Origin of the sequence: Pseudomonas sp. PS01270, from assembly GCF_029959775.1 — a bacterium.
Taxonomy (GTDB): domain Bacteria; phylum Pseudomonadota; class Gammaproteobacteria; order Pseudomonadales; family Pseudomonadaceae; genus Aquipseudomonas; species Aquipseudomonas atacamensis.
Genome location: NZ_JASCPT010000003.1, coordinates 113,506 through 171,176 on the forward strand (window position 1 = coordinate 113,506; position 57,671 = coordinate 171,176).

General features: G+C 60.0%; 50 protein-coding genes and 1 pseudogene (2 of these 51 only partly in view). 13 read left to right on the plus strand and 38 right to left on the minus strand.

The features are described from left to right. The 23 genes from QMX86_RS02145 to tssA form a co-directional block, all read right to left on the minus strand. Window positions 1–1,559, minus strand: partial view of a calcium-binding protein gene (locus QMX86_RS02145; RefSeq protein ID WP_282383028.1) — the 5' portion only. 1,492 nt of this gene lie to the left of the window's left edge; only the first 1,559 of its 3,051 coding nucleotides appear in the window; its start codon is at window positions 1,557–1,559; the stop codon falls past the left edge of the window. Between the two features lie 16 nt (window positions 1,560–1,575). Next, complete coding sequence (locus QMX86_RS02150) at window positions 1,576–2,595, minus strand: tetratricopeptide repeat protein (RefSeq protein ID WP_282383030.1); 1,020 nt, start codon at window positions 2,593–2,595, stop codon at window positions 1,576–1,578. A 5-nt stretch (window positions 2,596–2,600) separates the two neighbouring features. Continuing rightward, window positions 2,601–4,649: a type VI secretion system tip protein VgrG gene (locus tag QMX86_RS02155; protein ID WP_282383033.1), complete on the minus strand. Its 2,049-nt coding sequence runs from the start codon at window positions 4,647–4,649 to the stop codon at window positions 2,601–2,603. A gap of 28 nt (window positions 4,650–4,677) precedes the next feature. Beyond that, window positions 4,678–5,679, minus strand: a complete 1,002-nt coding sequence (locus QMX86_RS02160; protein ID WP_282383036.1) for a serine/threonine-protein kinase — start codon at window positions 5,677–5,679, stop codon at window positions 4,678–4,680. Further along, the gene (locus QMX86_RS02165) at window positions 5,676–6,404 is read right to left on the minus strand and encodes a PP2C family serine/threonine-protein phosphatase (protein WP_282383039.1); all 729 of its coding nucleotides are present in this window, start codon (window positions 6,402–6,404) and stop codon (window positions 5,676–5,678) included. The genes QMX86_RS02160 and QMX86_RS02165 overlap by 4 nt, the downstream gene beginning before the upstream one ends. Continuing rightward, window positions 6,404–9,943, minus strand: a complete 3,540-nt coding sequence (tssM, locus tag QMX86_RS02170) for a type VI secretion system membrane subunit TssM (protein WP_282383042.1) — start codon at window positions 9,941–9,943, stop codon at window positions 6,404–6,406. The genes QMX86_RS02165 and tssM overlap by 1 nt, the downstream gene beginning before the upstream one ends. Window positions 9,944–9,957: 14 nt before the next feature. After that, window positions 9,958–10,833: a type IVB secretion system protein IcmH/DotU gene (gene icmH / locus QMX86_RS02175; protein ID WP_016772511.1), complete on the minus strand. Its 876-nt coding sequence runs from the start codon at window positions 10,831–10,833 to the stop codon at window positions 9,958–9,960. A 5-nt stretch (window positions 10,834–10,838) separates the two neighbouring features. Then, window positions 10,839–12,170, minus strand: a complete 1,332-nt coding sequence (tssK, locus tag QMX86_RS02180; RefSeq protein ID WP_016772510.1) for a type VI secretion system baseplate subunit TssK — start codon at window positions 12,168–12,170, stop codon at window positions 10,839–10,841. Window positions 12,171–12,172: 2 nt separating this feature from the next. After that, window positions 12,173–12,673, minus strand: coding sequence for a type VI secretion system lipoprotein TssJ (gene tssJ, locus QMX86_RS02185; protein WP_016772509.1), 501 nt, complete (start codon window positions 12,671–12,673; stop codon window positions 12,173–12,175). 5 nt (window positions 12,674–12,678) lie between these two features. Further along, window positions 12,679–13,875: a type VI secretion system-associated FHA domain protein TagH gene (gene tagH, locus QMX86_RS02190; protein WP_282383047.1), complete on the minus strand. Its 1,197-nt coding sequence runs from the start codon at window positions 13,873–13,875 to the stop codon at window positions 12,679–12,681. Between the two features lie 18 nt (window positions 13,876–13,893). Beyond that, window positions 13,894–14,034: a hypothetical protein gene (locus tag QMX86_RS02195; RefSeq protein ID WP_003229566.1), complete on the minus strand. Its 141-nt coding sequence runs from the start codon at window positions 14,032–14,034 to the stop codon at window positions 13,894–13,896. Window positions 14,035–14,331: 297 nt separating this feature from the next. After that, on the minus strand, window positions 14,332–15,852 hold the full coding sequence (locus QMX86_RS02200; RefSeq protein ID WP_282383050.1) for a sigma 54-interacting transcriptional regulator: 1,521 nt from the start codon (window positions 15,850–15,852) through the stop codon (window positions 14,332–14,334). Between the two features lie 10 nt (window positions 15,853–15,862). Next, window positions 15,863–18,520, minus strand: coding sequence for a type VI secretion system ATPase TssH (gene tssH / locus QMX86_RS02205; protein ID WP_130928407.1), 2,658 nt, complete (start codon window positions 18,518–18,520; stop codon window positions 15,863–15,865). An 11-nt stretch (window positions 18,521–18,531) separates the two neighbouring features. Continuing rightward, window positions 18,532–19,539, minus strand: a complete 1,008-nt coding sequence (tssG, locus tag QMX86_RS02210) for a type VI secretion system baseplate subunit TssG (RefSeq protein WP_056790879.1) — start codon at window positions 19,537–19,539, stop codon at window positions 18,532–18,534. Further along, window positions 19,503–21,290 (minus strand): type VI secretion system baseplate subunit TssF, encoded by a 1,788-nt coding sequence (gene tssF / locus QMX86_RS02215; RefSeq protein ID WP_282383056.1) that lies wholly within the window; start codon window positions 21,288–21,290, stop codon window positions 19,503–19,505. The genes tssG and tssF overlap by 37 nt, the downstream gene beginning before the upstream one ends. 146 nt (window positions 21,291–21,436) lie before the next feature. Further along, the gene (locus tag QMX86_RS02220) at window positions 21,437–21,874 is read right to left on the minus strand and encodes a hypothetical protein (RefSeq protein ID WP_071172089.1); all 438 of its coding nucleotides are present in this window, start codon (window positions 21,872–21,874) and stop codon (window positions 21,437–21,439) included. Continuing rightward, on the minus strand, window positions 21,874–22,299 hold the full coding sequence (locus QMX86_RS02225; protein WP_282383059.1) for a hypothetical protein: 426 nt from the start codon (window positions 22,297–22,299) through the stop codon (window positions 21,874–21,876). The genes QMX86_RS02220 and QMX86_RS02225 overlap by 1 nt, the downstream gene beginning before the upstream one ends. Further along, complete coding sequence (locus QMX86_RS02230; protein WP_282383062.1) at window positions 22,300–23,232, minus strand: DUF6402 family protein; 933 nt, start codon at window positions 23,230–23,232, stop codon at window positions 22,300–22,302. Between the two features lie 67 nt (window positions 23,233–23,299). After that, window positions 23,300–23,824, minus strand: coding sequence for a PAAR domain-containing protein (locus tag QMX86_RS02235; RefSeq protein ID WP_071172086.1), 525 nt, complete (start codon window positions 23,822–23,824; stop codon window positions 23,300–23,302). Between the two features lie 11 nt (window positions 23,825–23,835). Continuing rightward, window positions 23,836–24,243, minus strand: coding sequence for a type VI secretion system baseplate subunit TssE (tssE, locus tag QMX86_RS02240; protein WP_007920274.1), 408 nt, complete (start codon window positions 24,241–24,243; stop codon window positions 23,836–23,838). A 9-nt stretch (window positions 24,244–24,252) separates the two neighbouring features. Beyond that, complete coding sequence (gene tssC, locus QMX86_RS02245) at window positions 24,253–25,728, minus strand: type VI secretion system contractile sheath large subunit (protein WP_016772499.1); 1,476 nt, start codon at window positions 25,726–25,728, stop codon at window positions 24,253–24,255. Window positions 25,729–25,756: 28 nt separating this feature from the next. Then, the gene (tssB, locus tag QMX86_RS02250; protein ID WP_016772498.1) at window positions 25,757–26,260 is read right to left on the minus strand and encodes a type VI secretion system contractile sheath small subunit; all 504 of its coding nucleotides are present in this window, start codon (window positions 26,258–26,260) and stop codon (window positions 25,757–25,759) included. Window positions 26,261–26,292: 32 nt separating this feature from the next. Next, window positions 26,293–27,855 (minus strand): type VI secretion system protein TssA, encoded by a 1,563-nt coding sequence (tssA, locus tag QMX86_RS02255; RefSeq protein WP_024014827.1) that lies wholly within the window; start codon window positions 27,853–27,855, stop codon window positions 26,293–26,295. Between the two features lie 697 nt (window positions 27,856–28,552). Here tssA and tssI point away from each other — a divergent pair. The 6 genes and pseudogenes from tssI to QMX86_RS02285 all read left to right on the plus strand — a co-directional run. Beyond that, window positions 28,553–30,577, plus strand: a complete 2,025-nt coding sequence (tssI, locus tag QMX86_RS02260; protein WP_282383067.1) for a type VI secretion system tip protein TssI/VgrG — start codon at window positions 28,553–28,555, stop codon at window positions 30,575–30,577. Beyond that, the gene (locus QMX86_RS02265) at window positions 30,574–31,422 is read left to right on the plus strand and encodes a DUF4123 domain-containing protein (RefSeq protein WP_273526332.1); all 849 of its coding nucleotides are present in this window, start codon (window positions 30,574–30,576) and stop codon (window positions 31,420–31,422) included. The genes tssI and QMX86_RS02265 overlap by 4 nt, the downstream gene beginning before the upstream one ends. After that, window positions 31,419–32,204, plus strand: a complete 786-nt coding sequence (locus QMX86_RS02270) for a hypothetical protein (RefSeq protein ID WP_282383071.1) — start codon at window positions 31,419–31,421, stop codon at window positions 32,202–32,204. Before QMX86_RS02265 ends, QMX86_RS02270 begins: the two co-directional genes overlap by 4 nt. After that, complete coding sequence (locus QMX86_RS02275; RefSeq protein WP_282383074.1) at window positions 32,201–34,531, plus strand: lipase family protein; 2,331 nt, start codon at window positions 32,201–32,203, stop codon at window positions 34,529–34,531. The genes QMX86_RS02270 and QMX86_RS02275 overlap by 4 nt, the downstream gene beginning before the upstream one ends. 26 nt (window positions 34,532–34,557) lie before the next feature. After that, window positions 34,558–35,178, plus strand: a complete 621-nt coding sequence (locus QMX86_RS02280) for a hypothetical protein (RefSeq protein WP_164558345.1) — start codon at window positions 34,558–34,560, stop codon at window positions 35,176–35,178. Window positions 35,179–35,222: 44 nt separating this feature from the next. Then, a pseudogene (locus QMX86_RS02285) lies at window positions 35,223–35,384 on the plus strand (phosphatidate cytidylyltransferase); the annotation flags it as partial. Window positions 35,385–35,487: 103 nt separating this feature from the next. Here QMX86_RS02285 and QMX86_RS02290 read toward each other — a convergent pair. From QMX86_RS02290 to QMX86_RS02300, 3 genes are all read right to left on the minus strand, one after another. Then, on the minus strand, window positions 35,488–35,763 hold the full coding sequence (locus QMX86_RS02290; RefSeq protein WP_003213368.1) for an HU family DNA-binding protein: 276 nt from the start codon (window positions 35,761–35,763) through the stop codon (window positions 35,488–35,490). A gap of 190 nt (window positions 35,764–35,953) precedes the next feature. Continuing rightward, window positions 35,954–37,102: an FAD-dependent oxidoreductase gene (locus tag QMX86_RS02295; protein WP_282383083.1), complete on the minus strand. Its 1,149-nt coding sequence runs from the start codon at window positions 37,100–37,102 to the stop codon at window positions 35,954–35,956. 20 nt (window positions 37,103–37,122) lie between these two features. After that, entirely contained in the window at window positions 37,123–37,290 is a 168-nt protein-coding gene (locus QMX86_RS02300; protein ID WP_003177199.1) for a rubredoxin, read from the minus strand. Window positions 37,291–37,491: 201 nt separating this feature from the next. Here QMX86_RS02300 and QMX86_RS02305 point away from each other — a divergent pair, with 201 nt between their 5' ends. Together QMX86_RS02305 and ubiA are read left to right on the plus strand one after the other, a co-directional pair. Beyond that, complete coding sequence (locus tag QMX86_RS02305; protein WP_071172082.1) at window positions 37,492–38,052, plus strand: chorismate lyase; 561 nt, start codon at window positions 37,492–37,494, stop codon at window positions 38,050–38,052. Beyond that, window positions 38,052–38,942: a 4-hydroxybenzoate octaprenyltransferase gene (gene ubiA / locus QMX86_RS02310; RefSeq protein ID WP_041476601.1), complete on the plus strand. Its 891-nt coding sequence runs from the start codon at window positions 38,052–38,054 to the stop codon at window positions 38,940–38,942. Before QMX86_RS02305 ends, ubiA begins: the two co-directional genes overlap by 1 nt. Window positions 38,943–39,025: 83 nt before the next feature. Here ubiA and QMX86_RS02315 read toward each other — a convergent pair whose 3' ends face one another. Further along, entirely contained in the window at window positions 39,026–39,409 is a 384-nt protein-coding gene (locus QMX86_RS02315; RefSeq protein ID WP_071172081.1) for a hypothetical protein, read from the minus strand. 151 nt (window positions 39,410–39,560) lie between these two features. Between QMX86_RS02315 and phoB the strand changes: the two genes are divergently transcribed. The 3 genes from phoB (at window position 39,561) to QMX86_RS02330 (ending at window position 43,075) form a co-directional block, all read left to right on the plus strand. Beyond that, on the plus strand, window positions 39,561–40,250 hold the full coding sequence (phoB, locus tag QMX86_RS02320) for a phosphate regulon transcriptional regulator PhoB (protein WP_007896474.1): 690 nt from the start codon (window positions 39,561–39,563) through the stop codon (window positions 40,248–40,250). Window positions 40,251–40,324: 74 nt separating this feature from the next. Next, the gene (gene phoR, locus QMX86_RS02325) at window positions 40,325–41,611 is read left to right on the plus strand and encodes a phosphate regulon sensor histidine kinase PhoR (RefSeq protein WP_243241373.1); all 1,287 of its coding nucleotides are present in this window, start codon (window positions 40,325–40,327) and stop codon (window positions 41,609–41,611) included. 123 nt (window positions 41,612–41,734) lie between these two features. Then, window positions 41,735–43,075, plus strand: a complete 1,341-nt coding sequence (locus QMX86_RS02330) for a hemolysin family protein (protein WP_110644534.1) — start codon at window positions 41,735–41,737, stop codon at window positions 43,073–43,075. A gap of 172 nt (window positions 43,076–43,247) precedes the next feature. Here the strand turns inward: QMX86_RS02330 and QMX86_RS02335 are convergent, their stop codons facing one another. The 8 genes from QMX86_RS02335 to QMX86_RS02370 form a co-directional block, all read right to left on the minus strand. After that, on the minus strand, window positions 43,248–44,144 hold the full coding sequence (locus QMX86_RS02335; protein ID WP_076564602.1) for a M23 family metallopeptidase: 897 nt from the start codon (window positions 44,142–44,144) through the stop codon (window positions 43,248–43,250). Between the two features lie 316 nt (window positions 44,145–44,460). Further along, entirely contained in the window at window positions 44,461–45,393 is a 933-nt protein-coding gene (locus QMX86_RS02340; RefSeq protein WP_041476598.1) for a response regulator, read from the minus strand. Window positions 45,394–45,582: 189 nt separating this feature from the next. Beyond that, window positions 45,583–46,344 carry a phosphate signaling complex protein PhoU gene (gene phoU / locus QMX86_RS02345; protein WP_016772483.1) on the minus strand — a complete coding sequence of 254 codons (762 nt, stop codon included), beginning with the start codon at window positions 46,342–46,344 and terminating at the stop codon, window positions 45,583–45,585. A 119-nt stretch (window positions 46,345–46,463) separates the two neighbouring features. Then, a complete protein-coding gene (pstB, locus tag QMX86_RS02350; protein ID WP_016772482.1) occupies window positions 46,464–47,297 on the minus strand; it encodes a phosphate ABC transporter ATP-binding protein PstB in 834 nt (277 codons plus the stop codon). A 168-nt stretch (window positions 47,298–47,465) separates the two neighbouring features. Further along, the gene (gene pstA / locus QMX86_RS02355) at window positions 47,466–49,136 is read right to left on the minus strand and encodes a phosphate ABC transporter permease PstA (protein ID WP_016772481.1); all 1,671 of its coding nucleotides are present in this window, start codon (window positions 49,134–49,136) and stop codon (window positions 47,466–47,468) included. A gap of 16 nt (window positions 49,137–49,152) precedes the next feature. Further along, entirely contained in the window at window positions 49,153–51,438 is a 2,286-nt protein-coding gene (locus QMX86_RS02360; protein WP_282387077.1) for an ABC transporter permease subunit, read from the minus strand. A gap of 220 nt (window positions 51,439–51,658) precedes the next feature. Beyond that, complete coding sequence (locus QMX86_RS02365) at window positions 51,659–52,657, minus strand: phosphate ABC transporter substrate-binding protein PstS (protein ID WP_016772480.1); 999 nt, start codon at window positions 52,655–52,657, stop codon at window positions 51,659–51,661. 240 nt (window positions 52,658–52,897) lie between these two features. Then, window positions 52,898–54,196, minus strand: coding sequence for an MFS transporter (locus QMX86_RS02370; RefSeq protein ID WP_073470879.1), 1,299 nt, complete (start codon window positions 54,194–54,196; stop codon window positions 52,898–52,900). Between the two features lie 377 nt (window positions 54,197–54,573). Between QMX86_RS02370 and QMX86_RS02375 the strand changes: the two genes are divergently transcribed. Beyond that, window positions 54,574–54,978, plus strand: coding sequence for an acyl-CoA thioesterase (locus QMX86_RS02375; RefSeq protein WP_003229628.1), 405 nt, complete (start codon window positions 54,574–54,576; stop codon window positions 54,976–54,978). Between the two features lie 57 nt (window positions 54,979–55,035). Continuing rightward, window positions 55,036–55,935 (plus strand): D-hexose-6-phosphate mutarotase, encoded by a 900-nt coding sequence (locus QMX86_RS02380; protein WP_282387076.1) that lies wholly within the window; start codon window positions 55,036–55,038, stop codon window positions 55,933–55,935. Between the two features lie 123 nt (window positions 55,936–56,058). Here QMX86_RS02380 and QMX86_RS02385 read toward each other — a convergent pair whose 3' ends face one another. The 3 genes from QMX86_RS02385 to QMX86_RS02395 form a co-directional block, all read right to left on the minus strand. Further along, on the minus strand, window positions 56,059–56,595 hold the full coding sequence (locus tag QMX86_RS02385) for a DUF3299 domain-containing protein (RefSeq protein ID WP_282387784.1): 537 nt from the start codon (window positions 56,593–56,595) through the stop codon (window positions 56,059–56,061). A gap of 93 nt (window positions 56,596–56,688) precedes the next feature. Beyond that, window positions 56,689–56,934, minus strand: a complete 246-nt coding sequence (locus QMX86_RS02390) for a GlsB/YeaQ/YmgE family stress response membrane protein (protein WP_016772475.1) — start codon at window positions 56,932–56,934, stop codon at window positions 56,689–56,691. Window positions 56,935–57,045: 111 nt separating this feature from the next. Then, window positions 57,046–57,671, minus strand: partial view of a 5-(carboxyamino)imidazole ribonucleotide synthase gene (locus QMX86_RS02395; RefSeq protein WP_073470876.1) — the 3' portion only. It continues 457 nt past the right edge of the window; only the last 626 of its 1,083 coding nucleotides appear in the window; the start codon falls outside the window, past its right edge; the stop codon is at window positions 57,046–57,048.

The following is a 57,671-nucleotide window of genomic DNA, read 5'->3' on the forward strand; positions in this document are numbered from 1 at the left end:
TGACTATCTTTCTCACTTTCGATAATCGCCCAAAAATTACTTGGGGCAGCTCCATTATCGTTCCAGATGCTGGCAACTACTGGAACGCAGGGCGCCATACGCCGCAGCTTGTTACCAACCACCAAATTCAGTACATCTTTGCTATCGAACTCAATGACACTACCTACTGTAATCTCTCGATTATTTTCGATGCGTGCACCTGCAGGTTGTCCGTTAGCAAGGTTCGTTGGCGCGCCGTACATAGCTAAACGCTGGGTAGTTTTAGCCTTTACCTTGCCTTGCCAGTATTTTGGCCTAGCACGCTCGGGTATCGCATCTGCAACCCAAATAGCCTTGTGGCTGGAGTTTTGATATGGCTCATCATTCTTTAAATATGCAAACCAAACTTCTTGCCCTACGTCGCGGACTTTAGTTGACCCATGTTTTACGCTACCGAAAAGGATTTTCCCCTTAGCATAAGTAACATCCTCAACTGATCTTTTTTCCAGAATTTCAAGCTTGGTGTGCTTCGCCAATTTTCCTGGATATGGAAAGTTATTCGACGCAGGAAAATCATCATACGCCTTGAAATCTTTTACAGTCATCGTCACTATCGGGTTCGGCTTTTCATTCTCCGCTAACGGATAGCGCTTATAAGGCAAAAGATGCATATATAGGCTATAAAAAATCAGACCGTTCTGCTTTCCTTTATTAGGTCCATCTTCTGGGTTTGGCGCCGATTTGTATTCATGTCGCACCAAACAGAAGGAACTAGAATAATCCAGGTTTTTCGCCGTTTCTCCTGTGCCAAACGTCGACTTTAGATAATCCTCGTTGAGGCGGTAGGCCACCACCTCGCCATCGGCCATGCAGCGAATCGGTTCATTCAAAATGCATTGGGGAGCACTAGCATTGCTGATGTGTATACCACCGTGCCAGAACTTGTTTCTGCCGAGCAGGTAATGGCCAGCAGTTTCGGCCTCAAGCGCATTGTAAACCTCCTCCGCATCAGCGAACTGTTTGCCGTCAGCTTTTCGGAAAGGATATTGAAAGTTCATCAATGGGGCGGGGCCTGCCGGTACAGGAGCAGGTGCCGGAGCCGGAGCCGGAGCTGGATTAGCGCCTGTCCGATACTCCTCCTTAGCCCTTAGAAACTTTGTTGGAACAGGCCAGTAGTATGCAGGCGGGTTCCGGCCAAAGAACGCTTCCGAAGGTCCGTTAGTGGTCTGAGCACCAAAAATTTTTCCCTGGCCCGTCGCTGCGTTGAATTCCATGACAATGCCGGTATGAAACAGGCGACGATTGCCTCCCGTTAGAGGGAGGATGTCAATCCAAAGAGCAATGTCCCCTTTCTTGACCTCTGTTGGTGGCACCACGGTGTAAAAGCGAGAGGAGGCATTCATCGCTCTCGTCTCCTCATACTCAATCTGGTAGCCCGCGCCAGTGAGCAGAAGATTCACCATATGGGAGCAATCGATCAGCTTTTTCCCCGCAGCATTTGTTTGGGTGCCATTGCCTCCCATCAGGTAGACGTAATCACCGCCGGTGTACTGATTTCTTAAATCGAGTGGTTCGGTCATTTGTGCATCCTGCAAATTAATAGCAATAGCTGGTCTTGATAGAAGCAGCGTTTTGCGCGTTTAAACGTTTCAAATTTCCGGCAGCGGTGTGGTTACCCTTGTCAGCGGCGAGGCGATAGCAGGCAAGCGCTCTGGACATGTCTTTAGTAACGAGCTGCCCTTCTTCAAACGAGTAACCCAAGTAATTCATCGCATCGACCGAACCCATTGAGGCGGCGCGAATAAGCTCCTTTTCGGCTTGTTCTGGATGTTGGCAACGTCCGTCAGGTACAGGGTTGTTCCCATAGCAATAGAAAGTCGAAAGCGAGGCTGCACCGTCGGCAAGCGTTGTTGCTGCAGCCTTGAAAAGCGCCTCGACTTTTTCCGTTTCCAACTGTGGTGCCATGCCGGAAAGACTCAGGCCCGCAGCACTCAAACTTGCTTGTGGGTCGCCAGAAGCAGCAGCACACACATAGTTTTCCAGCGCAGCCACAAACAGCTCGCCGGTCAGCCGATACTGCTCCAGCCCACCTAGCCCAGCGAAGGCTTGCGCCCGCTGATAACAAAAATTCTCGGCCGTATTCATGGTCGGGGTACTTACCACAACGAGGTTTTTCTCGCTAATCGACCAATCCTCAACACCTTCCAGAACCCAACACGCCTGGCGAGAAAAGCTAAAGATCTTGATGTTGCTGTTACCTGCACGCTTATCAACAACGTTGAAATGACTGTCGTCAACCGCTTCGACTTCGACACCTTCGGTCTTTTCTGTGGCTACGGGTGCCATCAGTGGAAATGCCAACGTCGAGCTCTTAACCCCCGTCGTTTGCGGATCAAAATTTCCGCTCTCCCCGGTAGGTTTCAAAACCAGCGACTTCACCGTCATCGCAGTCCACCGCTGCTGAGTTTCGGCATTCGCAGAAAACGCCGGCAGAAACTGGGAAAAGTCCTCGGACGGACATTCATCCGCATAAGCGCTGCCATGAAACAGGCTCAACAGCGACGCGGTGAAAACCGCTAACGCGATGCCATTGCTCTTCTTCAAAACACGATTCATGTCGATCACTCGGAAAACACAAAAAAAGCCTTCGGCTTAACCTTCTCAGGCACCGCATTCCCCAACGCCTGATCCATCAAACTCCCCGCCTTATCCTTATCCGCCGCCCCCGGCAGCACCGGCGGTTTAATCCCGATGCCAGTCCCCGACCCAGGCGAGCCACCGGCATTGATCTTCACCACCGGCCCAACCACCGTAACCCCACCGCCATCGAGCTTGATAAAGCTCCCACCCCCAAGAATGGTCAGCTCTGTCCCCGCCTCAATAACGATCTTGTCCCCAGCCTTGAGGTGAATCTCTTTCCCCACGCTGGTCAGTTGCGCAGTCCCCAGCTTCACATGCTGGTTCTGCCCAACCGTGAGGTGATCATCCAGCTTCGCTTCAATCTTGCGGTCGCTGATAGTGGTGCGGTGTTCTTCAGCCTTCAGCTCGGTGTAGGTGTTCTTCACCACCGTGTCGTGACGTTCATTACCGACCCGAATCTTCTGATCGTGCTCAACGTTTTCATCCCAGTCACGCTGCGCATGAATGTAGATCTGCTCCGCACCTTTCTTGTCTTCGATGCGCAGTTCGTTGTACCCATCGCCACCCGGCGAGCTAAGCGTTTTGAACACGCTGCGAGTCTTGTTCGCCGGCAAGGCGTACGGCACCGGGTTTTCCTTGTGGTACAGGCAGCCGGTCACCAGCGGTTGGTCGGGGTCGCCTTCGAGGAAGGTGACGAGGACTTCCATGCCGATGCGTGGAATGCTGATGGCGCCGTAGCGGTCGCCGGCCCAGGAGCTGGAGACGCGTAGCCAGCAGCTGGTTTTGTCGTCGGCGAGGCCTTCGCGGTCCCAGTGGAATTGCACTTTGATGCGGCCGTATTGATCGCAGTGGATTTCTTCGCCTTTGGGGCCGGTGACCATGGCGGTCTGGCTGCCGAGCACGCGGGGTTTCGGGTGTTCGAGGGCCGGGCGGTAGAACACGTCCCACGGGGTGGCGAGGAAGGTGTTGCGGTAGCCCTGGTGGAAGTCGTCTTTGTTGTCGGTGGTGTCGCTGGTCACGCCTTCTTCGAGGACTTGCGGTTGTTTGCCCTCGTGGAAGATTTCGGTGAGCAGCCAGAGGTCGTTCCACTCGCTGCGCGGGTGGTCGGACAGGGCCATGAAGTGGCCGCTGACCAGTTTGGTCTGGTCGCCGCGACCTTCGGCCTGACGGTAGTCGGCGCGGTGGCGTTCGAGGGCGCGCTGGCTGAGGAACTTGCCGCGCGCACGGTCGATGAAGCGGCCCGGGTAGTCGTAGTCTTCCAGATCCGGTTCGGTGCTGTCGCTGTCTGGTCTGCTCTCTGGTTTAAACGCAGCTTCCATTTGCAGGCGCGGTTTTTCGAAATCGTAATCACGGCGCGTGGTGCGGGTGGTGCGGGTTTCCAGGCGCAGCTTGAAGGCTTTGATCACCGGCTCGTCGGCAACCATGCCGCTGCCCTGTACGTACGCAGTCGGCTGGCCGAGGTCGGGGAACACGGTCTGGTCGTCACCGAACACCAGCAGGTGGGCCTTTTCGCTGTGCTGGAAGTGGTAGTGAATGCCCTCTTCTTCGCACAGTCGCTGGACGAAATGCAGGTCGGTTTCGTCGTACTGCACGCAGTAGTCGCGATCCGGGCACGGCTGGCTGAGCTGAAAGCTGTAGGCGTTGCTCTTGATACCGTGCTCTTCGAGGATCAGCGCGATGATTTTCGGCGCCGACATCTGCTGGTAGATGCGCTGGTTGGTGCGGTGATGCAGGTATTGCAGTTGCGGCACGATCGAAACTTTATAGCGGGTCAGGCGCTTGCCGGCATCGCCCTGGGCGACGCGGTAGATCTGCCCGTGAATGCCCGAGCCCTGCGGATCGAACGCGAGAAACGCCTGCTTGTGCAGCAGTTGCTCCAGATCCAGATCAGGGTTTTCGCTGACCAGTTCAAGGTCGAAGCGATACGCCTGGCTGATACCTTCGGTGCCGGTGAACGACAGCACTTGCAGGTCGCCGACGTAGTCTTCGACCTTGAGGCTGAAGTGGGTTTCGTTAGCTGAGTTGAACATCGTGTGCTCCCTGTTCGAATGTCATCCGTTACGCCCGAAGTCGCAGACGTTGCAGCCAGGACGAAGTGGCGCCCAAGGCGTCACGCAATTGTTGGGCAGTGATGGTGCGTTCTGCCGGGTTGAAGCTCAGCGCGGTTCGCAGCGCTTGCCAGCCGTGCTGGGGTAGATTCGCTGGGGCGCGCAGCTCGCGCTCCAGATGCTCATCGCGGGCCTGGGTCGAGGGCAAGCGGCGGAACGGGTGTTTGCCGCCCGCCAGTTCATAGATCACGCAGGCCACGCCGTACACGTCCGCGCTGGCCGACAACGGTTGGCCCTCAAGCAGTTCGGGGGCGGCGTAGCCCGGGGTCCAGGCGTTGAAGCGCTCGCGGCTCAGGTGCGGCAGGCCGGGCAAGGTGCCCTCTTCTGCCTGCCCCAGACCAAAGTCGAACAGGCGCAGGCCGTCTTCGCTGAGCATGACGTTGCTCGGTTTCAGATCACCGTGCAGCACGCCACGACGGTGGGCGTAGGCCAGCGTGTCGAGCAGCGGCAGGACGATGTCGCGCAGTTCATGCCACGGCAGGCCGAGGGGCCGCTCGCAGAGCAATTTGTCCAGGGTCAGGCCACGCATGTATTCCATGGTGATGAAGGCCCGCTGGCAGTCGGTGTCGACTTCAAAGGTGTGTGCACGCACGACGTTGTCGTGGCGCAGGCGTCGGGTCAGGGCGAACTCGCTGTAGAGCAAGGCACTGGCGTCCGGCGATTCGGCAAATTCTTCGCTGAGGATTTTCAGCGCAATGTAAGGGTCGGGATCGCCGAACTGCTCATGCAGCAGATCCCGCGCCCGGTAAACGACGCCCATGCCACCGGCCCCGAGCAGACGCTCGAGGTGGTAGCGACCGGCGAGTACATCCGGCAGCGCACCGATGCTGGCCTTGGTCGGCGCCAGCAACGGTTCGGCCTTGTTGCCCTTGGCGAAGGCGAAGTAGGTCAGGTTGCTGGCCTGTTCTTCGCTGATCAGCAGGTCATCGATGGGCGATTCGAGTTCACTCATTGGCGGATCACCACGGCAGTCAGGTTGTCCCGCGCGGCGCCACGCAGAGCGCCGTCGAACAAACGTTCCAGCGCCACGTGCGGCGCGCTGAGGCTGAGGGCGTTGCCGAGGGCATCGCTGCTCAGGCCCTGATACAAACCATCGCTGCAGAGCAAAAACACATCGCCCGGATAGACCTCGAGTTCAAGCACATCCAGGGTCAGTGTGTCGGCGGCGCCGACGGCTCGGGTGAGTGCCTGAGCCGCCGGATGCGCTGCTGCCTGTTCGATGCTCATTTGCTGCTCGTCGATCAGCTGCTGTTGCAGCGAATGGTCCTTGGACAGCTGATACAACCGCTGCCCGCGCCACATGTAGCAACGGCTGTCGCCGGCCCAAATGCAGGCCGCGCGATTGCCTTCCACCAGCAGCGCGACGACGGTGCTGCCCATGATGCTGTCGTGGCGTCCGGCGGTGACGGTCAACTCCTGCCCCAAGCGCCGGTTCAGCCAGTGCAGGCACTGGCGGATGGCTTTGAGGCGTTCGTCGAAGTCCTCGTGTTGCGGCAACTCAGCCAGGCTGGCGACGATCAACTGGCTGGCGATGTCACCACCCTGATGACCGCCCATGCCGTCCGCGACCACCCACAGCCCATGCTGCGGCGAGTCGAGGAAGGCATCTTCGTTGCGCGCCCGCACCTTGCCCGGGTCGGTACGCGCCGCGCTGCGCCAGGGACTGGCCACCAGCATCAGAGCTGCACCGGCATACGGAAGGTGCGCAGTACGCCCATGTCGAACGGGTTCGGCGTGCGCTGGCTGGTCAGCAGATAGTTGGCGCGCAGGCCGCCCACGTCCGCTTTCAGTACCAGCACGTCACGACCGTTCAGGTACTCGGTCTGCATCAGGTCGAACAGACGGAACAGCGACCATGGGCCGGAGTTTTTCTCGATACCGATCGGACGCCCGGCCATCTTGTCCATGACCAGACTGGTGCGACCGTCTTCAGCATCGGTCGGCCACTTGAAGGTCATTGGCAGGATCGGGCCGTGGCGGTATTCCATGGTCTTGTCGCCGAACTTGAATTCGGAACGGCTGACCGCCGGATCGAGGGTGTACGGCTCGAGCTTGAACTGCACGGTCGGCTCGGCCGGGTTGATCGAGAAGAAGCTCTGGCGAATGGTCTGCGCCGCCGCCATCTGATCGAGGTAGACCTTCGATACCGGCAGGCTGTGACCGTCGACGCTGCGCATGCGGTAGTTGCCCGGATCGCCGCTGACGAATGGACGCATGTAGCTGTCGAAGAAGCGATCGACAGTACCCTGAGCACGGAAGAACTCACGGAAGTCGCTGATCGCCACGTCGCTGGTGCTGCTGGCGCTGAACGGATAGCGCTTGCTGATGGTTTTGCCATACACGCTGTACAGCTCGTTCTGATAACGGCCGTTCAGGTATTGATAGGCATCGTTAAGCACCAGACGCCACGAGTCTTCGGCCAGCACGTTGAACCACACGCTCAGTGGACGTGGCAGACGACCGGAGGCATTGCGCAGGTTGGTCAGCGCATCACGCTGGCCGCTCATGCGCGTCTTGGCCATCTCGAACGCGGCTTGCTCCGGCGTGCTGGAACGGGCCAGACCGGCCAGTTGCAGTTGCAGGTCATTGAGCGCGCTGAACGCTGGCGTCAGGTCGGCGCCCGGGCCGTTGTTGTCATCGAGCAGACGATGCAGCGGTTCGAAGCGGCGTTGCAGGGATTTCTTCGCGGTGTCCGGCAGGTTCTTCGCCACATTCAGCGCCGAAGCCTTGTCGGCGGCAGCGGCGGCGAGTTTGCCGACCTTTCCCAGTTTGCCTTTCTGTCCGGCCAGCGCATCGGCAGCTTCGCCGGCTTCATCGACCGGATCAGCAGCGGCTTCGAAGCGGGTGTTTTCACGTACTTCGGTGAGCAATGCGAGGACCGGCGAGTTGGCCGACGTCAGGCCCGCCAGTTGCTCGGCGCCTTCGCCAGCGTCGCTGATTGGTGGCAGTGCGACCTGGCCAACGGCTTCGCTCCAGTAGTTGGCGTAGTCGCGGAAGTACAGCTGCTCCAGCTCGACCATCAGGCGACGCAAGTCCATGTCGCTGATGCCCGCGCCTTCGCCCAGCACCCAGTTGTCGCGCAGGATATCGGTGACCAGCGCGGCGCCCTGCACCGAGAAATACTGCTGATAACCCTGCTGGGTGTAGAAACCCGGGATCACGTATTCGGTGCCGATGAACAGCGAGCCTTGTGGGCCGAGGTGTTGGCTGAAGCGATAGTCCGGCAGGTTGCGCGCCTGCTCGCGGAGCATGCGGTAAACCACGTTGGCCAACGATTCGCTGCGCAGGACCTGACGCGCTTGCGTGACCAGTTGATCGTTCAGCGGGTAGATGAACGGCTGCTTGAGCAAGCGCTCGAGGTGCGTGTTCAGACCGTTCTGCACCGCGGTGTTGCCGGTGTAGCGCTGCGACCAGTCAGTGGCGACCCAGTCCTTGAGCCACGCCGCGTCGCGACGATCCTTCATGTTCAGCATCAGGTACGCGCGCAGGCTGTTGAGCAGGCGATCGCGGTCCTTCATGTTGGCGCGGATCTGCCCTTCGAGCATGGTTGCGACCCGTGGCAGCAACTGCGCTTCCAGCTCACGCTCGTAGGCGGTTTTCACCACCGGGTTGATCTCTTCGCCCTGATACAGGCCGCCACGCTCGTGGTACGAGACGTCGCCCTTGCTCGGGAACACCTGAGTCGCGGCGTAGCTGGTGTCGAGGACTTTCAGCACACCCATGGCGTCATCGCGCGGCGTCACGGCCGAGCGTTGCTGAGTCCAGTTCTGCGCCAGTGTGCGCAGGTTTTCCAGACGCTCGTAGTTGGCCGAGAAACCACCGGCCCAGAGCATGCCGAACAGTGCCAGTGCCGCCAGCGCCCCGACGTACAGCGCACGCTGGCCCCAATGAATGCGGCTGCGCTCGCGCTTGTCCAGACCGGCCAGATCGGCCTCGGGGAAAATCACCTGGCTGAGCAAGTGATGAATGAACCGCGAACGGCCGCTGCGCAGAGTCGGCAGCACGCCGGCGTTCATGCCCAGGCTGGCGCCGATGCCGGCGGTGGTCGAATCCATTTCCTGGGTCAGGTGCGGCGCGCTGGTCAGGTAGAAACCGCGCAGTTGCGTGGCACGCTGATAGCGGTTGCCGGTGAACGCCATGTCAACAAACAGGCACAGACGCTCGCCGATCTGCCCCAACTGATGCGGGAAGTCGAGGATGCGGCCACGGCGCTGAGTGTCGCGCTCGGAGTGCATGCGCATGATCACTTGGCTGTTGAGGCGGCGCAGCAGCTCTTCGAACTCGTTGCGCAGAACCGTGACGTCGGTGCCGACCTGATCCTTGCGGAAACTGGTGCCGAGCACCTGATCGCTTTCTTCGCGGGTCAGTTGATCGAAGAACTCGTCGAAGCCGAGCAGCTTGTCAGCCTTGCTCAGGACCAGATACACCGGCACATCGACGTGGAGTTTCTGATGCACGTCCTGCAAACGGCTGCGCACCTGGCGCGCGAGGGTCTCGATGTCCTGCTCGCTCCCGCCGGTGAGGGTTTCCACCGGAATGGTCACCAGCACGCCGTTCAACGGACGGCCGCGACGACGCTTGCGCAGCAGCTCCAGCAGGGTGGTCCAGGCGTTGCCGTCGACTTCCGCGTCCGGTTGAGTGGTGTAGCGCCCGGCGGTGTCGATCAGTACACCGTGATCGGCGAAATACCAGTCGCAATGACGGGTGCCAAGGGTGTCGCGGGTCAGCTTGCGGTCGATCTTGTTGATCGGGAATTCCAGACCGGAAAAGTCCAGCAGGCTGGTCTTACCCGAGGCCTGCGGACCGATCAGCAGGTACCACGGCAAGTCACTGCGCCAGCGCTCGCTGCGACCGCGATACAGGCTCGAGGTCTTCAGGGTTTTCAGCGCGTCCTTGAAACGCGCCTTCAACTCTTTCTGTTCTTCGTCGATCAGCTCTTCGCGGCGAATGCGGTCCTGGCCGTCCTCGCTTTCTTCCTCGGCTTTCTTGCGGATACCGCTGCGCCAGCTGACGAAGACCATGGTCAGGCCCCAGATCAGGAACAGCACGCTGATGGTCAGCAGGCGCGAGGTCGCGCTTTCCCAGAACTTGTAATCATCGACCGCCAACAACGGGCCGACGAACCACACCAGCAGCGCCACGAACAGCACCAGCAGCAGAGTCCAGACCCAGGTCTGGCGCAGGAAGGCGCCGACTTTCTTGAAAAACTTTTTCATCACACGTCCCTGTTTTACGGCTGCGCCTGCGGTTGCACCGCGGCTGGATCAAGCGGCTGATAAGGATGCAGAACGGTGTCGCGTTGTTCGCTCAGGACCCAGGCGAAGCCCGAATACATCACCACCAGGCAGACCAGAGTAAAGAGCACCACCATCCACGCCGGCACGATGCGCACCAGGTTGCGGCGCTGATCGTTGAGGCCTTCCCAGTGCGGCGACAACTCGCGCGGCACGTCGCCACGCAACTGACGGATCTGCCGGTACAAGGCGTCGCGGATGCCTTCAAGCTCAAGCATGCCGCGCGCCTGCACGCGGTACTTGCCCTCGAAACCGAGGGACAGGCACAGGTACATCAGTTCGAGCATCGGCAGGTGCTTGACCGGGTTTTTCGACAGCCGATCAAGCAGCTGGAAAAACTTCTCGCCGCCGAAGGTTTCGTTGTGGAAGCTGCTCAGCAGGCTCATCTGCGACCACTCGCTTTCGTTGCCCCACGGCGTGGTCACGACGGCTTCGTCGACCACGGTGCAGAGCACGTAACGCGCGGCCATTACCTGGCTGCTTTCCGCACCGTTGTGCAGGGCGCGCACTTCGAACAACTTCAGCCCGGCGGTCAGCCGCTCATTGAGCGCGTACAGATCTTCGCGGGTCTCGCTGTGCTTGAGACGCACCACTTCCGAGAGCAGATCGGACGAAGCGGCGACCAGCGAGTTGAGGCTGATGTTGAACGCCTCGGCCGGACGCAGGCGCGCGGCGTAGATCATGCGTTCTTCCAGTTGCTCGAAACGCGGCGGCGCGGCGAAGTCGGTCAGCGGACTCGATGCCGGTCCGTGGCCCTGACGGTCGAGCAGGACGGTTTTGTCGTCCTGGTTGTAATCCGTTTCCTTGATCATGTCGGTCAGTTCCTGATGGCCCAGAATTTCAGTTCAAGCTCGGCGAATTCGCCGGACACGTGGAACGCGAAACCGCCGGAGCGCTCGAGTTGTGCCAGGTCTTCGGAACTGAGTTCGAGGATGAAATAGGTTTTGTTCGAGTGGAACGCGATCTGCCGTGGGGCCACCGGCAACGGTTTGACCTTGATCCCCGGCAAGTGCAGGTTGACCAGTTGGCGGATGCGCTCCACCGGGCCGACCTTGAGGTGCTGCGGCAAACGCTGACGCAGTTCTTCGGAGTCGCAGTTGGCACTGGCTGCCAGCACGAACGAGGCCGAGCCGAGCAGTTTGTGATCGTGCAACGGCGAGACGATGATGCCGTACTGACGCGCCTGCAGGATCAGTTCGATGGCGTGCTGTTCGAGCACCATCGACAGCACCTGACGGATCGCTTCCATCAGTTTGCGGAAGCTTGCGCCCTGATCTGCGTGGGAATAGCGGCTGTCCAGACGCGGGCGTTTGCTCTCGCCGGAGAAGGTCGCCAGATCGCCGAGCATGGTCAGCAGCGTGCGATACAACTCTTCCGGGTGAACCTGCTCAAGACCCAGGTAATGGCGCAGCAGCAGTTCGGTACGGTTGATCAGTTGCAGCATCATGAAGTCGCCGACTTCAGCGCCGCCGACTTTGCCATTGGAGCGAATCCGCTCGGCAATCGTGTCGCCACGGTGGCTGAGCATGCTGATCACTTCTTTCAGGCACGACAGCAGGTAGCTGGAGGCGTGGGCCTGAATGTAGGTCGGGACGAAATCCGGGTCGAGGCTGATCACGCCGTCGGGCGTGGTGTCGAGCACGTCGCAGATTTTCAGCTTCACGTAGGCCTGATCGCTCTGCTGCTCGCCGAGCAACAGTTTGAAGTCCGGACGACCGCAGCTGACCTGGCTGGCAGAATCGTCGCCGGCGTTGGAGTCGGCGACTTCGGCGTCATACGCGGTGTAGCGCGCGAGCACGTCGGATTGCTCCGGGCGCCGGGCCTCGATGTGGTTGCCGGTGACCAGCGGCAGCGCCAGATAGATCGGCGTGTTGCCGGTGTTCGGCGGCACGTCCAGCGCCAGCGGCTCGGTGTTGCCACCGAGTTCGAACAGGCTGCCGTCCGGCAGAATCCCCGAGGCTTCACTGATCACCAGTTTGCCCATGTTGAGGAACTGCAAGTCGATTTCCAGATTGAGAAAACCCCAGGTGTAGCCACCGAGCAATTGCGTGCGGGTTTTCATCTGGTGATCGTAGTAACGATCGTTGTGCTGGAAGTGCTGCGGTCGCAGCAGCATGCCTTCCTGCCAAATGACTTTATGGGTGTTCATGATCAGTCATCCGCCTTGGCGAGCACTTGTTGGGTATTGCGGATACCGGCCTGATCGAGGGTCAGATCAGCCTCGGTGAGTTCCAGCGGAGTGATCTGCACGGTATGGCGCCACTGGGTATCCGGCAGGTCGCGATAGGCAGCAAGGATGCCCACGTAACGGCTGCCCTCCTCCACGCTGAGTTTCAGTTCCACGGTTTCACCCGGGCGCAGTTCGAGTTCTTCGCTGGCCACCAGGTCCGGGTTGAGGGATTCCTTGGCGCGCTCGTAGAGGCTGAAGAAATCAGCGTTCTCGAAGGTCACCGGGTGCTTGAGTTCGAACAGACGCACGACGATCGGCGACGGCCGACCATTGAGGTCCGGGTTGAGCTGATCGCTGCCGGTCAGTTTCAGATTGATCTTGGTCACTTTCGAGTACGGCGACAGCGACGAGCAACCGGCAAGCAGCACCAGCACGGTGAGCGCAGTCAGCGTCTTGAAAAAAGCGGTCGAGCGGCGAGACATGCGCATCATCCTTGGTGGTCGGTGTGGAGGGTGGAGAGCAGGCGGATCTGTTCTTCGTAAGCCTGGGCAAAGTCGCGGGCCAGCAGACGCTCGCTCCAGTCATCGTCCTGCCGCAGTGCCTGGTGGTAGCGGCCGAATGCTCTCCAGCGCCCGCCCGATGTTGCAATCAATGGCTTGCTGTCGCGCTCGAAACGCAGGGTCAGCTGCTCTGGCGAGAAGTGCTCCAGCGTGCCACGTACGGCGGCGCGACTGGCGGTCAGCAAAGCCACCTGGTGCGCCTGCAAATCACGGAATGCACGGGAGATCGCCTGCTCGGCCGGCAGGTGGCCGGGCTTGCTTGGCTGCAACAGAATTTGCAGTGCTTCGCTCGGATCGACGGCGAATTTCAGCGGGTTCTTGTTGGTGCCTTGCACGGTGGTCTGGGCCAAACGCAATTCGTTTTTCAGCTCGGAGCGGGTGCGCAGGCTTTGCTGCAAACCTCCGATGCTCTGGCGCAGCAGGCGCGCAGCGTTGAGCGCCAGCGCTTCGCGTTCGTCGTGGCTGAGGCCTTTGACGTCGACGCCCAGCGCCGCGCCGAAGTGCTCCCAGAAACCTTCGCTCTGACGCTCGACGGCTTTCGGCGCAGGCGCCGGCTCAGGTTCGACCGGGGCGGCAATCAGCTCCGGGACCATCAGGCTTTCCATGTCGATGCGCGCGTAGTCGGCACGTTGACGGGAGTCTTCCGGCTTGGCGGTAGGCGACAGCAGTTCGTCGATTTCCGAGTACACGCGCTCTTGCTGTTCGAGGGCGTTGAGCGGGTCGAGGTCGAGGAACGCGTCGTCCGGAATGATGCTGCCAGCGGCACGCGGGCGGCCGACTTCGCCGTCGAACGTGGCCGGGTCGCGAACCAGCCGCGCACGGATCTCGAAGTCGCCGAGAATGTAGGTGCTGCCGTGCTCGATACGCACCGGCTCGCCCTTGTGCAGGCGCGCGCCGCTGCTGCCGTCCTGGACACCGTTGCTGCTGGTATCGGTAAGGAAGAACGAGCCCTCGCGGTAGCTGACAATCGCGTGGTGATTGGACAGGTGCCGCTTGCGGTCAGGGATGATCCAGTCGCAGTCCTCGCCGCGCCCGATCACGCCGCCGGCCTGCTTGAAGGTCCGCTGGCACAGCTCGGTGGGCACGAACTGCTTGGTGTTCAGCATTTCGAAAACCAATTCCATGTTTGATGCTCCTTGCGGTCACTTGCCGCGATTGACCGCTTGCGGATCACCCAACGGGCGATAGTCGTTGTCGTTGAATTTGTAATTGCCGCTACAGCCGCCAAGGCCGCATAGAACGACGAGGGTCAGCAGGACAGCGTGCCAGTGACGAACAGACATCAGAGGGTCTCCAGGTGTAGACAAAGCACAAAGCGCCGACCCTCGCGGGCGGCGCTGAAATAAGTTTTTGAGGTGGGCGCGAAGCCTCTAGATCGGGGCCTTGAGCCATAGCTAGGAGGTACGGCGACCTCCCGTGGCGAGGGGACTTGTCCCCGTTGGGGTGCGCAGCGCCCCCATAACCTGCCAGCGCGATTTCTCAGTGAAACCGTATGTACCGGACTGCGACCGCTGCGCAGCCGGACGGGGATAAATCCCCTCGCCACAGGGTATGTGTTGGGTTCGAAGAAGTGCTGTAGGTCAACCATCAAAGTCACCCAAATTGATATTCAGGCGCCCGAGGCGGTACAGCAGCGTGCGCCGTGGCAGGCCCAGTTCGCGGGCGGCGAGGGTCTGGTTGCCGTCGTTCTTGCGCAGGCAATCGAGCAGCAAAGTGCGCTCGACCTGTTCCAGGCGTTCGCGCAGATTCAGGCCGCTGTTGTCCTCGGGCATCGCTTCCAGGCGCAGGGAAAAATGCTCGGCGAGCAACTCGCCACCCTCGCAGAGCAACACCGCGCGCTCGACCAGCGCCTTGAGTTCGCGAACGTTGCCGGGGAAGGTGTAGCCGCACAGATGCTCCAGCGCCGAGTCCGACCAGCGCACCGGATCACGCTGCAAAAACGTGCAGGTCTTCTCGGCGAAATGCCGGGCCAGATCGAGGATGTCGCCTTCGCGCTGACGCAGGGCCGGCAGCTCGATCGGGAATTGTGCGAGGCGGTAGTACAAGTCCTCGCGGAACTTGCCTTCGCTGACCAGCGCCGCCAGATCACGGTGCGTCGCGGCGATGATGCGCACGTCGATCTTGTGCGTGTCGTTGGAACCCAGCGGACGGATCTCGCCTTCCTGCAACACGCGCAGAATCTTCGCTTGCAGCGACAACGGCATGTCGCCGATTTCATCGAGCAGCAACGTGCCGCCATTGGCCGCGTCGAACAGCCCTGCGCGATCTCGATCGGCGCCGGTGAAGGCGCCTTTGCGGTAGCCGAACAGTTCGCTTTCCAGCAGGTTTTCCGGGAACGCCGCGCAGTTCTGCACGATGAACGCCTGGGAGCGACGCGGGCCACAATCGTGGATCGCCCGCGCCACCACCTCCTTGCCGGTGCCGGTCTCGCCACGCAACAGCACGGTGTACGGGCTGTGAAGAATCTTGCTGATCAGCGAATAGGTCTGGCGCATCGCCGCGCTTTTGCCGATCAGGCCGTAGCCGCTGATGCTCGGCACGCTGCGTGTGGTGGTGGCCGATTCGGCGGCTGGCTGACGCAGGCGTTGCAGCAGATGCAGTTGGCCGAGCACGAACGAGCCGAGCTGGCCGAGGGAATCGGCGAAACCCTGCAGGTCAGTACGCCGACGGCTGGCACACAGCAGCAAACCCTCGACCGACTTGTGCTGATTGACCAGCGGCACGCACAACAGCGACTGCCACGGCGTGCTCGCCGCCGGCAGAAAACTGGTTTCGTGCAGGCTGCCGGTCAGGTCGTCGAGGCACACCACGCGGTTCTGGCACAGGGCGAATTGCAGCAGTTGCTCACCGTTGTAATCCGCCGGCAGGCTCGCCGCCTGACGCGGTTGCAGCGCGCCGTCGAGGCACTCGGCGTTCATCCCCAGGCAGGTGTGGGTGGCGTCGAGCAGATACAGCTGCGTCAGTTCACAGCCACTCAGCTCGGCCAGGCCACGGACGAATTCACTCAGCAGCGCAGCACTGTCCGCCGCCCGCGACAGACTGGCGAACTGCGCCAGCAACGCTTCGGCATAGACCAGTGGCTGCGGCACTTGAGTGAACATCACGCCCACCTCAGGCGAACTCGCAGGTCACGCTGGAGTTGCCGTCGAGCGTGGCATGCACACGCTTGAGGCTTTCGCCGGTCGCCATCGCATCAAGCAGACGATCGGCCACCAGCGGCAGCACGTGTTGATCGAGCAGATGATCGATCAGGCGCGCGCCGCTTTCGCTTTGCGTGCAACGCTCGGACAGGTGATCGACGAGGTTCTGGCACCAGCTGAACTCCAGCTGACGACGGTTCAGGCGCTCGCCGAGACGGCCGAGTTTGATCTCGATCAGCTCGCGCAGCACCGGCCCGCCCACCGGGTAGTACGGCACCACTTTCATCCGCGCCAGCAGCGCCGGTTTGAAGTGTTTGCTGAGTACCGGGCGAATGGTTTCTTCGAGCACTTCGGCGGTCGGCCGCGCGCCGTCTTCGCAGAGTTCGCTGATCTTGTCGCTGCCAAGGTTCGAGGTCATCAGGATCAACGTGTTGCGGAAGTCGATCTCGCGACCTTCGCCGTCGTTGGCCACGCCTTTGTCGAAGATTTGGTAGAACAGGTTGAGTACATCCGGGTCAGCCTTCTCGACTTCATCGAGCAACACCACCGAATACGGCTTCTGACGCACGGCTTCGGTGAGCATGCCGCCCTCGCCGTAACCGACGTAGCCCGGTGGCGCACCAATCAGACGCGAGACGGTGTGCTTTTCCTGGAACTCGGACATGTTGATGGTGGTGATGAAGCGGTCGCCGCCGTACAGCAGGTCAGCCAGGGCCAGCGCGGTTTCGGTCTTGCCGACGCCGCTCGGGCCGACCAGCAGGAACACACCGACCGGTGCATCAGGCTTGTTCAGACCGGCAGCGGTCGCGCGCATCGAACGATCCAGCGCGTGCACGGCTTGCTCCTGACCACGGATGCGTGTGCGCAGATCGGTGGCGAAACTGGCGACCTTGGCGTTGTGCTCGCGGGCCAATTGCGCCAACGGCACACCGGTCCAGGCGCTGATCACTTCGGCGACCAGACGCGGGCACACTTCGAAGCTGACCAGGCGTTCTTTGACTTGCGCAGCGGTCAACGCGGCGTGGGTTTCATGCAATTGGGCTTCCAGCGCTTCGACGCTTTGGCCTTCTTCGACTTCGGCGACCACAGTTTCAATCACGGTGCCTTCGGCGTCTTCTTCAACGCTGAGGGTCGGCTCGACGGCTGCGGCTTCACGGGCCTTGGCCAGTTGCTGACGCAGTTCCAGCAGACGCTCGGCGAGCTCTTTCTGCTCAGTCCACAGGGATTCCAGCGCGAGCATTTCGCTTTCGGCTTCGTCCAGCCGCGCTTCCAGTGCTTCCAGCGCTTCGTGGTCGATCAGCAGACCGGCCTCGGCATCGCGGCGCAGGGCCTGACGCTGACGGCCGCCTTCAGCCAGTTCGCCACGCAGGCGCTCCAGACTTTCCGGGGCCGCAGCGAGGCTGATGCGCACGCGGGCGCACGCGGTGTCGAGGACGTCGACGGCCTTGTCCGGCAGTTGCCGACCGGCCAGGTAACGCGCGGACAATTCAGCAGCGGACACCACCGCGTCATCGCGCAGATAGATGCCGTGGCTCTTCTCGTAGACCTGAGCCAGACCACGCAGAATGGTCACCGCTTCGCTGACAGTCGGTTCGTGCAGTTGTACGGGCTGGAAGCGACGGGCCAGCGCCGGGTCTTTCTCGAAGTATTTCTTGTACTCGGCCCAGGTGGTCGCGGCGATGGTGCGCAGTTCGCCACGGGCCAAGGCCGGCTTCAACAGGTTGGCCGCATCGGAACCCCCGGCATTGCCGCCGGCGCCAATCAACGTGTGGGCTTCGTCGATGAACAGGATGATCGGTTTCGGCGAGGCTTTGACTTCGTCGATCACGCCTTTCAAACGACGCTCGAATTCACCTTTGACGCTGGCGCCGGCCTGCAACAGGCCCATGTCCAGCGACAGCAATTCAACGCCTTTGAGCACTTGTGGCACTTCACCGGCAGCGATGCGCGAGGCCAGACCTTCGACGATCGCGGTCTTGCCGACACCGGCCTCACCGACGACGATCGGGTTGTTCTTGCGCCGACGAGCGAGGATGTCGACCATCTGGCGGATCGCGCCGTCACGGCACAACACCGGGTCGAGTTTGCCGTCGCGGGCCTGTTGGGTCAGGTTGTGGGTGAAGCGCTGCAACAGCGACTCGCCTTGCGCCGCCGGTTTGCCATTGGCCGCCGGCTGCTCCTGTTGCGACAGGGCAAATTCCTTCAAACGATCGATGTTCAACTTGGCGAGCAGCGGTTGATAGCGGCTGCCGGCATAACGCATCGGGTTGCGCAGCAACGCCAGGATCAGCGCGGCGTCTTCGACCTGGGTCTGGCCCAGTTCGAGGTTGGCCACCAGCAGCGCGTCTTGCAGCCATTGCACCAGTTCCGGAGCGAATACCGGGTTGCGCGAAGCGCTGTGTTCGACCCGCGATTGCAATGCAGCGGTCAGTTCACCGGCGTCGACGTCAGCATCTTGCAGCGCGCGCGACAGCAAGCCGTTCGGGCGCTCAAGCAAGCCCAGCAGCAAGTCTTCGACGAGAATCTTGCTGCCGCCACGGGCGACGCAACGCTCGGCCGAACGTTCCAGATCACGACGGGTTTCGGCGTCCAGCGCCTGGATGAGTTGTTGCAGGTCTACGTTGATCATGGCTCACGTCCTTAATGAATTTTGCTGCCCAGGGTCACCACGCCGTCCGCTTTTTCGCGGCCCAGCCAACTGGTCCAACCGAGGCGACAGGCGTTCTGCTCACCGATGCGCAGTTCGCGGATTTCTTCCTGGCGCAGGACCAGGCGAATGTCGTAATCGAGCGGGTCACGCAAGGTGAACCGCACCAGCGCGCAGAGCGGCTGGTAGCCGAAACCGATCGGCAGGAATTCATGGAATCGCTGCCAGTCGAGTTCGGTGATGTGAATGCGGAATTTGCCGCTGCGATCGCGCACGTGCTCGCCCAGCACCAGGTCTTCGCCGAGTACGCTGTTGGCGCGGCCCAAACGATTGCGCTGCTCGTCGAGGATTTCCACGCGGCGCTCGATGCACTGCTCGATGACCAGGTCTTCGTGCTTGAAGTAGTAACGCAGCACGGCTTCGATCAGCGCCGCCGAGTGCGCCCGCAGACTGAGCAGGCCGAGGTACGGCAACAGGCGTTTCCAGTTGAGTTCCTTGGCCTTGCGGATCTCGTCGCCGCCCAGGCCGATCAGCGCAAAAAGTTGCGCCGAGAACGGATCGATCGCGCCGCTCTGGAAGCTCGCGCGGTAGCGATACTTGCGCCAGATCGGCAGCATCAGTCGTTGCAGGCGATGGTGGAACAGGTCGAGGAAATTGCGCGTCGGGTTGCCGTCCTCGCTGTCGCCCAAGGCTTGTTCGCCATAGAACGCCGGCAGCGGCGAACCGGAGCCGACCAGGCCGATCAGGTTGAAGCGCATGCGCGCGCGCATCTTGCCGTGCTCTTCGAAAAACTCGACGCGATCGACGTCGCTGCGCGGAAAGCCCAGGCTCGGGTTGGCCTGGAACTCGACCTGGTCGTACAGATCGTCTTCGCTCAGATGCGGGTGTGCCTCGCGCAGCCGGTCGATCACCAGCAGCACGGCCTGAAACAGCGAGTACTCGCGTATTACCTTGGTCAGCCCGCTTAAAGCAGGGGCTGCAGGCCCATACGTGGTGTCCATTGGTACACCTCTCCCTGTGTGCTTTTTACCCGCAGCTCATGGAATGAATTGAGACTGGCGTAAAGCGCGAAAAACTCGTTGAGAACCGAAGCGAAGACGAACAGGTCGCCTTCGCCGATATAGCCTTCCGGGTCGATGGTCAGTTCGGTGCGCAGACCGCGCACCGGCAGACCGCGATGCAGGCGGTCGACGTGATGATGCTTGATGTGCTTGAGGCCGCCGAGCAGGCGCTTGCTGACCTTCTCCGCGTGCTGGTCGTAGTAGCGCGGCAGGTCGTAGGTTTCCAGAATCACCTTCAACGCATTGACGTCGGCCAGCGACAGATAGTTAAGCGACATGTTGCTGATCAGCTTCCACAGGAAGTCACGGTTCAGCGGCGGCGCGAAACTCGGAGTGGCCGGGGTGATGTTGCGGAAACTGAGGAATTCCGGAGTCTGCTCGCTGGCCATGCAGATGTCGCCGAGCTTGAGCTTTTTCGGCAGGTTCTGGTTGGTGCACATCAGCTCGATCGACAGGGTTTCGTGGGCTTCGGTGTGGCGGATGCCGAAGCTCAGGTAAGTGTCGAGGCCGTCATGCAGCAAGGACGAACGCTGGCGGATGCTGTAATGCGGACGGCTGTTGGGCACATCGAAACTCGGGTCGTGCTCGAAGGACTCGAACGGCACGTACTCCTGATAACCGAGGCCGCCGGGTTTCCAGCCGGTCACGGTTTCCACCGAGAACACACCGCAGTTTTCCAGGTCGTATTCCGCCGGCAGCAGGAGGTACTCGTCCTGCTTGCCATCGAGACGAATCGGCAGCGCGTCGTGCTCGAACAGATTGACGATCGGCGTGCAGAACAGCTTCACGTTATCGAGCGTCGGGCGCATGCGCATGATGCCGCTCTTGCGGACGTCGAAGCGCAGTTCGAGGCCGCGCATCTGCTTGAGGGTGTCTTCCGGCAGCGCCTTGAGAATGTCCAGACCGTTGACGTCGACGAACAGGAACTTGTCCTGGAAGGCGAAATATTCCTGCAGGTAGCGATAGCCACGGAAGGTGTTCAGCGGATACGGAATCAACGCTTCTTCTTCGGCAAAGCCCACCGGTTTCACCCGGTCGCCGGGAATCTTGAACGCCATCGGCTTGCCGCTGACGCCATCAATCGGCTTGCCGGCGCCGTCGAGCGGGATCAGTTCGATGCCGTCGAGGTTGCGCAGCAGGCTCAGGTAGAGCATCTGGCTGATGTAGCGCTCACCGGCAAAGTGCAGGCGCAACTTGCTCAGCTCCAGTTCGCCGAGGTGGCCGTCAGCGCTCATTTCCAGACGCAGGCTGAGCAGCGAGCCATCGCCCTTCACCGAGTAATTCAGCGCAGCCAGATCCAGCGGCAAGACTTCGGTCGGGTAACAGGTGCGGAAACGGCAGCGCACGTCTTCGATCGGCTTGCTCTCGATCGGCGTATCGCGCTCAACCAACAGCGCCGGCCCGGAACGCTTGAGCGGATCAAACTGCAGAATGCTGAACGCCGGCAGCGGGCGCATGTAGTTCGGCCACAGCAGCTGCATCAGCGAATGGCTGAGCTCCGGCAGTTCGTCATCGAGCTTCTGGCGCAGGCGCCCGGTGAGGAATGCAAAGCCTTCGAGCAACCGCTCCACATCCGGATCCCGCCCGGCCTGCCCCAGATACGGCGCCAGCGCCGGACTACGCTCGGCGAAACGGCGACCGAGCTGACGCAGTGCGGTGAGTTCGCTTTGGTAGTAGTGGTTAAAGGACACGGGGTACCTGCCTGGTAGTGGAACTCATCAAAAAAATATCCCGCCCGGATTCGCAGTCCCGATTGTCCTGTGCATGATGCGCGGTATCCGACCTGAACTTAAGATCAGGCGTGCAGGCTAGATTTGCGTAATGGCCCATACGGATCTCAGTTCTCAAGATATACATACGGCGTATTACTGATAAAAATATTCAACCAATGGGTTTCCCATTGAGGCAATGCTATCTCGAAAGTTTTCTTATCCTTATTAAAATATATCCATACAATACCGACAGTTGATGCATTCTCTGATGCCCTCATGTCCAACGACTGAGTGTCATACAGCGGTGTACGATAAACTTCTTGCGGATTTTGCCTGTCAATAACTCTCAAATAGGCCATTCCACCGAGGGTAAGAATCTTTCCAACCCGCACGTTTTCCATAACATATCGGCCGGAAGGGCTAATTACCGTTGAGCTAGCCGGGTAATTTCGCATGGCAGACACAACAAAAAACAATGAAACAGAAAAAAACACAAATAATACAGCCACCCAGAAAGCCGCCTTCCTGTACTTATGAAATATTAAATACTTCAGGCCAGCCATTATCTTTCACCCTCACCCAATGACTCGACAACGTACGGTGTATTGCTCACAAAATAATTCATCGCATGATCCATCCAACGGCGATCATGAAAAACAAATATCTTCTCAGCCGTGAGAAAATCTATATTAGGAACACTTACCCTTCCCTCGCCTTCATTTACTTGCAGGAGCAAGAGTCGGGTTGGATACAGAGGACTACGGTAAATATACTTAGGCGCATCTTGATCTGTAACTCGCAGATAAGAAAAATCTTCGCCGAAAAATAAAGACGGAAAATCTACACGCTCAACAATATACTGCCTTGAATCACTTAACTCGATAACAGCTGGACGCCGCACAGAAAGATTATCGATAAATGAATAAAACGATAGTACCCCGAACATCAGGGTCGCTGACAAAACCAGACCTGCGATTCTGAGAGGCATCTACTCAACTACCTTGATTAAGACAGGCGGAGTTACGTCCTCATACAAAATGTCAGAATACACGGTAAAATCTCCGCCTTTTCCATACGTCGCCCGGTACTCGGCAAAATCACTGTTTTGGATCAAGTGGTAGCGTTTACCGTCTATATCCCTAAATAGAGCTTGTACGTCCTCCCCACGCATTGCAGCGGTTCTGGCCATTTCTGCTTTACCCATTGCCGCAAGGAAATTCGACCCATTGCTTGTTACTGGATCAGCTACACCGTCATAATTCCAATAACCCAGAGGCTGACTGAAACGGTTGCCCACGTCGCTGAAATCGTAACTATCATCAACGTAATACCCCAGACGATTAACCAGAAAGCTGATTTTTCCTGAGGCAATAATAATTTCACCTTCGGCAATGACCCTCATATTGAAATTTGCAAGGGCACCCCTAAGTTCATCCAACAGAAAAACATTAGCATTTGAGGTCTGAATCGAAACTGTATTGGTATACCCAAATTTCTCAGCGTCCCGTGCACTTCCAAATTTTTGCTGATAGGCACCGTCGACTTTACCTGCGAACTTCGCCGGAAAATCATTACGCATTCGAATCAGCGCGTTCGGACTATTCCATTTCAGCTTTAGTTCTTTAAATACCTTGTTGGCGCGTTCAAACTTTAGCACCCAAGCCATTTTTACGATCGAGCTTTCTATATAGGGATCGAGTGGCTCTTTTTTATGATCCTTGGTGAGTTCATCCATCCCGCCATCTTCGGTGGCCCATGGATTGCCTTTAAACCAATAGCGCATCAATCCAGCAGCAACAGGCCAGTTTATTTTGTCCATTGCCCCAGGGATGTCTGAGACTGAAAATCGACGTGCAGTTGCCGTCTGCCCAGTCTTGTTACTCGCCGGCGACAGCGTCGCAGTTACTGTTGTATTTGCCATTTCAACATCCCGGTCATTGTTACTCGTCCACCCTGCCACAGACAGCGGAGAGCCATTCTGTACATTCTCAAGCGATCGCCACCTTAGTTTGCTGTTCAATGATCAGCTCAACAGGCTCGGCGATCTCCGAATGAATCATCTTTGTCTTGCCATCGGCGCCCGTAACACCGTTCACGGTTTTTCCGGATGCCGTTTTCAATGTGTACTCGATTCCGGACAACGGTTTTCCGGTGTCCTGACAATTGATGACGAAGTGCTCATTGAACGGCCAACTGAGCTCCACCGGCAACGGCGGAACAAACGGCGCTGGCGAATGCGAATTGCCAATAATCACCGTCCCGGACCCAGCCGTAACCTTGTTGCCATGGGTCCCCACCGAATCAACCGTGGCGGCCGGTTTGCCGTTGATCAAAACGGTAGTCGCAAGATCGCCGACCAACGCACCACCACACGCCGAGGCATCGCCTTGGCGGGCGGCCGCGAGGCCGTCGAAGAACACGTCGCCGGAACCGGCGGCGATCGGGTTGGTGCCGTGGCCGGGGAGCGGGCAAGCGGTGGGGTCGGATACGCGTGCTGCGGGTTTGCCAGACATCGGGGATCTCCTTAGGTGACCTTGACTTGACCGCTGCCATCCAGGCGCGCGGAGAAACTGACCTGACGCTTGAAACCCTCGACTTCCAGCAGGCCTTCGATACTGAAGGCCAGGCGCAGTTGATCGTGGTCACGCGGCAGGGAAATGACACGCACGTTGCTCAGGCGCGGCTCGTAGGCTTCGATGAAGTTTTCGATAGCCAGGCGGGCCTGACTCAGCGAGTCGTGCAGGCTCAGGCGCATGTCATTGAGATCGGGCAACCCGTAGTCGGCCAGCGTTTGCACGCTGCCGGCCCGGGTGCTGAGCATTTTGGCCAGATGGGCAGCCACTGACGCCATGGCGCAAGCTTCAAGGCTGTTGCCCTTGCGTAGTTGTGCGTCGCCGTTGAGGCGTTCGAACAGGCTGCCGTATCCGTCCATGAGTCGCTCTTACTCTTTGTCCAGCTTGCCAACCAGCGACAGGGTGAAATCGGCACCCATGTACTTGAAGTGCGGACGCACGTTCAAGCTCACGCGGTACCAGCCCGGCTCGCCTTCTACGTCGCTGACGATCACTTGCGCAGCGCGCAGCGGACGACGGCCACGCACTTCGGCGCTCGGGTTTTCCTGGTCGGCCACGTACTGACGGATCCACTTGTTCAGTTCCAGCTCGAGGTCGGTACGCTCTTTCCACGAACCGAGTTGCTCGCGCTGCAGCACTTTCAAGTAGTGAGCCAGACGGTTGACGATCATCATGTACGGCAGTTGGGTGCCGAGCTTGTAGTTCAGCTCTGCCGCCTTGCCTTCTGCGCTGATGCCGAAGAACTTCGGCTTCTGTACCGAGCTTGCGGAGAAAAACGCCGCGTTGTCGGAGCCTTTGCGCATGGTCAGGGAGATGAAGCCTTCCTCGGCCAGTTCGTATTCACGACGGTCGGAAACCAATACTTCGGTAGGGATCTTGGTTTCGATTTCGCCCATGCTTTCGAAATGGTGCAGAGGCAGGTCTTCAACCGCGCCACCGCTCTGCGGGCCGATGATGTTCGGGCACCAGCGGAATTTGGCGAAGCTGTCGGTCAGCTTGGTGCCGAAGGCGTAAGCGGTGTTGCCCCACAGGTAATGCTCATGGCTGTTGGCAACGGTTTCCTTGTACACGAACGATTTCACCGGGTTTTCTTCCGGATCGTACGGGTTGCGCAGCAGGAAACGTGGCACGGTCAGGCCAACGTAGCGCGAGTCTTCCGAAGTACGGAAGCTCTGCCATTTGGCGAATTGCGGGCCTTCGAAGTGGTCTTTCAGATCTTTCAGATCCGGCAGGCCGGTGAAGCTTTCCAGACCGAAGAATTTCGGCCCGGCGGCAGCGATGAACGGCGCGTGGGACATGCAAGAAACGCTGGCCACGTACTGCATCAGCTTGACGTCTGGCGAGCTTGGCGACATGTAGTAGTTGGCGATGATCGCGCCCACCGGCTGACCACCGAACTGGCCGTATTCAGCGGTGTAGATGTGCTTGTACAGGCCCGACTGCATGACTTCCGGCGAATCTTCGAAATCGTCCAGCAGGTCTTCTTTGGAGACGTTGAGGATTTCGATCTTGATGTTTTCGCGGAAGTTGGTGCGGTCGACCAGCAACTGCAGACCACGCCACGACGATTCCAGCGCCTGGAAATCCGGGTGGTGCAGGATCTCGTCCATCTGACGGCTGAGCTTGGCATCGATCTCGGCGATCATGCGGTCAACCATGGCTTTCTTGACCGGCTCACCGTTGTTCTGCGGCTTGAGCAGCTCTTCGATGAACGCCGACACGCCACGCTTGGCGATGTCGTAGGCTTCGTCGTCCGGGGTCAGACGGGTTTCGGCGATGATGCTGTCGAGAATGCTGTATTCGCCGCTGGCGGCGCTCTTCTCTTGTGCTGCGCTAGTGCTCATTGTGTTGGCTTCCTTGGCTACTGGAGTCTCAGGCGTCCGGGGCTGCGGCGTTCAGGCCCAGCTCACCGAGTACGCGACCGCGGGATTCGTCGTCGGCGAGCACGCCTTCGATCGCTTTACGGAACGCAGGTGCGTTACCCAGCGGGCCTTTGAGGGCCACCAGCGCATCGCGCAGTTCCATCAGTTTTTTCAGCTCAGGCACTTGCTCGACCAGGCTGGCCGGGTTGAAGTCCTTCATCGAATTGACGCGCAATTGCACGGCCAGCTCTTCAGCCTCGCCATCTTCCTGCAGACGGTTCGGCACGCTCAGCGTCAGACCCAGCTCTTGCTTGGCCAACACTTCGTCGAAGGTCATCTTGTCGATGCTGATCGGCTTGCGATCTTCGATTTTGCGATCGTCCTTGCGGTGGGTGTAGTCACCGATTGCCAGCAGCTTCAGCGGCAGTTCAATCTCTTCCTGAGCTCCGCCGGTGGCGGGTTTGAAGGTGACGTTGATGCGTTCCTTGGGGGCTACCGAGCCTTCTTTGGCCATGGCTTTTCTCCTTGCGGTTGTGGCCCTGGGGCCTATTCGAGTACCACTTCGAGGTCGAGGTGGCACAGCCTGCGATAAATCTCTTCCTTGCTTTCACGTACGGCGTGGTTCTGCGGCAACAACTCGCAGCAACTGTGCAGCAGGTGCAGCACTTGCAATGCAAGATCGGGCTCCCAGGCGTGCAGGCCTGAGTCCTGTAATGTCTGATCGAGGGTTTCGAGCTGGTTCTTGGCCAGTTCGTATTTCTTGGCCAGGAAACACAGCCGCGCGAGGGTGAACTGCCAGAAGAAGCGTTCACGGCCACCGTGGGCCGATTGCAGACCCTGCTTGAGAATCTGCACGGCCGGCTTCAAACCTTCCTTGCGCAGAATCGGCTGGACTTCCTCGAGGGCTTTTTCCCAGGCCGGCTGGGTTTCGACGTTCTCGCTTTCGACCTTGCGCGGCGCGCTGGCGCTTTGCAGATGCGGCATGACGTTGGCGGCGATCCACGCCCGAGTGGACGGATCGGCAAACGGCGCGCCGTCATGGAAGCGCAACTCGATGATGCCCGGCAGGCGCTGAATCAAAAGCGCGAAGTGGATTTCCACTTCGCGCATGGCCAGCTCGGCGTTGAGGTTCTGGAGACATTCCCAGACCATCCTCTGGCCATCGAACCAGAACGGCGCCTTCGCCAGGCTCGCCTCCAGTTCCACCAGCAGGTCGGCGTATTTGCCCTGATCGAAACGGTCCTGATAGAGCTTGAGTTTTTCCAGCGGCAGGCCGCGCAGCACGGTGATCTGCTCGGCGTTGCGCTCGGGCACCGCGTCGATGGTCATCCACAGCAGCGTGCGATTGAGGCGCAGGGCACGCAGGTCAGTAGCCTTCTGCTTGAGCCACCAGGCACACAACGGCCGGGCGCTTTCCTGCTGGGCACGCAGGGCTTTGTGCGCATCGCGTTCGTTGTCGATCGGCGCGCCGGGGGTGAGCAGCTGGGTCGCGGCCTGCTTGACCTGCGCCACCGCCGCGCCCACCACGCCGGGGGCCGGCTGGTTGTCGGCGGCACGCTGGATCATGGTTTTCAGGCGGCGGGAGATCGGCAATAACAGCGGCGCGTCATCGCCCAGATGTTCAGTGCACGCGGCCTCAAGGCCGGCCAGGTGCTCGGAGAGCTGCCGGAACATCGGCAACTGCTCTTTGATCGCAATGTTTTCGGTGATGACCTGCTCGAGACGCGGCACCAGCCAGCCGATCGCGGCGGCACGGGTGCGGGGTTTGAGCGGGTGAACGTCGGCCCAGTTGTTTTCCGACAGATGGTGCAGCAGACCGAGGCCGGCGAGCAGCCCGGGGAAGGATTCGCGCTGGTACAGCGACCAGGTCAGCCAGGCGCCGACCCGCAGATCCTTGGATTGGGTACGCAGCAGATTTTCGCTGTTTTCGCGGATTTTCAGCCAGTCGATCTGCCCGCTTTCGTGCATCGACGAAGCCTTGGCCAGCTCACTTTCCAGCGCCTCGAACTCGCTCGAAAAACGAACGTCTTCGCCCGCGAAATTCTCTTTGGAAACAGAGACTTTTGCGAGTTCGAGGTAATGGGCGGAAAGTTTGCTTGAGTAGGACATCCATGGCCTTTATTAAGGATTACAGTCATGCGCGCGAATGGAGTTTCAGCAACGCGGGACAGTATCGAAGAGCAGTTCAGCGACTCATCCAATTGAGATGTGCTCTTTCAAGTGGGCGCATCGTAATCACTATGATGGCCACTAGCAAGCATCTGATTAAACAACAAGACGAACTGTTCATTGAGGTCTGTAGGAGATCGCCCTATATGTCGCAGGGGTTTCCCTGATGCCGTTTATTGATCAGCGCATTTTCCCGGCTCCCGCCAAACCATTGTCCCAGAGCCTCGGCCGCAGCCGGGCGAGTTTACCTGACGCCCGCACCCTCGAGCGGCGTGCAGCATGCCAAATTCAAAAAAAAATAGAAGTAGGACACTTCCGAAAATGATCGGGTTCCATCGAGAAGTTGCAGCGACAACGATCAATGCAAAAAGTGCCACTATAATGATGGCATTTCATTATTCTGAAACTTTACTTCCCCGGCAAATACTGGCACTTCGATAGTTATCGAAGCCGCGTCCTACAGACACTTCTCGCATCCCAACCAAGACTTCCACACCGGAATACTCTGACAAATTTCAGGGATACTTCTTACATCAATTAGTTTGCCGCGCCGCTAGCTTGCCCTGGCAACTTTTCATGCGCGGCGATCAGGGAGGACGGTATCGCGCTTTGACTCACTTTGCTTAAGGACAAGCCCATGTTCGGCAAAGGCCACTGCGCGCCATTCTCACTGCACATCCCGACCATTCGTCACGACTTCAAGGTGCTCGCGTTCACTGGCACCGAAGCCATCAGTCAGCTGTACGCATTTCGCATCGAGCTGGTGAGCGAGCACGCAGATTTCGATCTGGAAAGCTTGCTCAGCCAACCTGCGTTTCTGCAGTTCGGATCAGCGGGCGAAGGCATTCACGGGCGGATCGAAAACGTCATGCTCGGCGAATCAGGCAAGCGCCTGACCCGTTATGAACTGACACTGGTACCGGCGCTGCATTATCTGCAACTGAGCCACGACCAGCGGATTTTCCAGCAACTGACCGTGCCGCAGATCATCGCGCAAGTGCTCAAAGGGCATGGCATCCAGGCCGATGACTTCACGTTCAATGTCGCCGCCGGTGGGCCTCGTGAGTACTGCACGCAGTACGGCGAAAGCGACTTCCTGTTCATCCAGCGCCTGTGCGCCGAAGAGGGTATCGCCTGGCACCATCAACATTCGCTCGACGGGCACTTGCTGGTGTTCAGCGACAGCCCGGTGTTCGCACCCAAATTGGGTACGACAGCCTTTCGGGTTGATAGCGGCATGGTTGCCGAACACCCGGTGGTCAACCACCTGAGCATGGGCTTCAACACCCGTACCAGCACCGTCACCCGCCGTGACTATGACCTCAAGCGGCCAAGCCTGCTGCTGGAAAGCCGCTTCACCGCAGAGTTCACGCCGGCTCTGGAGGACTATCGCTATCCACTGTTGCTGAAGTCCGAAAAGCACGGCAAACACCTGGCGCGTCAGGCCTTGGAGCGCCATCGCAGCGACTATCAATGGATTGAAGGCAAAAGCGATCAGGCGATTTTGCGCAGCGGTCACCTGTTCGAGCTGAGCGAACATCCCAGGGCCGAGTGCAACGAGTTGTGGCTGTTGGTCAGTCTCAGTCACGAAGGCAAGCAACCGGCAGTGCTCGAAGAGGCTTTCAGCAGCGAGGCGAAACCTGCCGATGGTTTTTCCCAGGGCTATCGCAATACCTTCAGGGCCATTCCCGCAGAAGTGGTTTTCCGCCCGCCTTTGCCCGCGCCAAGACCCTTGCTGGTCTGCCAGACCGCGCGCGTTACCGGGCCTCCCGGAGAAGAGATCTTCTGCGATGAGTACGGCAGGGTTCGTGTCGAGTTTCCCTGGGATCGCGCTGAACGCAACAGCGAAAAAAGCAGCTGCTGGTTACGCGTAGCTTCCAGTTGGGCAGGTGACGGATTCGGTGCGGTGACCATTCCCCGGGTCGACATGGAAGTGGTCGTGACCTTCCAGGAAGGCGACCCGGACCAACCGCTGATTACCGGCTGCATCGCCAACAAGGTCAATGCCGTCGCCCATCCCTTGCCGGCGAGTAAAACCCGCACGGTATTACGCAGCCAGAGCTCACCGCGCAATGGCGGCTACAACGAACTGTCGATCGAGGATCGCGCCGGGCAGGAGAAGATCTACCTGCGCGCGCAGCGCGACCTCGAGCAACTGATCCTCAACGACAGCCGCAGCCTGATCACTCGCGACCGCCATGAGCATGTCGGCAATGACAGCACCAGTCTCATCGAGGGCAAGGATTCGCGCACTCATCAAGGACTGCGAAGCACAGTAATCAACGCCGACGACTTGTTGCAGGTCAGCGGCACCAGCAGCCAGACCCTGGGCGCTCTGGTGATCCAGGCCGGCCAGCAGGCGCATGTCACGGCAAGCAACGTGGTGATCGATGCCGGCATGAGCCTGACGCTGTCAGCGGGCGGTCATCACATCGTGATCAATGCCGGCGGGATTTTCAGCAGCGTGCCCATCGTTCAGGGCGGCGCGCCACTGCCGGGTCTCGCACCGCTACAAACGCTGCAAGTTGAGGCCGGCCTGCCAGCTGCGATCAACGCCACGCCGCTGTCGATCGTCAACAGTGCCCGCCAGCAGGCAGCGGATTTTTGCCCGCTGTGCGAAGCCTGCGCAGCGGGTCTGTGCGAGCTGGGAGAAGTCGCATGAGCCCGGTCGAACAATGGTTGCACGCTCAGTCCCGCGCCGGCTGCGAACTGTATCTGATGCTCGACACCGACGGCCAAAGCGCAGAGCACGCTGCGTTGACCCGCGACCTCGGCACCGAGCGGTTTCGTCCGCTCTACAGCGGCACGCCGGCCGAGTCGCTGGTGCCGAGCGGCCCGCTGCTGTTGCAAATCGATACGGCGCAGCATCCCGCCATCCAGACCTTGCTCGCCACGCCCGAGCGCAATTGGGGCTGGCTGGCCAGTGCCCGTCACGTCGAACTTGATCTGCTGGCGGCGCATTGGCGCGAGCGCCTGATAACCGGCGAACGCCCGAATCAGGCGGTGTACCGCGTGCATGACAACCGGGTTCTGGGACGTGCGCTGGCGCACCTGCAACCCGAGCACCGCGCGGCGTTTCTCGGGCCATTCAACAGCGTCTGCTATTGGCACGCAGAGCGATGGAACGCGATCGACAACCCGGACCCCGGCCACCATCCGCTGCCGATGGATCCGCCGTGGCTGCACACGCCGACCCCGGAGCTGATCTACGCCAACGTGCTGTTCGACAACACCCGCCGTTACCTGGTCGGCGAACACACCGAAGCAATGGCCACGCTGGCCGAACAGCTCGACGTCGATGAGTGGCTGTGGGGCCTGATTCAACTGACGCACTTGTGGGGCTGGCAACAACCGGAGCAAGTGCATTTCTTGCTGACCCGCAGTTTGCAGTTACCGGGATATCGGCCAGGCAAATCATGGCTGCCCAAACCCGGTGAAGATCCGGCGATGCATTTTGAGCGGGTATATCAGGAAGCGTTGTATTGGCAGGGAGAGGTAGGTCGATGAGGCACTTGAAACGAGGGTTGATGCTGAGTGGTTGCCTGGGATTGCTGGTGGGTTGTACGACGGTGAAGACCCCGAACACCTTTATGTTTGTTCCGGATTTTCCACCTGGATTCAAGTACGACCTGACGGCCACCTATGTTCCGGCCAAGGGCCAAACATGCACCGTGCCTGGCGGGAGAAACACTCAGCTGGGATTCAACAAAACCAATATGAAGTACGAAGGGACTTCCGAGATCCCGCTTTACAGAACCGTAAGCGAATGTCCTCTGGCGCTGAATTACATCGAGATCAAGGTCATCGGTATTTATGGTTCAGGGCGAAGCAACTTCAGTTATGACTACGCCTCGATTGCTGTACGCCCGGAGCTGTTGGAACGACAGATGGGGACTTTCAGTGAGGACGGCAAGGGTGAGTTTTATGGTGAATGCAGGTGGTCATTCCGCACCGTCGGTCCACATCGTTCCCTGATCAAACTGCTGACCTGCAAAAACTTGGATGCACAGGGCAACGTGCTGCGAACGAGACCTTCCACGGCGTACACATTGACTCAACTTGAGGGCAAAACGGTGACGCTGAAGGTCAGGCTGGCAAGTGAAGAACTTCCAGCCATCGGCGATACCTGGATCAAAGTACCCCGCGGCTGGAAGCGCTGTATGGGTGACAACTTCGAGGATAAATACGCCTTTTGCTACGGCAACGACAAAGATTTCAGCACTTTCAAAATGGTCGATGGGCGGGTTTGCACCATCTATCCGGGATGCACGGAGCAAGGGTCACCATGAACATTGAGACTCTCTCGGCGACCGATTTGCGCTTCATGCAGGGCGACATACATGCCTGCCCTAAACGCGGCCATCGTACCAGCTTCCAGCTAGTGGACGAGTTCGGCGACGGTAAGCCATACGCTGGTCTGTCTTACGAAGTGATTGATTACGAAGACACGGTCCATAGCGGAAAACTTGATGCGACTGGATCTGCAAAGATCGACGATCATTATTGCGGTCCACTAGTACTCAAATTGAAGAGCCGCTATCAAGGCAGCGAAAAATCTTACACATTTTTGCAAAAGCGCCCCCACTATCCCCTCCCCATCACCGAACTCCAGGTCCGCGCCGAAAAAACCCGCTTCTTCCACAAAACAGGCACTCGCACCCAGGCCAACCCCGCCAAGGACCTGCCCGAAACCGACGCGTACTGTCAGGTCGAAGTCAGTGAACTGGTAAAGCACATCGCCCACCTGCCGCCGCTGGCTGCTCGTCGCGACCCTCCGAAAAGGGCGGCACACAAGCTCATGCGATCGGCGGCGAAGTCCAGAGACTTCACGCTCGTCGATAAAACCGCCGCGGATGGCGGACTGCACGCAATCCTGAGTCCGGCGGAGATGGCCACCGTCGAGTTGGGGTTTTCCCCGCCGCCGCCCAAGGGCGTCGCACTGCTGCCGAACAAACACCATGTGCTGGAAGTACGGCCGATGAGAGCGCTACGGCCAATGCTGTCGACAGGCGAAGCGTTCTGCGCGCTTAACCTTTATCAGCTGTCGGTGATGGCGACGCTGAGCTACACCGATTTCGGGCAGGAACCCAACACTCAACCGGTGCAGACCGACACGGTAAGCTTTCCGCTACAGCCCAGCAGCGGCAACTGGTTCGGCCACGCGCTGCCGCAGTTCGACGAGTTGTGGAAGGTCGATGACTCGCAAACGCAGAAATACTACCCACTGTACGAAGACGTACCGTATTCGAAACGCCTGGAAGTGGTGCCGTTTGACCCGAATCTTTACCCCGAAGTGAATGACCCCGCGTTAGGGAATCAACAAGAACACCCCGCCAGACTGCATTTTTTCGATGATCGCAAACAGGTCGAAAGCACGGACACTCAGGCTTTCATCTGCCACCACGACGAACTGATCCTGATCAGCGTGCGGGGTACCAGTGAATTCTGGCCCGACGGCTTGCGTGACGGGGATGCCTATCAGGTTCTCTTTGCCGAAGGCGAAGGCAAAGTGCACCGCGGTTTCTACGGTGGCGCTTTGGCGGCTTATCCATTTATCGTGACTTATCTGGAAAAATTCTACAGCGGGCAAAAGCTGCTGATCACGGGTCACAGTCTGGGCGGTGCAGTTGCACTGATCCTGTCCGAGATGCTGAGACGCAACCTGGAGTTCTCCCCGCAAATCGTGCTCTACACCTACGGCGCCCCCCGCGCTGGTGACACCACGTTCATCGAAAGCGCCAAAGCATTGGCCCACCACCGCATCGTCAATCAGAACGACCCGGTTCCGAGCGTTCCCGCCACATGGATGAATACTTTCGCCAAGCCTGGGCCGATGTACGCAACCAACGCCGTGGTGCTGGGCTTCAACCCGGTCGCCGGCCTCGGCCTGCTGATCTGGGGAATCATCAATTTCTTTGGCGACGACTATGGGCATCACGGTGCTTTGCGCCATTTCATGCCCGTTGAGTTCGACAAGGACCACCGATCCTCCCTTCTCTGGGAGCCGGGTTGCAGCACGATCGTCGATCACGGCTGCGCCAAGGCCCTGCGCGCTACCAACGGCTTGCCCGAACGCGGATCGTTTCTGCGGCAGTTGTTCGACCGGGGTCACCACTCAATGGTCGGCAGCTACATCCCCGGCTGCTGGGCCAGCTTGCGCCGATGGCAGGAAGCACTGCAGCTCAAGCGTTCGCTGGTGACCAATCGCGAATTCGAGTGGATCAGCAGCGCCCTGGAGAATATTCAGCAACAGCTGCGGGCCGTTAAGCGCGATCTGCAAAATAACCACCGTTCTTACGTGCGAGAGCAGGAGCGCGCGCACAAGACGCTGATGCTCAATCAGGAAATAGACAAGATCAGCATGACCAAGGCCCGCCTGACAGCGCTGCGCAGTCAACGGGTCACCGAGGTCGACGTTTACGGCAGCTATGCCGACCAGCCCGAATGGGTCGAGGAAAGTCTGCTGCGCTGGAACGCCCACCCTGAAAACCTGGTTCAGGAGCAACTGGCGATGATTCCGCCAGCCGCTGAAGACCACGACGCCGCTATCGCCGCGATGACCGGTGGGCATGCGGTTGGCGCGCCGTTTCAGCTGGATATTGATTCGTTCATTTAACTTAATCAGTCAACAAGGAAGTACCGATGCTCTCGTTATCCCCCAAGTTAAACTTCGCCACTGCAACGCACTCGATCCGCGCTTTGTTATTGGCCAGCTTCATAATATTTGGAACTGGATGCAACTCGTTCTCCAGTTCGGCAACACTGAACATGGACATCCCTGCGAATTTTAGCGTCACCGCCGAAGCGTACTATCAGCCGTTTTCCCCATATTACTGTTACGCGCCAGAAAACTACGCAAGAGACCCCAACCTTGGAGTCAAAAAATTTAAACAACCTTGGCAACCCACTGCGCAGACCGCCAAGTTCAACGTCAAATTACTTCCCAGCATTGGGGGCTGTCTCACGCTCCTCAGCGAAATCAAGATCTGGATCATGGACATGACTGAGGATCCAGAGAAACTTGGCTTAAGCGCCGTCTGGATACATATTAATGACCTGGCAGATGAACCACTGGACGAGCATGGGTCGAACGAGAACATGCTTTCAGTCGAGTGTAAATATGCGGACTCCCGGTTAAGTAAAGTCTTCAAATATGAATTGGTATGCAAAGGGCGGAGTACGAACGATGAAATTTTGGGCAGGCTACGAATTGAGCAATTCCAGGATAAGCCATTGCGATTAACAGTTCGGATGACCGAGTAGTCGGCGTGCTGCCCGACGCTTAAGTCCCAATGACTGCCGCAAGCTGGCTAGGCAGCTTGGTCATGTCCGCTATCAAACGCAGTCTGAGCGCGAAGGACTGGGGCACAATGATCAAAGGTCACGGCGAAATCCTCGATTGGATGGACTCGATATGCTTCGCGGCACCGCTCTTCTTTCACCTGACGCGTTACTTCTTCTCCGTCTGATCTAGACGAATGCTCCAACCACAAAAAATGGGCACCCGACCGCAATCGGTGTGCCCATTTCTCATTTGCGGTTCTCCCCGTCATTCAGGGGAGTACGCCGCCATCAAGGATTGACGCTGTCTTTCAACGATTTGCCTGGCTTGAATGCCACAGTGTTGCTGGCCTTGATCTTGACCGGTTCGCCGGTCTGCGGGTTTTTGCCGGTGCGGGCGCCGCGGTGGCGTTGCAGGAAGGTGCCGAAGCCGACCAGCGTCACGCTGTCCTTGCGGTGCAGGGCGCCGGTGATTTCTTCGAGGACGGCGTTGAGGACGCGATTGGCCTGTTCTTTGGTCAGGTCTGCCTTTTCGGCGATTGCAGCGGCGAGTTCTGGTTTACGCATTAGTGAAGCCCCTTTGACGGTTTTTTGTTGTTATGTCCGTGCTGTTCTCGTTGGAACAGCGCCCAAGGCGCCGCAGGCTCTACTCTGCGGCAGACGGGAGTGAGAATGGCACGCCGCCAACGGCGGCGCCAGTCTCCCCAAGACCTTTGTCGGGGCAAAAGAGCGGTGTTTGCGACAGAACGACCGGCATTTACGCCAGCAGCGGCGGCAGCTGTTTGTTCAGGGCCAGTTTTTCCATGACTGCCCCGCCGGTCAGGGCGTAACCGAGCAACTGACCGTCGGCACCGTGGCACAGCGCTTTGACGTCGGCGCCCTGCCCTTCGACGCTCCAAATGCCTTCGCTGCCCCGTGGCGGCGGCGAAACCACCAGCGGGCACACCGGGGTTTTCACGGTGATCGGCATCGGCCCGTAGCTGACCGCAGTCGGGTTTCCAGCGAGGGTTTGCGCCAATGCGCGTGCGCAGCTCATCAGCGGCATCACGTAGAGCAGATTGAGCCCATCGACTTCAGCGCAGTCGCCCAGAGCGTAGATGTTGGCGTGGGAGGTTTTCAGGTAACGATCGACCATCACGCCGCGATTAACCTGCACGCCGGCAGCCGCCGCCAGATCGATGCGCGGGCGCAGGCCGATCGCCGAGACTACTACATCGCACGGGATGATCTGACCGTCGGACAGGTGCGCTTCCATACCATCGGCGACTTTCTCCAGCCGGGTCAGCACCGGGCCGAGGTGAAACTTCGCCCCGATACTTTCCAGCCCGGCCTGCACGGCCGCCGCAGCGGCGGGATGCAAGAGCATCGGCATGACCTGTTCGCACGGCGCGACCAGTTGCACTTCGTAGCCGCCGAGAATCAGGTCATTGGCGAATTCGCAGCCGATCAGCCCGGCGCCGAGCACCAAGACCCGACGCTTGCCCGCCGCTGCGGCACGGAAGCGCGCGTAGTCTTCGAGATCGTTGATCGGAAATACCAGTTCCGCGCCGTCGCCTTCAATCGGCACGCGCACGGTTTCCGCGCCCCAGGCCAGAATCAGGTCGCGATAGGGCACGGCTTCTTCACCGATCCACAAGCGTTTGTGGCCAGCGTCGATACCGCTGATGCGCGTGTGGGTGCGCACTTCGGCCTTCAACTGCTCGGCCATGGCGCCGGGTTCAGCCATGCTCAGGCCATCGGCGTCCTTGTTCTTGCCGAAACCGGTGGAGAGCATCGGCTTGGAGTAAGAGCGGCCGTCATCGGCGGTGATCAGCAGCAGCGGGGTTTCGCTGTCGAGCTTGCGAAACTCGCGGGCCAGGTTGTAGCCCGCAAGCCCGGTGCCGATGATGACGACTGGTGCGCTCATGCCTTACTCCTCTGATTTGCTTAGTTGATTTCGATCATTTCGAAGTCCATTTTGCCGACGCCGCAGTCGGGGCACAGCCAGTCTGCCGGTACGTCTTCCCAGCGGGTGCCCGGCGCGATGCCGTCATCCGGCCAGCCATCGGCTTCGTTATAGATCAGGCCACAGACGATACATTGCCACTTCTTCATTCAGGTACTTCCTCAGGGTTCAGGCGTAGTGCCGGCGCGGACGGTCGATGGGTGCTGCGTTGCCATCCGGCTCAGGGCGTTTTGTACTGAGGGTGCCGCGCAGATGCAAGCCTGTTCGGCGCAACGGCGGCCGGCGCCGCTCAATCCTGTCGCCCGCCATGGTAAGCTCGCCGCCTCATTTGCGGCCAATAATGACTCATTGTGCAACATTCAAATGCCTGCCCCGCCCCGCTCTGGCTGACCCAAGACCGCCTGACGCCCCGCCCCGATCCGTTGACCCTCGACTGGTTGTTCGACGAAGGCTCGCTGACCCGCCGTTTGACCCGTTTGTCCGAGGACGGCTTCAGCGTGTCGCCGCTGTTCGAAGGCTGGGACACCTTGCGCGCTGATGAATGCGCGGCACTGGATCTGGCCGAGGGCAGCGAAGGCTGGGTGCGCGAGGTGTATTTGCGCGGCCACGGCGAGGCCTGGGTGTTTGCCCGCAGCGTTGCCTCGCGGGCGGCCCTGCAAGGTGATGGTTTGCACATGGATGAACTGGGTAGCCGCTCGCTGGGCGAATTGCTGTTTTGCGATCGGGCATTTCAGCGCCGCGTGATTGAAGTCTGCCTCTACCCTGAACAATGGTTGCCGCCAGCGGTGCAAGCTCCTGAGCTGTGGGGCCGGCGTTCGCGTTTCGATCGTGGCGGGCTGAGCGTGCTGGTCGCGGAAATCTTCCTGCCGAGCCTGTGGGACGTCGCCCGCGCCCATCCGGAGAACTGCTGATGTATCAGAGCCTGCTCAAGTCCCTCAACCGTCTGAACCCGCGCGCCTGGGATTTCGTTCAGTTGACGCGCATGGACAAGCCGATCGGCATTTACCTGCTGCTGTGGCCGACGCTGTGGGCGTTGTGGATTGCCGGCAAGGGTTCGCCGTCGCTGGCCAACATCGTCATCTTTGTCCTCGGCGTGGTGTTGACCCGTGCCGGCGGCTGCGTAATCAACGACTGGGCTGACCGCAAGGTCGACGGCCACGTCAAACGCACCGCGCAACGGCCGCTTGCTGCTGGCCGGATCAGCTCGAAGGAAGCCCTGGTGTTCTTTGCCGTGCTGATGGGCATCAGTTTTCTGCTGGTGCTGTGCACCAACGCACCGACGATCTGGCTGTCGCTGGGCGGTCTGGCGCTGGCATTCACGTATCCGTTCATGAAGCGCTACACCTACTACCCGCAAGTGGTGCTGGGGGCGGCGTTTTCCTGGGGCATGCCAATGGCCTTTACCGCTGAGACCGGCGAGTTGCCAGCAGCGGCGTGGTTGCTGTGGATCGCCAATCTGCTGTGGACGGTGGGTTATGACACTTATTACGCAATGACCGATCGCGATGACGACCTGAAGATCGGCGTGAAATCCACGGCGATTCTGTTTGGCGAGGCGGATCGGGTGATCATCCTCAGCTTGCAGGCGCTGTCATTGGGCTGTCTGATCCTGGCCGGGTCGAAGTTCGAGCTGGGGATCTGGTTCCACCTCGGCTTGCTGGTGGCTGCCGGGTGTTATGCGTGGGAGTTCTGGTACACGCGCAGCAAGGACCGTATGCGTTGCTTCCAGGCCTTCTTGCACAACCATTGGGCAGGGTTGGCGATATTTGTCGGGATCGTGCTGGATTACGCACTGCGCTGACTGAAAAGATCGCAGCCTGCGGCAGCTCCTACAGGTCGTACACATTCCAGTGTAGGAGCTGCCGAAGGCTGCGATCTTTTGCGTTATTTGGCCTTGGCGACTTTCCAGGCGCCGTCCATTTTGCCGTCGCCGGTCATGTCGCCGGCCTTCTTGTCCATCACAAAGGTGTACAGCGGCATGCCCTGGTAGGCCCACTGCTTGCTGCCATCATCACGAGTGATTACCGTCCAGTCCCCCATCGACTTGTCATTCGCTGTCGCCATTAGCGGCGGCCAGTTTGCCGCGCACTTGTCATTGCACGCGGACTTGCCAGCGGAGTCCTTGGCAAAGGTGTACAGGGTCATGCCCTTTTGATCGGTGTACATGCCGTCCTTTTCCATCGCCGGATCGGCCGCCATGGCCAGCCCCGGCAATGTCAGGGCGGCAGCCATCAGCAGGGCTTTGAACGAAGCAGTCATCTGAGTCATGGAAACCTTCTTTTGTGGTTGTCAGGATTCGGACTTAGAGCTTAGTCGAGGATGGGTGCAAATGTTGCGCGCCTGAAATACTGTCACACGACTGCAATAATTCCGTTATCTAATGCGGCGCAAGACAGTTAAATGACAAGAGGATTAAGGCATGGTTGGCAGGAGCATTCTGATCGTCGACGACGAAGCGCCCATTCGCGAGATGATCGCCGTGGCGTTGGAAATGGCCGGCTATGACTGCCTCGAGGCAGAGAACTCGCAGCAGGCTCACGCCATCATTGTCGACCGCAAACCGGACCTGATCCTGCTCGACTGGATGCTGCCCGGTACCTCGGGCATCGAACTGGCCCGGCGCCTCAAGCGTGACGAGCTGACCGGGGACATCCCGATCATCATGCTCACCGCCAAGGGCGAAGAGGACAACAAGATCCAGGGCCTGGAAGTCGGCGCCGACGACTACATCACCAAACCGTTTTCCCCGCGTGAACTGGTCGCCCGCCTCAAGGCTGTGCTGCGCCGCGCCGGACCGACCGATGGCGAAGCGCCGATCGAAGTCGGCGGCCTGCTGCTCGACCCGATCAGCCATCGCGTGACCATCGACGGCAAACCCGCCGAGATGGGCCCGACCGAATACCGCCTGCTGCAATTCTTCATGACCCATCAGGAACGCGCCTACACCCGTGGCCAGTTGCTCGACCAGGTCTGGGGCGGCAACGTCTATGTCGAAGAACGCACCGTCGACGTGCACATCCGCCGCCTGCGCAAGGCCCTCGGCGACGCTTACGAAAATCTGGTACAAACCGTGCGCGGCACCGGTTATCGGTTCTCTACAAAGGCCTGATCCGCCCGCCAGACTCGCTGACAAGGACCGTATCGACTGTGAATCAAAACTGGCATGGCACCCTGATTCGCCACATGCTGTTGCTGGTCACCGCCTGCCTGGTGATCGGTCTGATCACCGGCTATTACGGCTGGAGCCTCGCGGCGGGTCTGGGGCTTTATCTGGCCTGGACGCTCAAGCAATTGCTGCGTCTGCACGAATGGCTGCGCCAGCATCAACCCGACGAAGCGCCGCCCGATGGCTATGGCCTGTGGGGCGAGGTGTTCGACAGCATCTACCACCTGCAACGCCGCGACCAACGGGTGCGCGGACGTCTGCAAGCGGTGATCGACCGGGTGCAGGAGTCCACCGCCGCGCTGAAAGACGCGGTCATCATGCTCGACAGCGACGGCAACCTCGAATGGTGGAACCGCGCCGCCGAAACCCTGCTCGGCCTGAAGACTCCGCAGGACAGCGGCCAACCGGTGACCAACCTGGTGCGCCATCCGCGCTTCAAGGAATACTTCGAGCAGGACAGCTTCGCCGAGCCATTGGAAATCCCTTCGCCGACCAACGATCGCGTGCGCATTCAGCTGTACCTGACCCGCTACGGCAACAATGAACACCTGATGCTGGTCCGCGACGTGACGCGCATTCATCAGCTGGAACAGATGCGCAAGGACTTCATCGCCAACGTCTCCCACGAACTGCGTACACCGTTGACGGTGATCTGCGGCTATCTGGAAACCCTGCTCGACAATGTCGAGGAAGTGAACCCGCGCTGGAGCCGAGCCCTGCAACAGATGCAGCAACAGGGCGGGCGCATGCAGACACTGCTCAACGACCTGTTGCTGCTGGCCAAGCTGGAAGCCACCGACTATCCGTCGGACAACCAGCCAGTGCAGATCGACACACTGCTGCAATCGATCACCAGCGATGCGCAGCAGTTGTCCGGGGCGAAGAACCAGCGCATCAGCCTCGAGGCCAATGCCGGGGTGCTGCTCAAGGGCAGCGAGGCCGAGCTGCGCAGTGCGTTCTCCAATCTGGTGTTCAACGCGGTCAAGTACACCCCCGCCGAGGGCAACATCCGCATTCGCTGGTGGGGCGACGAGCAAGGTGCGCACCTGAGCGTGCAGGATTCCGGCATCGGCATCGACAGCAAACACTTGCCGCGCCTGACTGAACGTTTCTACCGCGTCGATTCCAGCCGCAACTCCAACACCGGCGGCACCGGCCTGGGCCTGGCCATCGTCAAGCACGTGCTGCTGCGCCACCGCGCGCGCATGGAGATCAGCAGCGTGCCCGGCCACGGCAGCACGTTCACCTGCCATTTCGCCCCGGCCCAGGTGGCCAGCGCACGGCCGATCAGCGCCACCGAGTGATGCCGCCCGGCACACGCCACTAGGCAATCGCACGGTCAGCCGCTACATTGGCTGACTTGTGCCTGCCTTTCAGGCGCTGTTTCTCCCTACTTTCGAATCACACGGAACCCGCAAAACTCCATCATGGACCCTTCCCCTGGCTTGTCCCTCGCGACCATTTTTGCCGACTTCGGCATGATCCTTTTTGCTCTGATCCTGGTGTTGCTCAACGGCTTTTTCGTTGCGGCGGAATTCGCCATGGTCAAACTGCGCTCGACCCGGGTCGAGGCCATCGCTGAACAACACGGCTGGCGCGGACACATCCTGCGCACCGTGCACAGTCAGCTCGATGCCTACCTGTCGGCGTGTCAGCTCGGCATCACCCTCGCCTCTCTCGGTCTGGGCTGGGTCGGTGAGCCGGCGTTCGCGCATATTCTCGAGCCGCTGCTGAGCGCAGTCGGCGTCGAATCGCCCGAGATCATCAAAGGCGTGTCGTTCTTCACCGCGTTCTTCATCATTTCGTACCTGCACATCGTGGTCGGCGAGCTGGCGCCCAAGTCGTGGGCGATCCGCAAACCCGAGCTGTTGTCGCTGTGGACAGCGGTGCCCCTGTACCTGTTCTACTGGGCGATGTACCCGGCGATCTATTTGCTCAACGCCAGCGCCAACGCGATTCTGCGTATCGCCGGGCAAGGTGAACCCGGCCCGCACCATGAACACCATTACAGCCGCGAAGAACTGAAACTGATCCTGCACTCCAGCCGTGGCCAGGATCCCAGCGATCAGGGCATGCGCGTATTGGCCTCGGCCGTGGAAATGGGCGAGCTGGAAGTGGTCGACTGGGCCAACTCCCGCGAAGACCTGATCACTCTGGAATTCAACGCGCCGCTGAAGGAAATCCTGGCGATGTTCCGTCGCCACAAGTTCAGCCGTTATCCGGTGTACGACAGCGAGCGCCAGGAGTTCGTCGGCCTGCTGCACATCAAGGATCTGCTACTGGAACTGGCCGCACTGGACCACATTCCCGAGTCGTTCAACCTCGCCGAGCTGACCCGCCCGCTGGAGCGCGTATCGCGGCACATGCCGCTGTCGCAGCTGCTGGAGCAGTTCCGCAAGGGTGGCTCGCACTTCGCCGTGGTCGAGGAGGCTGACGGCAACATCATCGGCTACCTGACCATGGAAGACGTGCTGGAAGTGCTGGTCGGCGATATTCAGGACGAACACCGCAAGGCTGAGCGCGGCATCCTCGCCTATCAGCCGGGCAAGTTGCTGGTGCGTGGCGATACGCCGTTGTTCAAGGTCGAGCGCCTGCTCGGCATCGATCTCGATCACATCGAAGCGGAAACCCTCGCCGGGCTGGTTTACGAAACCCTGAAACGGGTGCCGGAAGAGGAAGAAGTGCTGGAAGTCGAAGGCCTGCGCATCATCATCAAGAAGATGAAAGGGCCAAAGATTGTCCTGGCCAAGGTGTTGATGCTGGATTGATGGGAGTTTGGGGGGCTCTTGTGGCGAGGGGATTTATCCCCGTTGGACGGCGCAGCCGTCCCAAAACCATTGAATGCAGTCAGTTAGTACAGAGTCGCAATATTTGGGGCCGCTTCGCGGCCCAACGGGGATAAATCCCCTCGCCACAAAAACCCTCAACACCCTATCGCGCCTACTGCTTGCCCAACGCAAAGTTGGGCAACGCCCCCAGCGGCTGGTTGAACTGATAGGGAATCGACACCAGTCCTTCGCCGGTATTGCGCTGCACCACAAAGTGCAGGTGCGGGCCGCTGCTGTTGCCGGTGTTGCCCGACAGCGCCAGCGGGCTGCCGACCTTGACCCGCTGGCCTTCGCGCACGCTCACCGAACCCTGTTTCAGATGCAGGTACACGCCCATGGTGCCGTCGTCGTGCAGCACCCGGACGAAATTGCCGGAGGCATCGGTGCCGCGCCCGCTCTGGGAGTTCTCGGTCTTGACTACCACTCCCGCTCGCGCGGCAATGATCGGCGTGCCCACCGGCATGGCAATGTCCATGGCGTAGCGGTTTTTCGGCCCGTAGTGGCTGTACTGGCCGTTGGCGCCCTGACTCAGGCGAAACGGCCCGCCACGCCAGGGCAGCGGATAGCGATAGCTCTGCGCGCTGCCTGCGGGGTCGCCCAGCGAGTACTGGAACTGCGGCGAATACACCAGCGGCTGGTCACGACTGATCGCCGTCAGCAGCGCCAGCCGAGTGTTGCTGCGCGGTGGCAGCACGCGACGGATCGCCCGCGCAGGCACGCCACGCACATTGCTCGTGCCGATGAAGGCCAGGGCAACCTCGACCGGCGCGTACAGATCGTTGCGCGCAAACACCACGTCGACGCCCTTCTGCTTCTTGATGTCCAGGTACACCTGGCGGTCGAGGCGCTCGACCATGCGGTCCTGAAACACGAACACTTTCGCGCCTTTGCTCGGGCGGTCGCTGTACGAGACCACGCCGTTGGCATCGGTGGATTTGTAGATGGTCATGGCCATCGCCAGCTGGGAGGCCAGGCAGAGACCGCAGAAAAACAGCAGGCGCGCGAGCATGGGCAAAAGTCTGTCGAAGGAAGGCCTGGAAATCAGCCTAGCAGCTGAGACAGACCAGGCTAGTCGACAGATGTTTCAAATGATCGTCCCCACGCTCTGCGTGGGGATGCAGCCCGGGACGCTCTGCGTCCCCTGCACAGAGGACGCGGAGCGTCCGGTTGAGGCATTCCTTTGCTGCACGCGGGAACGATCAGAGCACGGGAGACAAGTGGTGTTTCGGCTGGCCCCTTCGCGAGCAGGCTCGCTCCCACATTTGGAATGCGTTCCAGGGTGGGAGCGAGCCTGCTCGCGAAGGCGGCCTATCAGGCGACGAAGCTTACGCGCCCGGTACGAAATGCTTCTGCGCCGTGCCACGGGCGATCAGGCGCGAGATGTAGTCGAGCTTCTGCGCATCCTGGTCGACAAAGCGGAAGGTCAGTTGCAGCCAGTCGCTGTCGGCTTTCTGCTCGTGGGCGACGATGGCGTGCAGATAACCATTGAGGCGCGCGATCTCGGCGTTGTCGCCCTGCTCCAGATCGAGCACGGCGCTGTCGAGGATCTGCGGCAGGGTTTCGGTGCGCTTTACTACCAGCAGGGCTTCCTTGATGCTCAAGGCCTTGATCACGCATTGCTGAGTACCGCTCGGCAGGCGCAATTGGCCCTGACCACGACCGCCGACCGGCGCCTTGGATGCACCGGGCGCCTGAACTGGCGGGCTGTTGAGCAAACCGCGCGACGGTGCAGCGGCTGGAGCGGGGGCAGCAGCGGCAGGCCTGGCCGCAGCGCCGCCGACCACGGCCGGCTTGCCGCCGGTCAGTGCGCTCAGGGAATCGTTGCCGAATGCCGAATTCATCTTGGTCGGCGCGCTGTTCATCAAGGTGTCGAGCTTGCCGACCTTGTTCAGTGCCTGCTTGACCTTGGTCAGCAGCTGCTCGTTGGTGAACGGCTTGCTGACGTAACCGGATACGCCGGCCTGAATCGCCTGCACAACGTTTTCCTTGTCGCCACGGCTGGTGACCATGACGAACGGCATGGTCTTGAGGTTGTCCTGCTCGCGGCACCAGGTCAGCAGTTCGAGGCCGGACATTTCCGGCATTTCCCAGTCACACAGCACCAGGTCGAAAGCCTCTTTGGCCAGCATCGCCTGGGCCTTTTTGCCGTTGATGGCGTCCTCGGTGCGGATCCCCGGGAAGTAATTACGCAGGCACTTTTTCACCAGGTCACGAATGAACGAAGCATCGTCCACGACCAACACACTGATCTTGCTCATCCAACACCCCTATTAAAATCCCGGCAAGCATAACGCTGGCTGATGGCACATTGCCAAAACTCTTCAGTCACGCCGGGACTTTTCGTTCGCGGGTGCTGCTTTTTAATTCGCTTTCCGATCCGTATCTGCCTCCGAAAAGCAGAAACAAAAACGCCCGGCCAGAGGGCCGGGCGCTTTTCTCAGGCAATCTTACTTATCGTCAGCTTCGCCCGGAACATTAGCGGTTTCAGCGCTTGTGCCTTCAACTTCTTCTTTCATGCGCTTGAGGCCCATGTGGCGCACGTCGGTGCCGCGCACCAGGTAGATCACCAGTTCAGAGATGTTGCGCGCATGATCGCCGATGCGCTCCAGCGAACGCAGGACCCAGATGATGCTCAGCACCCGCGAGATAGAGCGCGGGTCTTCCATCATGTAGGTGGCCAGCTCACGCAAAGCGGTTTTGTATTCGCGGTCGATGATCTTGTCGTACTGCGCCACCGACAAGGCCAGATCGGCGTCGAAACGGGCGAAGGCGTCCAGCGCATCACGAACCATGTTGCGCACCTGGTCGCCAATGTGACGAACCTCGACGTAACCGCGCGGCGCTTCGCCTTCTTCGCACAACTGGATGGCACGACGGGCAATCTTGGTGGCTTCGTCGCCGATACGCTCAAGGTCGATCACCGACTTGGAAATGCTGATGATCAAGCGCAGGTCCGACGCCGCTGGCTGACGACGGGCGAGAATGCGCAGGCATTCTTCGTCGATATTGCGTTCCATCTGGTTGATCTGGTCGTCGATCTCACGCACCTGCTGAGCCAGGCCGGAATCGGCCTCGATCAGCGCCGTGACCGCGTCGTTGACCTGCTTCTCGACCAGCCCGCCCATGGCAAGGAGATGGCTGCGCACTTCCTCCAGTTCAGCGTTGAACTGCGCGGAAATGTGATGGGTAAGGCCTTCTTTGGAAATCATTGTTCGCTCCGCGAAAGTTGCAAGCTTCAAGCTGCAAGCTTCAAGCAGTTATGTGTAAGTCCTGATATCGCACCAATTCTTTCTTGCCGCTTGAAGCTTGCGGCTTGCAGCTGCCCCAATCAGCCATAGCGACCGGTGATGTAGTCTTCGGTCTGCTTCTTCGCCGGATTGGTGAACAGGGTATCGGTGTCGCCGAATTCCACCAGTTTGCCCATGTACATGAACGCGGTGTAGTCGGACACCCGTGCCGCCTGTTGCATGTTGTGGGTAACGATGACGATGGTGAACTTGGACTTCAGCTCGTAGATCAGCTCTTCGACTTTCAGCGTCGAGATCGGGTCGAGAGCGGAGCACGGTTCGTCGAGCAGCAACACTTCCGGCTCAACCGCGATGGTGCGCGCGATCACCAGACGCTGTTGCTGACCACCGGACAGGCCAAGCGCCGAGTCGTGCAGGCGGTCTTTGACCTCGTCCCACAATGCCGCGCCTTTCAACGCCCACTCAACGGCTTCGTCGAGGATGCGCTTCTTGTTGATGCCCTGGATGCGCAGGCCATAGACCACGTTTTCGTAGATGGTCTTCGGGAACGGGTTGGGCTTCTGGAACACCATGCCGACGCGACGACGCAGTTCGGCCACGTCTTCGCCCTTGCGATAGATGTTGTTGCCGTACAGGTTGATCGCGCCCTCGACACGGCAGCCGTCGACCAGATCGTTCATCCGGTTGAAGGTACGCAGCAGCGTCGACTTACCGCAGCCCGACGGGCCGATGAACGCGGTCACGCGTTGTTTCGGGATGTTCATGCTGACGTCGAACAGTGCCTGTTTCTCGCCGTAGTACAGGCTCAGGCCCGGCACTTCGATGGCAACGGTTTCCTGCGCCAGGTCCAGGCTCTGCTTGTCGCGGCCCAGGGCAGACATGTTGATGCCGTGGCTGTGTGTTTCGTGCTGCATGGGAGGCTCCCTGTGCTAACAAATTCGGTTCGGAACACTGCTTTTGCAGCTTCCATCAATGTTGCGACGGACACAGTTCAATGTGGGAGCGAGCTTGCTCGCGAAGGGGCCAGTGCAGCCGCCAAAAGCTTCGCGAGCAAGCTCGCTCCCACAGGGTTCACGTCGTCCTTAGCTGTCCAGTGCTTTGTATTTTTCGCGCAGGTGGTTGCGGATATACACCGCCGACAGGTTCAGCGTCGCGATCACCAGCACCAGCAGCAGCGCGGTGGCGTACACCAGCGGGCGGGCTGCTTCGACGTTGGGGCTCTGGAAGCCGACGTCATAAATGTGGAAGCCCAGGTGCATGATCTTCTGGTCCAGGTGCAGGTACGGGTAGTTGCCGTCCACCGGCAGCGACGGCGCCAGTTTCACCACACCCACCAGCATCAGCGGCGCCACTTCACCGGCGGCACGGGCCACGGCGAGGATCATCCCGGTCATCATGGCCGGGCTGGCCATCGGGATAACGATTTTCCACAGCGTTTCCGCTTTGGTCGCGCCGAGGGCCAGCGAACCTTCACGCACAGTGCGGGGAATCCGCGCCAGACCTTCTTCGGTCGCCACGATCACCACCGGCACGGCCAGCAGCGCAAGGGTCAGCGAAGCCCAGAGCAGGCCCGGCGTACCGAACGTCGGCGCCGGCAGAGCTTCAGGGAAGAACAAGCGGTCGACCGAGCCACCCAGCACGTAGACGAAGAAGCCCAGACCGAACACGCCGTAAACGATCGCCGGTACGCCGGCGAGGTTGTTCACCGCGATGCGAATCACGCGGGTCAGGGTGTTCTGCTTGGCGTATTCGCGCAGGTACACCGCAGCCAGCACGCCGAACGGGGTGACGATCATCGCCATGATCAGGGTCATCATCACGGTGCCGAAGATCGCCGGGAAGATCCCGCCTTCGGTGTTCGCTTCACGCGGGTCGTCGGAGAGGAATTCCCAGATCTTGCTGAAGTAGAAACCAACCTTGGTCAAGGTGCTCATGCCGTTTGGCTGGTAGGCATGCACGACTTTGCCCAGACCGATTTCGATTTCCTTGCCGTTGGCGTCACGGGCGGTCAAGGCGTCGCGGTTGAACTGAGCATGCAAATCAGACAGACGTGCTTCGATGTCCTTGTAGCGCGCGTCCAGCTCGGCGCGCTCGGATTCCATGTCCGCTTGTGCGGTGGCGTCGAGTTTGCCTTCCAGCTCGAGTTTGCGCCCATGCAATCGGATGCGTTCAAGACCGGCGTTGATCGCGCCGATGTCGGTTTTTTCCAGCGTCTTCAGTTGAGCCGCGAGATCGTTCACCCGATCGATGCGCGCTTGCAGTTCAGGCCATGCGGCCTCGCCCTCGGCGATGACCTTGCCATCCTGTTTGACGTTGACCAGATAGCCGTAGAAGTTGCCCCACTCGCGACGCTCGATCGCCATCAATTCTGGCGGTGTGGTCTGCTTGGTCAGCCACTCGCCGACGATCCACGTGAAGTCGTTGCCGTTCAGGTCACGGTTGCCGACCTTGATCAGCTCGCGGGTCATGAATTCCGGACCTTCGTCCGGCACCGGCAGGCCGGCGCTCTTCAGACGCGCGCGCGGCACTTCTTCTTTTTGCACCACTTCGCCGATCACCAGGTGATTGGCCTGGCCCGGTACGTCGTAATGGGCGTGGATCAGGTCCGCCGGCCAGAAGTGACCGAGACCGCGCACGGCAATCACCGCCAACAGGCCAATGGTCATGATGACCGCGATGGACACCGCGCCACCGCTGATCCAGACGCCCGGGGCGCCGCTCTTGAACCATCCTTTCAGGGAGTTCTGTTTCACAGACTTCTACCTTTGCTTAAAGCGACGAGTATTTCTTGCGCAGACGCTGACGAATCAGTTCTGCCAGGGTGTTCATGACGAAGGTGAACAACAGCAGCACCAGCGCCGAGAGGAACAGCACGCGGTAGTGGCTGCCGCCGACTTCCGACTCGGGCATTTCCACCGCGACGTTGGCGGCCAGGGTGCGCAGGCCTTCGAACAGGTTCATCTCCATGACCGGGGTGTTGCCGGTGGCCATCAGCACGATCATGGTTTCGCCGACCGCACGGCCCATGCCGATCATCAGCGCCGAAAAAATCCCCGGGCTGGCGGTCAGGATCACCACGCGGGTCATGGTCTGCCATGGCGTGGCACCGAGGGCCAGCGAACCCAGGGTCAGACCGCGCGGCACGCTGAACACGGCGTCTTCGGCGATCGAGTAGATGTTCGGGATCACCGCGAAACCCATGGCCAGACCGACCACCAGAGCGTTGCGCTGGTCGTAGGTGATGCCCAGGTCGTGGGAGATCCACATGCGCATGTCGCCACCGAAGAACCAGTTCTCCATGAACGGACTCATGTACAGCGACAGCCAGCCCACAAACAGGATCACCGGAATCAGCAGCGCACTTTCCCAACCGTCCGGGACTTTCAGGCGGATCGATTCGGGCAGGCGGCTGAAGGTGAAACCGGCGACCAGAATGCCGATCGGCAGCAACATCAGCAGGCTGAAGATGCCCGGCAGATGGCCTTCTACGTACGGCGCGAGGAACAGGCCGGCGAAGAAACCGAGGATCACCGTCGGCATCGCTTCCATCAGCTCGATCACCGGTTTGACCTTGCGGCGCATGCCCGGGGCCATGAAGTACGCAGTGTAGATCGCCGCGGCGACGGCCAGTGGCGCGGCCAGTAGCATGGCGTAGAACGCGGCTTTCAGGGTGCCGAAGGTCAGCGGCGAGAGGCTCAGTTTCGGTTCGAAATCGGTGTTGGCCGCCGTCGATTGCCAGACGTATTTAGGCTCGTCGTAGTTCTCGTACCAGACCTTGCTCCACAGCGCGCTCCACGATACTTCCGGGTGCGGATTGTCGAGCAGCAACGGCTGCAGCTTGCCGCCGGCTTCGACGATCACTCGGTTGGCGCGCGGCGACAGACCGAACAGGCCCTGGCCTTCAACCACCTGATCGACCAGCAACGTGCGGTGTGCAGTGCTGTGGAACACGCCGAGCTTGCCGCTGGCATCAAGGGCGAGGAAGCCTTTGCGGCGCTCTTCGGCAGCGATTTCAACGATCGGCGTGGTGCCCATCTGGAAGGTGCGGATCTGCTTCAGACGCTGCTCGCCATCGGTATCGCGGGCCATGAACCACTGGGCCAGACCGCCCTTGGAATCGCCGACGATCAGCGAGATACCGCCGACCAGCTGCGCGGTGGCGGTGACTTGCGCGTCAGCATTTTCCAGCAGTTTGTAGCGCCCGTTGAGGCTCTTGTCGCGCAGGCTGAACACGTCGACCTGGGCACGACCGTTGACCACGTACAGCCACTGCTGGCGCGGGTCGACGAAGATGTTTTTCACCGGCTCGGTCATCTGCGGCAGATCGATACGCGTCTGCTCGTTGGTGACTTCGCCGGTCATCATGTTTTCTTCGCTGGTCAGCGACAGCACATTGAGTTGCGAGCCGGTGGAGCCGACCAGCATCAGCGTCGAGTCGGTGGCGTTGAGGCTGACATGCTCCAGCGCGCCGCCGCTTTCGTTCAGCGCAATTGGCGCCTCCCCATAGGGATATTCGATGGCCGGGCTGATGGTTTTCTTGCCATCGGGGTAGCTGACTTTATAGGTATGACGGAACACCAGCGCCTGACCGTTGGACAGCCCCACGGCCACCAGCGGATGACCCGGCTGGTCTTCGCCGATAGATGTCACGGTGGCGCCCGCAGGCAGCGGCAGATCGACACGCCTCAATTCAGCGCCACTGTCGAGATCGAAGAACAGCGCCTGGCCCTTGTCGGATACACGCATGGCCACCTGATTCTGCTCTTCGAGCGAGATCATCAGCGGCTTGCCGGCGTCCTGCATCCAGGCCGGGGTGATCGAGTCTTTCGCGGTCAGGTCGGCGCCTTGAAACAGTGGCGCAACGACGTAGGCGAGGAAGAAGAAGATCAGGGTGATGGCCGCGAGCACCGCCAGGCCGCCGACGAGGACGTACCAACGGGTGAAGCGATCCTTGAGCGCGCGGATGCGGCGTTTGCGTTGCAGCTCAGGCGTATTGAAATCAATGCGCTTGGGAGGGGAAGACGTAGTCATTGGGGAATTGGCCAGATCATTCATGCGCACACCCTAGCGATCCTGTATGACAGAAAGATGACAGTGCAGTGACGCAGCAAATCCGCCAGCCGGAAGTCCGGCAGCGGAGTCGAAAATTTGGTGGTTGCAGGAGCGCGTCTGCTCGCCAAGGCGTCGGGTCAGTCACATCGATAGAGCATGTGACCACCCCTTCGCGAGCAGGCTCGCTCCCACAGGAGTCCGGCTTCAGGCCGGCCTCAGGGTGTTACTTCTTGGCGACAGCGCCGCCTTCCTGCAGACCGAGGTCAGCCAGTGCCTTGGCAGCAACCTTGGCTGGCAGCGGGATGTAGCCGTCTTTCACTACCACTTCCTGGCCCTGCTTCGACAGCACCAGCTTCACGAACTCGGCTTCCAGCGGGGCCAGAGGCTTGTTCGGGGCTTTGTTGACGTAAACGTAGAGGAAGCGCGACAGCGGATACTTGCCGTTCAGGGCGTTTTCTTCGGTGTCTTCGATGAACTCGCCGCCTTCTTTCTTGGCCAGGGCGACGGTTTTCACGCTGGCGGTCTTGTAGCCGATGCCCGAGTAGCCGACACCGTTAAGCGAGCTGCTGATCGACTGCACCACCGACGCCGAACCTGGTTGTTCGTTGACGTTAGGCTTGTAGTCGCCTTTGCACAGGGCTTCTTCCTTGAAGTAGCCGTAGGTGCCGGACACCGAGTTACGGCCAAACAGCTGGACTGGCTTGTTGGCCAGGTCACCGGTCACGCCCAGGTCGCCCCAGGTCTTGACGTCAGCTTTGGCACCGCACAGACGCGTCGAGGAGAAGATCGCATCGACCTGAGCCATGGTCAGGTGCTTGATCGGGTTGTCCTTGTGCACGAACACCGCCAGGGCATCGACGGCAACCGGGATTGCGGTCGGCTTGTAGCCGTACTTCTGTTCGAAAGCCTGCAGCTCGTTGTCCTTCATCTTGCGGCTCATCGGGCCCAGGTTGGCGGTGCCTTCGGTGAGTGCAGGTGGCGCGGTGGAAGAACCGGCAGCCTGAATCTGGATGTTGACGTTCGGGTATTCTTTTTTGTAGTTCTCAGCCCACAGGGTCATGAGGTTGGCCAGGGTATCGGAACCGACGCTGGACAGGTTGCCCGACACACCAGTGGTCTTGGTGTAGCTCGGGATAGCAGGGTCAACAGCGGCGAACGCGTTGGCAGTCGCAACGCCAGCAGCGACAAAAGTCATTGCCGCCATCAAACGCTTCAGTTTCATGCCTTACTCCTAGCAGATAGGGTGTGTTAAGTCGGGGCCAAGTATCAGCAGGCCATGTGAACACTCTATGGCTGAAATATGACAATTGGATGAAAGGCCAGCATGTCGCGACAGATCGTTCCCGCGCTCTGCGTGGGAACGCCGCCATGGACGCTCTGCGTCCGCATTTGAGACGTGACGCGGAGCGTCACAGGATGCATTCCCACGCGGAGCGTGGGAACGATCAGGCGGGAGAGAAAATCAACGCCCCTTCTTCCACAGCCACGCACCTACCACAATCCCCATCCCGCACAGCACCGCTACATAGTAAGCAGGCCCCATCGCGCTTTCCTTCAGCAGCAGACTGACCACCATTGGCGTCAACCCGCCGAAGATCGCGTAAGCCACGTTGTACGAGAACGACAAGCCACTGAAGCGAACCACCGGCGGGAACGCCTTCACCATCACGTACGGCACCGCGCCGATGGTGCCGACCAGCAAACCGGTCAATGCGTACAGCGGGAACAGCCAGTCCGGGTGGTCGGCGAGGCTGTGGTAGAAGGTCCAGGAGCTGATCAGCAGACCGAGGCAGCCAAAGACGAAGACGCGACCGGCGCCGAAGCGATCGGCCAGCGCGCCGGCGCCAATGCAGCCGAGGCTGAGGAAGACGATGGCCAGGCTGTTGGCTTGCAGCGCGGTGGTTGGCGAGAAGTGGTAGACCGTTTGCAGCACGGTCGGGGTCATCAGGATCACTACGACGACGCCGGCCGACAGCAGCCAGGTCAGCAGCATCGAAATGGCGATGGCGCCGCGATGATCACGCAGCACCGCGCGCAACGGCACTTCTTCGGCCAGTGCCTTGCGCAGTTGCAGTTCGGCGAACACCGGAGTTTCGTGCAGCCAGCGGCGCAGGTACACAGAGAACAGGCCGAACACGCCGCCGAGCAGGAACGGGATCCGCCAGGCGTAATCCGACACTTCGGCTGGCGTATAAATGCTGTTGATCGCCGTGGCGACCAGCGAGCCGAGGAGGATGCCGGCAGTCAGCCCGCTGGTGAGCGTGCCGCAGGCATAACCGATGTGCTTTTGCGGTACGTGTTCGGAAACGAAGACCCACGCCCCCGGCACCTCACCGCCAATCGCCGCGCCCTGGATCACCCGCATCAGCAGCAACAGGATCGGCGCCCAGATGCCGATCTGCGCGTAGGTCGGCAGCAGGCCCATGATCAGGGTCGGCACGGCCATCATGAAAATGCTCAGGGTGAACATCTTCTTGCGCCCCAGCAGGTCACCGAAGTGCGCCATGACGATGCCGCCCAAAGGACGCGCCAGATAGCCGGCGGCGAAGATGCCGAACGTTTGCATCAAGCGCAGCCACTCGGGCATGTCGGCCGGGAAAAACAGCTTGCCGACGACGGTGGCGAAGAAGACGAAGATGATGAAATCGTAGAACTCCAGCGCCCCGCCGAGGGCGGACAGCGACAGAGTCTTGTAGTCATTGCGGGTCAACGGTCGTGCGGGTTGCTCGGGCTGCGCGAGGCTCGAAGGCGCTGTGGTCATGGCAAGGGCTTCTCTTATAGTCGAATCTGTCGCCACAACAACGCTGGCGGTGGCTCGGACAGGTTCGGCACCATAGCAAATTGTTCGAAAAAGCACATAGAGGCGCGTAATTGACGGTCGAAATCAGAACCGGGTGGTCGTCGCGGGGTCTATCGACCGATATACTCGCCACCTGCGCAGGATTTGTAAGAGGTTGCTGTGCGAAAACGTTGTTGGCCCGTCCTTTGCTCGGGATTTAGCCTTTTTCGCAGAGTTTCCCTTTAGGCGCCTGATGGAAAACGTGACGAACGCAGTGTGTTCGGTGTTGAATCGTTTTTCTTGAAGACGGCTACCACCCGCAATACCCACGAAGAGTCACGGGTCAGAGGCCCCTCGGCATGATAGAGCTCGAACAAGAAGATCCGATCCCACAGGGCGACCTGGCCCTGCAAATCACCGCACTCCCGCGCGAAACCAACGGCTTCGGCGATATTTTCGGCGGCTGGCTGGTCGCGCAGATGGATCTGGCCGGCACCGCCATGGCCAGCCGGGTGGCCGGTGGCCGCGTTGCCACTGTCGCCATCGACCGCATGGCGTTTCTCGTCCCGGTCGCGGTCGGCGCGCAATTGTCCTTTTATACCCAGACCCTGGAAATCGGCCGCAGCTCGATCCAGATGATGGTCGAAGTGTGGAGCGATGACCCACTCTCCAGCGAATGGCGCAAGGTCACCGAAGCGGTTTTCGTTTTCGTCGCCATCGACGGCAGCGGTCGCACCCGTTCGGTGCCGCCACGCGCGCGTTAAACCTCGCGGCCGTTTTGCGGTCGATAGTCGTCCCCAGTGTCTGATCGAGAGTTGCCCATGAACACGCCCAACGTTGAAGCCGTGAAACAGGATGAACTGAACTGCTGGCGCATCCGCCACGGCAAGGCCGAAGTGCTGGTGGCCCAGCAAGGCGCGCACATCCTCAGTTATCAGATCGACGGCCAGCCGCCGATCATCTGGCTCAACGACAAGGCCGAGTTCAAGACCGGCAAAAGCATCCGCGCCGGCGTGCCGGTGTGCTGGCCATGGTTCGGCAAATTCGAACGCAACCCGAGCAGCGTGCAGGCCATGTACACCGGCGCGCAACCGGCCCCCGCGCACGGTCTGGTGCGGGCGATGGATTGGCAGTTGGGCAACATCGAATCAGAGGCTGACGGCATCAAGGTCGAGTTCAAGCTGCCCTACCCCGAAGGAGGTTTGCCGGGCTGGCCCCACGAGGTCGATCTGACCCTGACCCTGCATCTGGCGGATCAACTGCATTACAGCCTGACCAGTCATAACCGTGGTACTGACACCGTCACGCTGAGTCAGGCGCTGCACACCTATTTCGCCGTGAGTGACGTGCGTAATGTGCATGTCGACGGCGTGGCCGGGCTGAATTATATCGAGACCCTGGATGACTGGAACACGGCCAGCCAGAGCGGCGATCTGCATTTCGCCGGCGAGACCGACCGCATCTACCTCGACGTTCCGCCGCAATTGAGCATCGTTGATCCAACCTGGGAACGACGCATCGTGCTGACCTCCACCGGCTCGCGCACGGCGGTGATCTGGAACCCATGGATCGACCGCGCCGCCGCCCTGCCGGACATGGACAACGATGGCTGGCAGCGCATGCTGTGCATAGAAACGGCGAATGTGATGGATGATCTGGTGACCCTGGCGCCGGGGGCGCGCCATACGATGGGTGTCAGCGTGGCCAGCAAACCGCTCTAAGCAACACCCGATAAAACTGTGGGAGCGAGCTTGCTCGCGAAAGCGTCGTATCAGTCAACATCAATGTGACTGAGAGACAGCATTCGCGAGCAAGCTCGCTCCCACAGTTGTTTTGTATCGGTCCTACAGATCAGATTCCTGCACCACCCGCACTTTCTCCGCCTCCAGCGCATACGCCGCATCCGCCAGGTCATTGCTGACCTTCTCGATCTTCAGCGTGCCGGTCACCCACAGCGGTGTGTAGATGTCCTCCAGCTTCAACCCTTTCGGATACCGCACCAGCACCAGTTGATTCGGCGGTGGTGGCGGTACGTGGATGCAGGCGCCCGGATAGGGCACAAGGAAGAACAGCGTGCTACGGCCCTTGGCGTCGGATTCCAGCGGCACCGGGTAACCACCGATGCGGATGTGTTTGTCATTCATCGACGCCACGGTTTTCGTCGAATACATCACCGCTGGCAGACCTTTGGCCTGCTTCATCCCGCCTTTCTCGGTGAAGGTGCCGGTGGCTTCGGGGGTGTTGTGGTCGATTTCCGGCATGGCCTCGAGGGCCTTTTGATCCGACTTGGGCATCAGTTCCAGCCAGTCGGTTTCCGGCAGTTCGCCGGCGTGGGCGAGATAGCTGCCCAGCAAGAGGAGAGTCAACAGAAGACGGCGCATGAAGGTGCTCGGCAGGCAAAGGAATGGACGGTGAGTCGCCGCGCATTCTAGCCCTCCCGGCCGCGCGGGCCGAGAGGGCTTGGTCGCTTTCGATCAGTTCTTTTTGATCAGACCGTAGATCACCAGCAACACGACAGCGCCGACCAGTGCGCCGAGGAAACCCGCGCCCTCGCCCGCCTGATAGATGCCCAGAGCCTGGCCGCCGTAGGTGGCTGCCAGCGAACCGCCGATACCGAGCAGGATGGTCATGATCCAACCCATGCTGTCATCGCCCGGTTTCAGGAACCGAGCCAGCAGGCCGACGATCAAGCCGATAAAGATGGTTCCGATAATTCCCATGGCATTTCCCTCTGATTTGGTAGATATGCCAAAGCCTAGACAGACTTTGGCATCCTGCCATGAGAGAACGGCGGCCCCTGAATGGTTCCGCCGCGGCCACATGAAACTGGTTTACTCGGCGATCAGCGCTTGGACCTTGATGATCTGCGCCTGCAGCGTGGCCATGTCGGCGCAGCGCAGGTTGGCGTGGCCGACCTTGCGTCCGGCCTTGAAAGCTTTGCCGTAGTGATGCAGATGGCAGTCTTCGATGGCGATGACTTTCTCCACCGGCGGCACTACGCCGATGAAGTTGAGCATCGCGCTCTCGCCGACCTTGGCGGTCGAACCCAGCGGCAGGCCGGCCACGGCACGCAGGTGGTTTTCGAACTGGCTGCACTCGGCACCTTCGGTGGTCCAGTGCCCGGAGTTGTGCACGCGCGGGGCGATTTCGTTGGCTTTCAGGCCACCGTCGACTTCGAAGAACTCGAAAGCCATCACGCCGACGTAGTCGAGGTGCTTGAGCACACGGCTGGAATAATCTTCCGCCAGCGCCTGCAACGGGTGATCGGTGCTGGCCACCGACAGCTTGAGGATGCCGCTGTCGTGGGTGTTGTGCACCAGTGGATAGAACTTCGTTTCGCCATCGCGGGCACGCACGGCGATCAGCGACACTTCGCCGGTGAATGGCACGAAGCCTTCCAGCAGGCAGGCAACGCTGCCCAGTTCGGCGAACGTACCGGCAACATCTTCCGGCTTGC

What these genes read in the sequence shown, in the direction of transcription:
- QMX86_RS02150 (WP_282383030.1), bottom strand. Translation starts at nt 2,595, where the DNA reads ATGAATCGTGTTTTGAAGAAGAGCAATGGCATCGCGTTAGCGGTTTTC.
- QMX86_RS02265 (WP_273526332.1), top strand. Translation starts at nt 30,574, where the DNA reads ATGAGCCCGGTCGAACAATGGTTGCACGCTCAGTCCCGCGCCGGCTGC.
- QMX86_RS02365 (WP_016772480.1), bottom strand. Translation starts at nt 52,657, where the DNA reads ATGAAACTGAAGCGTTTGATGGCGGCAATGACTTTTGTCGCTGCTGGC.
- QMX86_RS02340 (WP_041476598.1), bottom strand. Translation starts at nt 45,393, where the DNA reads ATGAGCAAGATCAGTGTGTTGGTCGTGGACGATGCTTCGTTCATTCGT.
- QMX86_RS02330 (WP_110644534.1), top strand. Translation starts at nt 41,735, where the DNA reads ATGGACCCTTCCCCTGGCTTGTCCCTCGCGACCATTTTTGCCGACTTC.
- tssG (WP_056790879.1), bottom strand. Translation starts at nt 19,539, where the DNA reads ATGGACACCACGTATGGGCCTGCAGCCCCTGCTTTAAGCGGGCTGACC.
- QMX86_RS02335 (WP_076564602.1), bottom strand. Translation starts at nt 44,144, where the DNA reads ATGCTCGCGCGCCTGCTGTTTTTCTGCGGTCTCTGCCTGGCCTCCCAG.
- QMX86_RS02300 (WP_003177199.1), bottom strand. Translation starts at nt 37,290, where the DNA reads ATGAAGAAGTGGCAATGTATCGTCTGTGGCCTGATCTATAACGAAGCC.
- tssM (WP_282383042.1), bottom strand. Translation starts at nt 9,943, where the DNA reads ATGAAAAAGTTTTTCAAGAAAGTCGGCGCCTTCCTGCGCCAGACCTGG.
- QMX86_RS02295 (WP_282383083.1), bottom strand. Translation starts at nt 37,102, where the DNA reads ATGAGCGCACCAGTCGTCATCATCGGCACCGGGCTTGCGGGCTACAAC.
- tssB (WP_016772498.1), bottom strand. Translation starts at nt 26,260, where the DNA reads ATGGCCAAAGAAGGCTCGGTAGCCCCCAAGGAACGCATCAACGTCACC.
- QMX86_RS02165 (WP_282383039.1), bottom strand. Translation starts at nt 6,404, where the DNA reads ATGCTGGTGGCCAGTCCCTGGCGCAGCGCGGCGCGTACCGACCCGGGC.
- QMX86_RS02315 (WP_071172081.1), bottom strand. Translation starts at nt 39,409, where the DNA reads ATGACTCAGATGACTGCTTCGTTCAAAGCCCTGCTGATGGCTGCCGCC.
- QMX86_RS02225 (WP_282383059.1), bottom strand. Translation starts at nt 22,299, where the DNA reads ATGCCTCTCAGAATCGCAGGTCTGGTTTTGTCAGCGACCCTGATGTTC.
- QMX86_RS02380 (WP_282387076.1), top strand. Translation starts at nt 55,036, where the DNA reads ATGAACACGCCCAACGTTGAAGCCGTGAAACAGGATGAACTGAACTGC.
- tssH (WP_130928407.1), bottom strand. Translation starts at nt 18,520, where the DNA reads ATGATCAACGTAGACCTGCAACAACTCATCCAGGCGCTGGACGCCGAA.
- tssI (WP_282383067.1), top strand. Translation starts at nt 28,553, where the DNA reads ATGTTCGGCAAAGGCCACTGCGCGCCATTCTCACTGCACATCCCGACC.
- QMX86_RS02290 (WP_003213368.1), bottom strand. Translation starts at nt 35,763, where the DNA reads ATGCGTAAACCAGAACTCGCCGCTGCAATCGCCGAAAAGGCAGACCTG.
- phoB (WP_007896474.1), top strand. Translation starts at nt 39,561, where the DNA reads ATGGTTGGCAGGAGCATTCTGATCGTCGACGACGAAGCGCCCATTCGC.
- QMX86_RS02390 (WP_016772475.1), bottom strand. Translation starts at nt 56,934, where the DNA reads ATGGGAATTATCGGAACCATCTTTATCGGCTTGATCGTCGGCCTGCTG.
- QMX86_RS02160 (WP_282383036.1), bottom strand. Translation starts at nt 5,679, where the DNA reads ATGAGTGAACTCGAATCGCCCATCGATGACCTGCTGATCAGCGAAGAA.
- QMX86_RS02195 (WP_003229566.1), bottom strand. Translation starts at nt 14,034, where the DNA reads ATGTCTGTTCGTCACTGGCACGCTGTCCTGCTGACCCTCGTCGTTCTA.
- phoU (WP_016772483.1), bottom strand. Translation starts at nt 46,344, where the DNA reads ATGATTTCCAAAGAAGGCCTTACCCATCACATTTCCGCGCAGTTCAAC.
- tssJ (WP_016772509.1), bottom strand. Translation starts at nt 12,673, where the DNA reads ATGTCTCGCCGCTCGACCGCTTTTTTCAAGACGCTGACTGCGCTCACC.
- phoR (WP_243241373.1), top strand. Translation starts at nt 40,325, where the DNA reads ATGCTGTTGCTGGTCACCGCCTGCCTGGTGATCGGTCTGATCACCGGC.
- QMX86_RS02275 (WP_282383074.1), top strand. Translation starts at nt 32,201, where the DNA reads ATGAACATTGAGACTCTCTCGGCGACCGATTTGCGCTTCATGCAGGGC.
- QMX86_RS02370 (WP_073470879.1), bottom strand. Translation starts at nt 54,196, where the DNA reads ATGACCACAGCGCCTTCGAGCCTCGCGCAGCCCGAGCAACCCGCACGA.
- QMX86_RS02200 (WP_282383050.1), bottom strand. Translation starts at nt 15,852, where the DNA reads ATGTTCACTCAAGTGCCGCAGCCACTGGTCTATGCCGAAGCGTTGCTG.
- QMX86_RS02270 (WP_282383071.1), top strand. Translation starts at nt 31,419, where the DNA reads ATGAGGCACTTGAAACGAGGGTTGATGCTGAGTGGTTGCCTGGGATTG.
- QMX86_RS02360 (WP_282387077.1), bottom strand. Translation starts at nt 51,438, where the DNA reads ATGAATGATCTGGCCAATTCCCCAATGACTACGTCTTCCCCTCCCAAG.
- ubiA (WP_041476601.1), top strand. Translation starts at nt 38,052, where the DNA reads ATGTATCAGAGCCTGCTCAAGTCCCTCAACCGTCTGAACCCGCGCGCC.
- icmH (WP_016772511.1), bottom strand. Translation starts at nt 10,833, where the DNA reads ATGATCAAGGAAACGGATTACAACCAGGACGACAAAACCGTCCTGCTC.
- tssA (WP_024014827.1), bottom strand. Translation starts at nt 27,855, where the DNA reads ATGTCCTACTCAAGCAAACTTTCCGCCCATTACCTCGAACTCGCAAAA.
- tssE (WP_007920274.1), bottom strand. Translation starts at nt 24,243, where the DNA reads ATGGACGGATACGGCAGCCTGTTCGAACGCCTCAACGGCGACGCACAA.
- QMX86_RS02375 (WP_003229628.1), top strand. Translation starts at nt 54,574, where the DNA reads ATGATAGAGCTCGAACAAGAAGATCCGATCCCACAGGGCGACCTGGCC.
- QMX86_RS02155 (WP_282383033.1), bottom strand. Translation starts at nt 4,649, where the DNA reads ATGTTCAACTCAGCTAACGAAACCCACTTCAGCCTCAAGGTCGAAGAC.
- QMX86_RS02230 (WP_282383062.1), bottom strand. Translation starts at nt 23,232, where the DNA reads ATGGCAAATACAACAGTAACTGCGACGCTGTCGCCGGCGAGTAACAAG.
- pstB (WP_016772482.1), bottom strand. Translation starts at nt 47,297, where the DNA reads ATGCAGCACGAAACACACAGCCACGGCATCAACATGTCTGCCCTGGGC.
- tssC (WP_016772499.1), bottom strand. Translation starts at nt 25,728, where the DNA reads ATGAGCACTAGCGCAGCACAAGAGAAGAGCGCCGCCAGCGGCGAATAC.
- QMX86_RS02280 (WP_164558345.1), top strand. Translation starts at nt 34,558, where the DNA reads ATGCTCTCGTTATCCCCCAAGTTAAACTTCGCCACTGCAACGCACTCG.
- tagH (WP_282383047.1), bottom strand. Translation starts at nt 13,875, where the DNA reads ATGGAATTGGTTTTCGAAATGCTGAACACCAAGCAGTTCGTGCCCACC.
- tssK (WP_016772510.1), bottom strand. Translation starts at nt 12,170, where the DNA reads ATGAACACCCATAAAGTCATTTGGCAGGAAGGCATGCTGCTGCGACCG.
- QMX86_RS02385 (WP_282387784.1), bottom strand. Translation starts at nt 56,595, where the DNA reads ATGCGCCGTCTTCTGTTGACTCTCCTCTTGCTGGGCAGCTATCTCGCC.
- QMX86_RS02235 (WP_071172086.1), bottom strand. Translation starts at nt 23,824, where the DNA reads ATGTCTGGCAAACCCGCAGCACGCGTATCCGACCCCACCGCTTGCCCG.
- QMX86_RS02220 (WP_071172089.1), bottom strand. Translation starts at nt 21,874, where the DNA reads ATGGCTGGCCTGAAGTATTTAATATTTCATAAGTACAGGAAGGCGGCT.